Genomic DNA, 57428 nt, shown 5'->3' on the forward strand with positions numbered 1-57428 from the left:
ACCGGGGAACGCCGCCCTTCCGCATTGTCGCCATGGCGCACACTGCCTTGCCGCCACACCGTGACACCGCCGAAGCGGATGGCACGCCGTCGGCGCGCCCGCCTCCGCTACCACTGGGCAGCGGGAGGCCGCATTCTACCTGACCGGCGGCTCGCCCCGAAGCCCGTGGGACTGGGCCGCGCCGGTGCCGATGCGGCGGGTGTAGCCGACCCGGTCGAAGAATTCGAGAATCTGGATGGCCCGCTTGCGCCCCAGCCCGGTGGCATCGCGGAAAGCGGCGGCCTTGATCGATCCGCCCTCCCCCGCCGCCAGGGATTCGGCGATGGCCACCAACCGGCGCAGGGCCTCGGGAGCGTAGAACAGGTCCTTGACCACCTGGAACACCTCGCCCCGGGCCGCCAGCTTTTTCATCAAGCGGCGCGCCTCGGGTTCCGGCGCCCCCAGCCGAGCGGCGATGTCGCGCACCCAGGGTGGGTCGAAGGATTCGTCGAGCAGCCAGGGCAGCAGCTTGTCGGCCTGCTGGCGCTCCCGGGCGTCCAGTTCCACCGTGTGTTCCGGCAGGTGCCAGGCGGCGCCGGAGAGGACGACGCGACCGGCGCCACGCAGGGTTTCCAGCAGATCGAGGAAGGCCGCCGACGCCAGTTGCGGCAGGGCCATGCGGCGCAGGCGCTCCCGTTCCACCCCCACTTCGTCGGCGAAGGCCTCGTGGTGCGCCCCCAGGCGGGCCACCACCACTTCCTGCAACGCCTGCCAGCGCAGGGCGGCGAAGGCCCGACCGGCCCGGGGCGAGAGCACTGCCTCAGCCGGCAGGGCCAGGCCCTCCGGGGCCAGGTTGTGGGCGGCGGCCAGTTCGGCCAGTTCCACGCCCCAGGGGGCGGCCTCGATCAGGGCCTGGAGGCGCCGCTCGGGGTCGGGGATTTCCAGGGCGGCCAGCACCGCCAGCCGCTCCGGGCTCTTGCGTCGCCGCGCCGGACCGAAGGGGTCCAGGGCCACCGCCCCGCCCAGGGTGTGCTGGGCGGCGCCGTCGCGCAGCACCAGCCGGTCGCCATGGCACACCGCCAGGGGATGGTCGAGCACCAGCTGGGCGTAGGTGGATTCGCCCGGGGCCAGGGTGCCGGCCTCGTTGAGCAGGGCCACCCGGGCGGTGCCGTGGGCGGCGCCGTGGTGCACGTGCACGGCAGTCCAGTGGCTCAGGGGACGGGGCGTATCGGCGAGCAAGGCAAGGCGCACATCCACCCGGGTGCGCTCGGCCGGGCGGGCGAGGAAGTCCGCCACCAGCCAGTCGCCCCGTTCCACGGCGCCGTGGTCGATCCCCACCAGGGCTAGGGCCAGGCGCTGGCCGGCGTGACCGGACTCGGCTGGCCGGTTGTTGGCGTGCAGGCTGCGTACCCGCACCGTTGCCGCCAGCCCTCGCTCCGGGGCGAACACGGTGAGCTTGTCGCCGACCCGCACCCGGCCGGCGAAGGCGGTGCCGGTGACCACGGTACCGGCGCCGGCCAGGGCGAAGCTGCGGTCGATGGCGAGGCGGAAGCCCCGGCCATCCACCTTGTCCCGCGCCGCACCGGCATCTTCGCCCTGGGCCAGCAGCCAGGCCTTGAGGGCCGCCACGCCCGGGTCGGCCGGGCCGTTGGCGGCGGCCACCGGGAAACAGGGCGAACCGGCCAGGGGCGTGCCCGCCAGCAGGGCGGCCACCTCCCGCTCCACCTGGGCGATGCGGGCAGCGTCCACCCGGTCGCACTTGGTGATGGCGACGCAGCCCCGGGCGATGCCGAGCAGGGTGAGGATGGCCAAGTGCTCCCGGGTCTGGGGCATCACCCCGTCGTCGGCGGCCACCACCAGCAGGGCCAGGTCGATGCCGGCGGCGCCGGCGAGCATGGTGGGGATGAATTTCTCGTGGCCCGGCACATCGATGAAGCCGAAGTCGGCAGCATCCCCGGCCCCCCCCTCCCCCGCCGCCCCATCCGGCAGGTAGGCGTAGCCGAGCTGGATGGAGATGCCGCGGCGTTTTTCCTCGGGCAGCCGGTCGGTGTCGACGCCGGTCAGGGCGCGGATCAGGGTGGTCTTGCCGTGGTCGATGTGGCCGGCGGTGCCGATCAGCATGGCGGGTTACTTTCCTGAGACGAATTGAGCGACGAACTGGGCAACGAAACGGGCCTCGTCCTCCGGGCGCAGGCAGCGCAGGTCGAGCCACAGGGCGTCATCCTGGAGCCGGCCGACCACCGGCTGGGGCAGGCCGCGCAGGGCTGCTTCGAAGCGCTTGAGGCGGCCGCCGGCGCCCTTCTTCTCGGTCGGGGCGATCACCAGGGCGGTGGACGGTAGGCGCTCCACCGGCAGGGAACCGGAGCCGATCTGGGAGGCGGTATCGCGTAGATCGAGCATCCACGCGCCTTCCAGGGCAGGGGCCAGGGCGTCGCGGAGGCGTTCGGCCTGGGCGCGGATGTCGGCGGCGGAGCGGGCGAGCAGGCGCAGGGTGGGCAGGGTGTTCGTGAGCCGATCCGGGTCCCGGTACAGGCGCAGCACCGATTCCAGGGCCGCCAGGGTCAGCTTGCCGACGCGCAGGCAGCGCTTGAGGGGGTTCTTTTTGATTCTGCCCACCAGGTCGCGGCGGCCGACGATCAGGCCGGCCTGGGGGCCGCCCAACAGCTTGTCGCCGGAGAAGGTGACCAGATCGGCGCCGTCGGCCAGGGCCTCTTGCGGCAGGGGTTCCTTGGGCAGGCCGAGGCGGGTCATGTCGGTCAGGGCGCCGCTGCCCAGGTCCTCGGCGAAGGGCAGGCCGTGGCGGTGGGCCAGGGCGGCCAGTTCCGCGGTGCCGACGCTCTTGGTGAAGCCCACCACGGCGTAATTGCTGGTGTGGATCTTCATGATCAGGCCGGTGCGCGGGGTGATCGCCGCCTCGTAGTCGGCCAGGTGGGTGCGGTTGGTGGTGCCCACCTCCACCAGCTTGGCGCCGGCCCGCTTCATGATGTCCGGCACGCGGAAGGCGCCGCCAATCTCCACCAGCTCGCCCCGGGAGACGATCACTTCCTTGCCCTTGGCCAGGGTGTTGAGCAGCAGCAGCACGGCGGCGGCGTTGTTGTTGACCACCGTCACCGCCTCGGCGCCGGTGAGTTCCTGGATGAGCGGATTGACCAGGTCGTCGCGGTCGCCGCGGCCGCCGCTGGCCAGGTCGTATTCCAGGGCGGCGGGGTGGATCAGGGCCTCGGTCAGGGCGGCGATGGCCGACTCGGGAAAGAGGGCCCGGCCCAGGTTGGTGTGCAGCACCGTGCCGGTGAGGTTAAACACCGGGCGCAGGTGAGGCGTGGCCCGGGCGGCCAGGCGGCCCCGGGCTTCGGCGAGCAGTTCGGCGGAGGTGACGGCCGCTGCGGCGCCGGCGCGGATGCGCTCCCGGGCGGATTCCAGGGCGGCGCGCAGGGCGGCGGTGGTTTCCTGGCGGCCGTGGGCCTCGAGGAGATCGCCGGCGGCGGCCAGCAACTGGTCGGTGGAAGGCAGAGTGCGGAGGGTGGTGGCGACGGCGGCGGTATTGACGTTGCCCGCCGCCGGCTGCCCTTCCCCACGGCCATGGACCATGGACGTCATGGGGGAATCCTTATCGAAAGGGTCGAAAGATCAGGGGGCGAAGTAGAACAGGTTGCGCCCGGCGCGCTGGTAACCGGCGTCGTCCACCAGCATGTCGAGCATGAGGGTGGCCAGGTCGTCGGCGAAGGGCTCGGCGTTGGGGTCCTTTTCCAGGGACACCAGTTTCAGGGCCGATTTGCACTCGTCGCAGGTTTCCACCTGGACGGCCTTGAAGCGGTCGGCCCCCTCCCCGTCCAGGGCCGAGTAGGCGATGCCTTTGGTGCTCTGGCAGGGCACGCATTTGATGCGGGTGACGTGCCATTCGCTGGCGCACAGGCCGCACACGGCATAGCGCACGCCGTGGCCGCCTTCGCCGATGCGCACGATGGACGACACCGGATGGCTGCCGCACACCGGGCACAGGCTGCCTTCCTCACGCACGAACACGTCGCCGGCCTCCAGGGCACGGGCGCGGCGGGTCCAGTCCACTTGCAGGGCAGCGCCGATGAAGGGGGCATAGCCGGTGTCGAAGCCCGGCTCGGCCTTGAGGATGAGGCGCGCCTCCTTGGCCAGCGCATCGGCGCCCAGGCCTTTGAGGCGGGCGATGATGTCCCGAGCCGGAGCCGGGGCGAATGTCTGGGCTTCTTCGAGAATGAGGGCCAGGGCCTGGCCGAAGGCGCCAAAGGCCGAGGCGTCCAGGTCGCCGCCCTGGGCGTCGAGGAGCGGCATGCCGTGGCTGCGGCAGCGTTCGGCGAGGGCGGCATCGGGCCGGGCGGCGGGCTTGAGGGCAGCCAGGGCCCGGTCCTGCACCGCGATCAGCCGGGCGCAGAAATTCAGGTACTCGCCCATGGCGTGGCCCCGGGCCAGGGAAGTGAGGCGCGCCGCCCGGGTGGCGAACAGGTCGGCCGGAGGCAGGCGCAGGGTGTCGGGGGCCGGGGCGCGCTGGGCGGCGATTTCTTCGGCCGAAAGAACGGACTTGATGGGGATGGTGGTGGCAGTCATGGCGGCAGTCGGGGCGTCGCTCGGGAAGGCGATGGAAGTCTAATTGTCGTCGTAAAAGCCGCGGCGCGGAATCGGGCGATTCCGCGCCGCGGACGAGGCCCGCACAAAGCGGGCCCGGACATGGGCAGAAACACCGCGCCGGAGGCGATCCGGTGCGGGCCGGCGGCTTACTTGCCGGTCATTTCCTTGTACCAGGCGCGGTGGTGCTGCTTGGCCCAGGGCCGGGTCACCGTACCGTACCACATGGCGCGGATGGTGCCCTTGACCCAGATGGCGGCATACACGTGGACGAAGATGAGGGCGATCATCACCGCCGCCACCGCCGCGTGCACCACGGCCCCCAGGCGCACCACGCCCACCGGGAAGAACCCGGAGAAGTAGGCGCGCCAGATGAGGATGCCGGAGACGAACAACAGCGCCATGCAGACCACCAGCGCCCAGAACAGTATCTTCTGGCCGCCGTTGTACTTGCCCATGATGGGCATGTTGTGGTCGTCGCCGTTAACCATCTCCTTAGCCCGCTTGAGCCACTCCCAGTCGGTCGGGGTCATGACGTTGAGCTTCCAGAAGCGCACCGCCATGGCGGCGAAGGACACCGCCATCAGCACCCCGAGGAAGGGGTGCAGGATGCGGGTCCACACGCCGCCGCCGAACAGCATGGAGAGCGGCCAGAAGGCCGGGTGGAACAGCGCCAGGCCGGACAGGGCGATCAGGATGAAGCTGATCCCCACCACCCAGTGGTTGGCCCGCTCGGAGGCGGTGTAACGCTGCAGGTCGTTGGGATCGCGCTTCATTGCTTACCCTCCTCTTCCAGTTCCTTCTCGACTTCCTTCTCCGTTTCCTTGGATACCTCGTTGGGCCCCTTGGTGACGTAGTGGAAGAGGCTGCCGATCGCCACGGCGGCCAGCCCCAGGGTGGCCAGGGGCTTGGTGACCCCCTTCCACAGGGAGACCATCGGGCTGATGGCCGGATCGGTCGGCAGGTCGTGGTACAGGCCCGGCTTGTCGGCGTGGTGCAGCACGTACATGACGTGGGTGCCCCCCACCCCTTGCGGGTCGTACAGGCCGGCGTTGCCGTAGCCCCGTTCCTTGAGCTCGACCACCCGCTCCTCGGCGATGTCCTTCATGTCCTCCTTGGACCCGAAGGAAATGCAGCCGGTGGGGCAGACCTTGACGCAGGCCGGCTCCAGACCCACTGCCACCCGGTCGGAACACAGGGTGCACTTGTACGCCTTGTGGTCCTTCTCGGAGATGCGGGGCACGTTGAACGGGCAGCCGGTGATGCAGTAGCCGCAGCCGATGCAGTTTTCCTGCTGCATATCGACGATGCCGTTGGCGTACTTGATGATGGCGCCGGGCGACGGGCAGGCCTTCAGGCAGCCGGGGTCCTCGCAGTGCATGCAGCCGTCCTTGCGGATCAGCCACTCGAGGCCCCGTTCCTGGGACTCGACCTCGCTGTAGCGCATCACCGTCCACGAGTTGGCGGTGAGGTCGCGGGGGTTGTCGTAGGTGCCGTGGTTCTCACCCACTTCGTCGCGGACGTCGTTCCACTGCATGCACGCCACCTGGCAGGCCTTGCAGCCGATGCACTTGGTGACGTCGATCAGCTTGGCGACTTCCAGGGTCTTGCGGATGCCGGGCGGCGGCGTGGTGGTCGCCGAGCGGGCCGCGATGTCTAGAGATTGCAAAGGCATGGCGGTCTCCTCAGATCTTCTCGACGTTCACCAGGAACGACTTGAATTCCGGCGTCTGGCTGTTGGCGTCGCCCACGAACGGGGTCAGGGTGTTGGCGATGTAGCCGTTCTTGGCTACCCCCTTGAAGCCCCAGTGGATGGGAATGCCCACCTGATGCACGACCTTGCCGTCCACCGTGATCGGCATGATGCGCTTGGTCACCACCGCCACGGCCTTGATGTAGCCGCGGTTGGAGCTGACCTTGACGCGGTCGCCGGCCACGATGCCCTTCTCCTTGGCCAGGCCCTCGCCGATCTCGACGAACTGTTCCGGCTGGATCACGGCGTTGGATTCCACCTGCTTGGTCCAGTAGTGGAAGTGCTCGGTGAGACGGTAGGTGGTCGCCGGGTAAGGGAACTCCTTGGCCTTGCCGAACGCTTCCATGTCGCCCTTGAACACCCGGGCGGCCGGGTTGTTGCGGGCCTTGGGGTTGTTCGGGTGCATCAGGTTCACCTCGAGGGGCGACTCGAACGGCTCGTAGTGCTCGGGGAACGGGCCTTCGTTCATGCCGCCCCGGGCGAAGAAGCGTGCCACGCCCTCCGGGTTCATGATGAAGGGGCCCATGCCGTCCTCGGGGGCCGAGTCGACCTTGAAGTCGGGCACGTCGGAACCGGTCCACTTGGTGCCGTCCCACCAGATCTGCTTGCGCTTCGGATCGAAGGGCTTGCCGGAGGGGTCGGCGGAGGCGCGGTTGTAGATGATGCGCCGGTTGGCCGGCCAGGCGAAGGACCAGTTGAGGGTCTGGCCGTTGCCCCAGGGGTCGGAGTTGTCGCGGCGGGCCATCATGTTGCCCTTTTCCGTCCAGGCGCCGGAGAAGATCCAGCAGCCGCAGGCGGTGGAGCCGTCGTCGCGCAACTGGGCGAAGCCGTCCAGCAGTTCGCCGCCCTTCTTGACCACCTTGGTCGAATCCTTGGGGTCGAGCAGGTCGACGAGGGCCTTGCCGTTGTACTCCTTGGCGATTTCCTCGGGGCTGGGCGAATCCGGAATCTTGTAGCCCCAGGTGAGGTTGAGGATCGGGTCGGGGAAGGCCCCGCCATCCTTCTTGTACATCTCCTTCAGCTTGAGGAACAGGCCGGCCATGATCTCCTGGTCGGTGCGCGCATCGCCCGGGGGCTCGGCGCCCTTCCAGTGCCACTGGAGCCAGCGGCCGGAGTTGGTGATGGAACCGTCCTCCTCGGCGAAGCAGGTGGAGGGCAGACGGAACACCTCGGTCTGAATCTCGGCCGGGTTCACGTTGTTGAACTCGCCGTAGTTCTTCCAGAACTCGGAGGTGTCGGTGGCCAGCGGGTCGATGATCACCAGGAACTTCAGCTTGGACAGGGCCGCGCCCACCTTGGCCTTGTTGGGGAACGAGGCCAACGGGTTGAAGCCCTGGGCGACGTAGCCGGTCATCTTGCCCTGGTGCATCAGCTCCATGACCTGCAGCACGTCGTAGGTCTTGTCCAGCTTGGGCAGGTAGTCGTAGGCGAAGTTGTTGTCCTTCGTCGCGGCGTTGCCGTACCAGGCCTTGAGGTTGCTGACGAGGAACTTGGGGAAGTTCTGCCAGTAGCTCATCTGCCCCGGCCGCATCGGCTTCTGGGTGCGGGACGCCAGGTAGGCCTGGAAGTCCTGCTCCTTCTCGCCCGGCAGGGTCATGTAGCCCGGCAGCAGGTTGGAAAGCAGCCCCAGGTCGGTCAGGCCCTGGATGTTGGAGTGGCCGCGCAGGGCGTTCATGCCGCCGCCCGCCTTGCCGATGTTGCCCAGCAGCAGCTGCACCATGGCGCCGGTCCGGATCATCTGGGAGCCGGTGGAGTGCTGGGTCCAGCCCAGGGCGTACATGATGGTCATCACCCGGTTCGGCGCGGCGGCGGAGCCGATCATCTCGCACACCGTGAGGAACTTGTCCTTGGGGGTGCCGCAGATCTTTTCCACCAGTTCCGGCGTGTAGCGGGAGAAGTGGGCCTTCATCAGGTTGAAGACGCAACGGGGGTGCTGGAGGGTCGGGTCGGTGACGACGTAGCCGTCCTTGCCGATCTCGTATTCCCAGGTGCTCTTGTCGTACTTGCGCTTGGCCTCGTCGTAGCCGGAGAAGAAGCCGTTCTCGAAGGCATAGTCCTCACGCACGATGAAGGTCATGTCGGTATACGACTTGACGTACTCGTGGTGAATCTTGTCGTTGGCGATGAGGTAGTTGATGACGCCGCCCAGGAAGGCGATGTCGGTGCCGGTACGGATGGGGGCGTAGAAATCCGCCTGGGAGGCCGAGCGGTTGAAGCGCGGGTCCACCACGATCAGCTTGGCTTTGTTGTGCTGCTTGGCTTCCACCACCCACTTGAAACCGCAGGGGTGCGCCTCGGCAGCGTTGCCGCCCATGATGAGCACAACGTCAGCGTTCTTGATGTCCGTCCAATGATTGGTCATCGCGCCGCGGCCGAACGTCGGGGCAAGACTTGCCACCGTGGGGCCGTGTCAAACGCGAGCCTGGTTGTCGAACGAAAGCATCCCCAGGCTACGGACCACTTTGTGGGTCAGGTAGCCGGATTCGTTGCTGGAAGCGGAAGCGGCGAGGAAACCGGTGGTCAGCCAGCGGTTGACGGTCAGTCCGTCGGCGGTCTTGGCGACGAAGTTGGCGTCGCGGTCGGCCTTCATCAGCTTGGCGATGCGGGTGAACGCTTCATCCCAGGAAATGCGCTTCCACTGGTCGGAACCGGCTTCGCGCACCTCGGGAAACTTCAGGCGGTTCTTGCTCTTGACGAAGTCGAGCAGGCCGGCGCCCTTCGGGCACAGGGTGCCGCGGTTGACCGGATGGTCCGGGTCGCCTTCGATGTGGATCAGCTCGGAATGGGCGTTTTTGGCCCGATCCCCCAGGCTGTACAAGATGATCCCGCAACCCACCGAGCAGTACGGACAGGTGTTGCGGACCTCCGTGGTCCGGGCGAGTTTGAAGTGGCGGGTCTCGGCCATGGCGGCGGTGGGCGAGAAGCCCAGCACGGCCATGGAGGATCCGCTCACACCCGCGGCGCAGACCTTGAAGAACTGGCGCCTTGAGAGTTGCATTTCCCCTCCTTTTGGGTCGTTAACAACGCGTGATACAGCCTTGTAACTGCAACAAACGTGCCGCTGCCCGAACCCGGCCAAACGGACTGCCAAATCAACCAGTTGCCGGGGTCATAGGCCCTACGGGACAAACTGTCTCGGACAAAATGTCGCAATCCGTGACTTTTTGTCCTAATCGCAACTTAGCAGACATCCAGCGAAATAACGAGCCCAATAACGCGGCCGGCCCGCCGGAGGATCAATCTCCATGCGGGCCGGGGCGTCATCGAAGAGCGATGAAAATTACGCTTTTACTCCATCGGTGGAGGCGCCGCGGCAGCCTTCACCGGCTTGGTCAGCCACACCAGCACCGACAGGCCGACGAACATCATCGCCGCCAGGGTGAAGGCGTCCAGGGTGGCCTTGGTCACCGCCTGCTGGTTGAGCAGGCGCTCCACCGTGCCCAGGGCCTGGGCGGCACTCATGCCCAAGTTCTGCAACCCGGCCAGGGCGCTGTTGAAGGGATCGTTGACGATGGTCATGCGCTCCGCCAGCTCCGAGTGGTGCACCGCCGTCTTATGGTCCCAGTAGGCCACCGTCAGCGAGGTGCCGAAGCTGCCCCCCAGTACCCGCAGGAAGGTGGCCAGGCCCATGGCCGAAGCCATGTGGCCGGGCGGCACCCGGGAAACGATGATGGTGGTCAGCGGGGCGAAGAAGCAGGCCAGGGCGATGCCCTGGACGAAGCGCGGCTGGGCCAGGTGCCAGGGATCGACGCCCGGGGTCAGGTGGCTCTGCCACCAGAAGGTGAAGGCGAACACGGCGAAGGCCAGGGTCACCATCCAGCGCAGGTTGAGGCGGGCCATGTTCTTGCCGATCAGGGGCGCCAGGATCACCGGCAGCACGCCGATGGGCGCCGAAACGATACCGGCCCAGGTGGCGGTGTAGCCCAGGGTGGTCTGCAACCACAGGGGGAACAGCACCACCCCGCCCATGAAGGTCATGTAGCCGAGGCTGATGGCCAGGGTCCCGAAGGCGAAGTTGGGCTCGCCGAACAGGCGCAGGTCCACCACCGGGTGCTCGTCGGTCAGCTCCCACACCACCAGCAGCGCCAGGCCCAGGGCGGCGATCACCCCCAGGGCGATCACTTCGGGGGATTCGAACCAGTCCAGCTCGTTGCCCTTGTCGAGCATCAGTTGCAGGGCGCCGACGCCGATCACCAGCAGGGCCAGGCCGATGCGGTCGATGGGCACCTGGGCGGTGCGGCTCTCCCGGGTCTTCAGCACCGGCCAGGACAGGGCCACGGCCAGGATGCCCACCGGCACGTTGATGAAGAAGATCCACGACCAGTGGAAGCTGTCGGTGATCCAACCGCCGAGCAGGGGCCCGGCGATCGGCCCGACCACCGCCACCATCATCGAGATGGCCATGGCCATGCCGCGCTGGTGGGGTGGGTAGGCGCCGAGCATGAGGCTCTGGGCCAGGGGGAACATGGGCCCGGCGGCCAACCCCTGGAGCACCCGGGCGAAGATGAGGAATTCCAGGCTCTGGGAAAAGCCGCACAACAGCGAGGCGGCGACGAAGGCCAGGGTCGCCACGGTGAACATGCGCACTTCGCCAAAGCGGCGGGCCAGCCAGCCGGTGAGCGGCAGGGCGATGGCGTTGGCCACGCCGAAGGAGGTGATCACCCAGGTACCCTGGGATGCGCTCACCCCCAAGTCGCCGGCCAGGGTGGGCACGGCCACGTTGGCGATGGTGGTGTCCAGCACCTGCATGAACACCGCCAGGGACAGCGAAAAGGTGATGAGCCCCCGCGCCCCGCCTTCCAGGGGCGGGCGGTCGTCGTGATGGGCGGCGGCCATGTCAGCCCTTCGCGCCGGCCGCCGAACGATCGGCCCGCTCAGACTCTTTCAGCTCCTTGCGCACCCAGGCCCGTGCCTCGTCCTCGGCGTTCTTGAGCACCTGCTCGTCGCCGGCGGCCGGCTGGGGCGCCTGGGCCGGGGCGGCGGTGGGCAGCAGGGGGCCGCTGCGGTCCTTGGTGTTGACCGTCACGTTCATCGACAGGCCGACCCGTAGCGGATACTTGGCCACGGTCTCGGGCTTCAGAGCGATGCGCACCGGCACCCGCTGGGTCACCTTGATCCAGTTGCCGGTGGCGTTCTGGGCCGGCAGCAGGGCGAAGGCCGCGCCGGTGCCGGCGCCGATGCCGACCACGGTGCCTTCGTACTCGACACTGCTGCCGTAGACGTCCGCCTCCAGGGTCACCGGCTGGCCGATGCGCACGTTCTTCAGCTGGCTTTCCTTGAAGTTCGCCTCGACCCAGGCGCCGCCCAGGGGGGTGAGGGTCAGCAGGGGCTGGTTGGGGGCCACCACCTGGCCGGGCTGTGCCGCCTTCTTGGCCACCACGCCGGCCACCGGGGCGGTGATCGTGGTGTAGGAGGCGTTCAGGGCCGCCTGGGTGTAGCGGGCCACCGCCGCTTCCACCCGGGGGTGGTTGGCCAGGGGTCCGTCGCCCAGGGCGGCGCTCACCGCGTCGCGCTCGCGCTCGGCAGACTGGGTGCGGGCCTCGGCCAGCTGCACCGCCGACTTGGCGTGGGCCAGTTCCTCGGCGGACACGGTGCGGTCGGCGGCCAGGGGGGCACGGCGTGCCAGATTGTCGCGGGCCTCGTCCAGCTCCAGTTTGCGGGCGGACACCTGGGCGGCCAGGCTCTTCTCGCGCTCCTTCGTCTGGGCCAGGTCGCGCACGGTTTCCAGCAGTTCGGCCTTGGCCCGGGCCAAGGCGACGCGCACGTCCCGGTCGTCGAGGCGCACCAGCCACTGGCCGGGCGTCACGCCGTCGGTCTCGCCCACGGCCACGGCCTGGACGGTGCCGGCGATGCGCGCGGCGACATTGACCGAATCGGCCGCCACGTAGGCGTTGTCGGTGGTTTCCCGGTAGCGGCTGACGGTGAAGTACCACACCGCCACGCCGACGGCGCCGAGCAGGAAGGCCCCCGCCACCAGGCGAACGCCGCGTTTGCGCGCCGAGGAATTGCCGTTGGAGCCGTTGTTGTTGTGTTCAGCCATGATGATTGTCCTTGGGGGAGACAAGAGTCGCCGGACGTTCTGCGCCGTCGGCGGACGACGAAAGGGGGGAAGAGGTGGAGGGGGTGGAAGACGCGGCCGGGGCACCGTCGCCGGGCTGGCGGTAACCGCCGCCCAGGGCGCGCACCAGGGCCACGTCGGCGGCCAGGCGGCGGGTGTCGGCGGCCAGGCGCTCCTGCTCGGCCTGGAGGGCCCGGTAGCGGGCGTCCCAGGCCGCCGGGGCCGGGTCCAGGCCGGCGGCGACGCGGCGCTCGGCGCGGCGGGCCACTTCGTCCTGGCGCACCGCAGCGCCGGCCAGGGCCTGGGACTGGCGGCTCTCGCCGTCCAGGCTGGCGGCGGCGCTGACCGCTTCGCGCAGGGCGGCGGCGGCCCCCTGGCGCAGGGTGGCCAGGGCTTCGTCGGTTTCCGCGTCGCGCAGGGCCACGGTGGCCGCCCGGGTGCCGCCGTCGAGGACCGGCAGGGTCAGGAACGGCCCCAGGCCGTAGGTGCCGCTGGAGCCCTTGAGCAACTGGTCGAAGGTCAGGGTCTGGAAACCGAGCAGACCGGACAGGGACAGCTGGGGCAGCCGGTCCGCCTTGGCCGAGGCCCGGGCGTGGACCGCCGCTTCCCAGCGGGCTTCCATGGCCGCCAGGTCGGGACGGCGCAGCAGCAGTTCGGCGGAAAGGTCGGCGGGCAGGCCGGCCCGGTCGGCCACCGGCAGGGGGCGCGGCGCCAGATTAAGGTCCGGGGCCGCGCCGGCCACCTCGGGCTTGCCGCTGGCGCACAGTTCGGCGAGCACCGCACGGTCGGTCTGGATGCGCGTGGCCAGGGCGGCGCGGCGGGCCGTCTCCTGCTCCTGGCTGGTTTCGCGCAGCAGGCGCTCGGTGGCCGGTGACAGGCCTGCGGCGACGCGGCGCCCGGCGGCGGCGGAAAGGTCGGCCACCAGAGCCTGGCGCGCCTCCACCAGGCGCAGCTCCTGCCAAGCGGCGAGCAGGTCGAAATAGACGGCCGCCACCCGGGACGACAGCCCCAGGGCTGCCAGGTGGGCCTCGGCCTCGGCGGCCCGGGCCTGGCCCAGGCGGGCGGCCACCGCTTCCCGGTTGCGCCCCCACAGATCCAGGTCCCAGGAGAGTTCGAGGGCGGCCAGGCTGTCGGTCTGCGGATGCTGGGCCAGGTAGGACGGGAAAATATAGTTCTCGGAATACTTGATCCGCTCGGCGGACACCTGGGCGCCCACTTGCAGGCTGTCGCGGCCGGCCAGGGCGTCGGCCTGGCGGCGGGCCTGCTCGACCCGCGCCCGGGCGGCGTCCAGGGAGGGGTTGCCGGCCAGGGCGGCGTCGATCAGGCGGTCCAGTTGGGGGTCGCCGTAGCCGCGCCACCAGCCGGCCTGGGGCCAGGGACGGGCGGGCTGGGCCGAGGCCTGGGCCACGCCGGCGGCGGAATAGGCCAGGGGCGGCTGTCCCGGGGACACCACGGCGCAGCCGCCCAGGGCCGCAGCCAGGCCCAGGGCCATGGCCGCCGCCAGGGGGCGCGGACGGGGCGAGGAGAGGAATCGGTTCATCGCGTCGGTCACTCCGAAGAAGCGAAAACGTTAAAGCGGTGGATCGGGACGGTGGCGCGCAGCGCCGGATCAGTCGGCGGGAGGCAGGTCGAACACCAGCACTTCGGCCCCGTCCTCCAGGGCGGCCAGTTCCAGTTCAGGCTCGGCGCCGATGCGGGCACCGTCGCCAGGCCCCAGGACCAGGCCGTTGAGGGTCAGGCGCCCCCGGGCCACATGCACATAGGCAAGCCGCCCGGGCAGCAGGTTCAGGGTTTCGCCCTGGCCGGCGGCAAAGCGTCCGGCATAGACGCGCACGTCCTGGTGCACCCGCACCGCCCCGGCGCCGCCTTGGGGCGAGGCCACCAGGGCCAGCCGGCCGGTACGCGCCGGCAGGGCGACCTGCTCGTAGCCGGGCGCCAGGCCGCGCACCGCGGGTTCGATCCAGATTTGCAGAAAGTGCGCCGGCTCGGTACGGGACGGGTTGTATTCGCTATGCAGGATGCCCCGGCCGGCGCTCATGCGCTGCACCTCGCCGGGGCGGATCACCGAGCCGGTGCCCAGGCTGTCCCGGTGTTCCAGGGCGCCGTCGAGGACGTAGCTGATGATCTCCATGTCCCGGTGCCCGTGGGTGGGGAAGCCCTCACCGGGCGCCACCGTGTCGTCGTTGATGACGCGCAGGGGCCCCCAGCCCATGTGGACCGGGTCGAAATAGTCGGCAAAGGAAAAGCTGTGCCAGGAATCGAGCCAGCCGTGGTTGGCGTGGCCCCGTTCCTGGGCGTGGCGCAGGGTGATCATGACAGCCCCCGGTAAAAGCGAGGGGCCATGATCCTCCCTTTACTAGGGCCGATAAAGCCACCAATATGGGATACATTGTTTCATTGGAGCAACAATGCCCTCCCCCATCCCGCCGGCCTTCCTGCCCGCGCCCAACACCGAATTGCTGCGCGACATGGCCCTGTTCGTCGAAGTGGCGCGGCAGCGAAGCTTCACCGCGGCAGCAGCGGCCCTGCGCCTGCCCAAGTCCACCCTGTCGCGGCGCATCACCGCCCTGGAACGGGAGGTGGGCGTCCAGCTTCTCACCCGCACCACCCGGCGCATCGACCTGACCGTGGCCGGCAGCGACTACTTCGAGCGGGCCAGCAAGCTGGTGGACGAGGCCCACGCCGCCCACGCCCAGCTCCAGGACCTGCGCGACTCGCCCCGGGGGCAATTGCGGGTGTCGATGCCGGTGGAGTTCGGCGTGCTGTGGATGGCCCCCTACATCGCCGCCTTCGCCCAGCGCTACCCGGACATCACGTTCGACCTGGACCTGTCGCCGCGCCGCACCGACGGCATGGAAGAGCACTTCGACGTGGCGATCCGCATGGGGCTGCCCTCGGACGCCAACCTGGTGGTGCGCCAGCTCGCCGCCGTGGGCCGGGCACTTTACGCCAGCCCGGCCTACCTGGCCGAGCGCGGCACCCCGGGCCATCCGGCAGAACTGGCCCTGCACGAATGCCTGCGCATCACCATGGTCCGCCCCGAAACCACCTGGAGTCTGTGCCGGGAGGGGGAGCGGGTCACCGTGGGCATCGGCGGGCGCTGCACCATGAACAACATCAGCATGGTGCGGCGGCTGTGCCTGGAGGGCCTGGGCATCGCCGTGCTGCCCCTGCCCCTGGTCCAGGACGACCTGCTCGGCGGCCAGCTGGTGCCGGTGCTGGCAGACTGGAACATGCCGCCGATGCCGGCCTACGCCCTGCTGCCCTCCCGGCGCGTGCCGGCCCGGGTGCGGGTGTTCCTCGACTTTCTCAGCGAACGGCTCGAAGCCCAGGCCGACGAAATCCGCCAGGGCCAGCGGCAGCGCCCGTCCCCCGCCTCGGAACACACCCGGCACCTGTCCGGGCTGCGCTGATTCCAGTCACCGCCCTTGGCTTGGCCGCCGGCGTCCAGGCCCCCACTCAAAAGCAGCCGTTGCGGCGGGCTCCTGTCCGGTCAGCGGGCTTCGTACCAGCCCTTGGACCCATTCACGACCTTCACCACCAGCAGCATGACCGGCACCTCGATGAGGACGCCAACCACCGTTGCCAAGGCCGCTCCCGATTCGAAGCCGAACAGGCTGATGGCCGCGGCCACCGCCAGCTCGAAGAAGTTGGAGGCGCCGATCAGGGCAGAGGGGCAGGCGACGTTGTGCTTCTCGCCGACCACCTTGTTCAGCCAATAGGCCAGGGCCGAGTTGAAGAAGACCTGGATGAGGATGGGCACGGCCAACAGGGCGATGACCAGGGGCTGCTTGAGGATGGCCGCCCCCTGGAAGGCGAAGAGCAGCACGAGGGTGACCAGCAGGGCCGCGATGGACCAGGGGCCGATCCTGGCCATGGCGGCATCGAACGCCGCCTGCCCCTTGGCCAGCAGCGCTTTGCGCCAGAGCTGGGCCAGGGCGACCGGAATCACGATGTAGAGAACGACCGAGGTGATCAGCGTGCTCCAGGGCACCGTGATGGCCGAGATTCCCAGCAAGAACCCGACGATGGGGGCGAAGGCGAACACCATGATCGTGTCGTTCATGGCCACCTGGGAAAGGGTGAACAACGGGTCGCCGTTGGATAGCCGGCTCCAGACGAACACCATGGCGGTGCACGGCGCCGCCGCCAGAAGGATCAGGCCGGCGATGTAGCTGTCCAGCTGCTCGGCCGGCAGCATCGGCGCAAACAGGTTGCGCACGAAGAGCCAGCCCAGGAAGGCCATGGAGAACGGCTTCACCAGCCAGTTCACGAACAGGGTGACGCCGATTCCGCGGACATGCTGCCTCACCTCATGCAGGGCGCCGAAATCGACCTTCACCAGCATCGGGATGATCATCACCCAGATGAGCAGCCCGACGGGCAGGTTCACCTGGGCGACTTCCATGTGGCCGATGGCCTGGAATAGGCCCGGGGCCGCCTGGCCGGCGACGATGCCGACCACAATGCAGAGAAACACCCAGACCGTCAGGTAGCGTTCGAAGACACTCATGGGCGCGCCGGTGGCCACTTTGGCGGTCACTTCACATTGCACGGCAGACATTGCAGCTCCTCACAAATCCAGGGCTGCGCGGACCGCCGGCACCAGACGGGCGCAGATGTCGTCGCGGACGGCGACGAAGCTTTCCAGCGGCTCGCCATGGGGATCGTGGAACCCGACGTGGATGCGCTTCACCGGCCGGGGAAAAATGGGACAGGTTTCTTTGGCGTTGTCGCAGACGCTGACCACCAGGTCGATGTCCTGGTCCATGACGGACTCGACAGTCTTGGGGTACAGCCCGGCGGTCGGCAGCTTGGCGAGTTGCAGCGCCTCGATGGCGCCGTCGGCCACCTTCGGTTGCGGCGCGGTGCCGGCGGAGATGGCGCGCACGAGGCCGGCCAGATCGTGGTTGAGGATGGCCTCGCCCATCTGGGAGCGGCAGGAGTTGCCCGTGCATAGCACCAGGACCGTCTTGAGAGTGCTCATGTGTGTTCCGCTGTACTGGGTGTGAGGATGACCGGGGGCGCCGTTCAGCCTTGGGTGCGGCCGATGTCGTCCAGCTGCTTCCGGAGCGACACGCCGGCCAATGGGCTCGCTCAGGGCGCCGTCCCCTCAGGGCTTGGCAATCTTGGCCCGGCGCTTCGCGGTCGTGGCGCAGGCCGCCGTTTTGGGGAGACAGGCCTCGCCCTGGCAGCAGTTGCTGGTCAGGAAGGCGATGAGTTCATCCATCGTCCCGTACTCGGCCGAGTAGTGGATGAAGCGGCTTTCCCGCTCCCCCTTGATGAGGCCGACCCGGCTCAGATGCGAGAGATGGAAGGACAGGGTCGCCCCAGGCAGGTCCAGCTTTTCGGCAATGGCGCTGGCGTTCATGCCTTCCGGACCGGCTTCGACCAAAAGGCGGAAGATGGCGAGGCGGGATTCATGCCCCAGGGCGGCAAGAAGTTCGGCGGCGTTCAAGGTTTCCATATTTCCAATTTTATAGAAATATGGAAACGTATCGATGAAGGTTTTGTTACGACGCCCTCGGCGCTCCGGTGAAACGCAGGGCTGTTTGGCGAAAGGCAAGGATTGGCGGGCCTGACCAGCCGCCCCCGCCCGCACCGATCTGCCGGCGCCACCGTCAGGCGGCTATGCATGTCATAGCCAGCGTTGCCCATGAGGGGCCGACGGACAAGGGCGCCGCACCGCTACCGTTGCATCAGGCCATCCGGCAGGCTCGTGCGATCCGGGACGCTCCGGAATCCAGCTCCCCCGCCGCCAGTGCGTCGGCCACGCCGCACGCCTGGGCGGCTTCGAACAGCTCCCGCTCCTCGAAGCGCACGTGGTCGCCGAGCAGCTCGCCGAAGCGGCGCAGTGCCTCGCCGTCGGGGGACGGGCCGTCCAGCGAGGCGGCGAGTTCGTGCAACTGGCGGTGCTCGTCCAGGGTGCGCGCCACCAGGGCCGCGTTGCCGGTGCCCCCGGCGGCGGCCAGGGCAGGCAGCAGGACGTCTTCTTCCACGGCGAAGTGGGGGCGCAGCTCGTCCCGGTAGCAGGCCAGCGCCCGCCCGGCCACGGCGCGGACTTCGGCCGGGCCGGCCTGGATCGCCCGCCGGGCGGCCAGGGAAAGGGATAGGGCGCCGTGGTGCTCCCGGGACAGGGCAAGCAGGGCGGGATGGCGCTTCATGTCAGTAGAGCAGCCGGCAGCGGATGGTGCCGTCGATGGCGTTGAGTTCGTCCAGGGCGATCTGGCTGGCGTTGGCGTCCACGTCGATGACCACGTAGCCCACGTCGGCGGTGGTCTGCAAGAACTGGGCGGCGATGTTGATGCCGGCCCGGGAGAAGCGTTCGTTGATCTGGGCCAGGACCCCCGGGACGTTGCGGTGGATGTGCAGTAGGCGGCACTTGCCGGTGTGTTCGGGCAGTGACACCTCGGGGAAGTTCACCGCCGAGGCGGTGGAACCGTTGTTGCTGTAGCGGATCAGCTTGGACGCCACCTCCAGGCCGATGCTGGCCTGGGCCTCGGCGGTGGAGCCGCCGATGTGGGGGGTGAGGATGACGTTCTCGAAGCCGATCAGGGGCGAGACGAAGGTGGCGTCGTTGCCCTTGGGCTCTTCCGGGAAGACGTCGATGGCCGCGCCCTGCAGGTGTTGCCGCTCCAGGGCCGCCACCAGGGCGTCGATGTCCACCACCGTGCCCCGGGAGGCGTTGATCAGCACCGCGCCGGGCTTCATCCGCGCCAGTTCGGCGGCCGCGATCATGTTGCGGGTGGCCGGGGTTTCCGGCACATGCAGGCTGACCACGTCGGCCGCCTCCAGCAGCTCGTCCAGGGTGGCGGTGGGACGGGCGTTGCCCAGGGCCAGTTTGGCCTCGATGTCGTGGAAGATCACCGTCATGCCGAGCTGTTCGGCGAGCACGCCGATCTGGGTGCCGATGTGGCCGTAGCCGACGATGCCCAGGGTCTTGCCGCGCACCTCGTAGGAATGGGCGGCGCTCTTCACCCAGCCGCCCTGGTGCAGGACGGCGTTCTTGGCCGGGATGCCGCGCAGCAGCATGATGATCTCGCCCAGCACCAGTTCGGCGACGCTGCGGGTGTTGGAGAAGGGAGCGTTGAACACCGGCACGCCAAGGCGGGCGGCGGCGGTCAGATCGACCTGATTGGTGCCGATGCAAAAGCAGCCCACCGCCACCAGCTTGGGGGCCTGGGCCAGCACCTCGGCGGTGAGCTGGGTGCGGGAGCGGATGCCGATGAAATGGGCGTCGGCAATGGCCGCCACCAGGTCGGCGTCGGTGAGGGCCTTGGCGTGGCTCACCACCTGGGTGTAGCCGTCCCGGGCCAGGGCATCCACGGCGTTGGGGTGGATGCCTTCGAGCAGGACGAACTTGACCTTGTCCTTTTCCAGCGAGAGTCGGGCTGTCATGGTCGCGCTCCTTTGCGTTTGTATCACTTACGTTTGTATTCGTTGGCGGCGGCAGACCCGGGGCCTACCAGTAGTTCTCGAAAGCCATCTGGCCGGCGATGCCGCGCCGGCCGGTGGCGAAGCCCCGCTCGCGCAGCAGGCCGCGCATCTCCAGGGCCATTTCCGGGTTGCCGCAGACCATCACCCGGGCCGTGGCCACGTCCAGGGGGGCGCCCGCCGCCGCTTCCAGCCGGCCGTCGGCCACCAGGTGCGGGATGCGCTCGGCCAGGGCCGTGGCGCCGGGCTCCCGGGTGACCACCGGCAGGTAGGTCAGCCGGGCGCCGCCTTCGGCCAGCAGGGGATGGTCCGGCAGGGCGGCGATCTCGTCCCGGTAGGCCAGTTCGGCGGCCTGGCGCACGCTGTGCACCAGCACCAGCCGCTCGAAGCGCCGCCACACCGCCGGGTCGCGCAGGATCGAAATGAACGGCCCCAGGCCGGTGCCGCTGGCGATCAGCCACAGGTCCCGCCCCGGCGCCAGTTGGTCCACCGTGAGGAAGCCGTAGCTGGCCTTGTCCACCCGCAGGGTGTCGCCGACGCGCAGCCGCTCCAGCCCCACCGAGAACGCCCCTTCCGGCACCAGGATGGCGAGGAATTCCAGGTAGTCGTCGTAGGCGGCGGACACCACCGAATAGGGGCGCCACACCGTCTCACCGTCGCTGCCGTCCAGCCCCAGGCGGGCGTAGTGGCCCGGGGTGAAGCGGAAGGACGGGCTGCGGGTGGTGCGGAACGACAGCTGGCGGGGCGTCCAGGCCCGCAGTTCCAGCACCCGCTCGGCGGTCCAGCGTTCCTCGCCGGTGCCAGCGGCAAGATCGGGATCGGGACGGGCATCCATCGGCATGGCTCCTTGATGCGGGTGGAAAATCGAGACAACGGCGGCCGGGCCGGAGTTCGCCGACGGCAACGCGCCGCCCCTCCCCTCGGCTTGCGCCGCAGTGCCGGGGCCAACGCCGTCCAGACCGCACAGCCTTGACTGCTTTCCGCCACTCGCCAGGCATTCCTGGCGGCGGCGGTCAAAAGCTGTAAAATAAATACAGCTTTATCCTAAGCCCCGCCCCTTTTAAAAGCAACATTTTTTCCGCATCTTTAATCCAGGCCGCCGCCATGCGACTTACCGCCTTTTCCGACTACACCATGCGGGTGCTGATGTTCCTGGCCACGGAACGGGGGCGCCTCGTCACCATTCCGGAGATCGCCGCGGCCTACGGTATTTCCGGGAATCACCTGACCAAGGTGGTGCATCAGCTGGTGCGGGCCGGGGTGGTGGAATCGACCCGGGGCAAGGGCGGCGGCATCCGCCTCGCCCGGGAGCCCGGTGATATCCGCCTGGGCGCCATCCTGCGCGCCAGCGAGGGCGGCGCGCCCCTGGTGGAATGCCTGGCCGGCGACGTCAATGCCACCGCCACCACTACGGCCGCCGACGCCGCCGGCACCTGCTGCCTCGCCCCGGTGTGCCGCCTGAGCGGCGTGGTGGAAGAAGCCTTCGCCGCCCTCTATGCCACCTTCGACCGCTACACCCTGGCCGACCTGGTGGCCGATCCGCCGCGCATCAGTGCCATCCTGGTGCACCGCGCCACGTCGCCCTCCCCGGCCGCCTGACGGCCCCGGCATTGCCGCCGGGCGCCGTTCTTGCCACCATGGCAGACCCGACACTGGAGACGCCCCCATGCGCACCACCCCCCTTTCCTTTGTTTCTCCCGCCCTCGCCAACCTGGCCGGCCACACCCGCAGCGCCTGCCTCGGCCTGGCCTGCCTGGCCGCGCTGGCCCTGGCCCCCGCCGCCCAGGCGGTGAGCAACGGCGACGCGGTGGCCGGGCTCAAGGAAGCCCTGTCCCGGGGCGCCGAGGTGGCGGTGGGACAACTGGGCAAGACCAACGGCTTTCTCGGCGATTCCCGGGTGAAGATTCCCCTGCCCGGCGCCCTGGCCCAGGCCGAGGGCATGCTGCGCATGGCCGGCATGGGCAAGCAGGCCGACGAGGTGGTGGACGCCATGAACCACGCCGCCGAGCAGGCGGTGGTGGAGGCCAAGCCGGTGCTGCTCAAGGCGGTCAAGGGCATGTCGGTGAAGGACGCCCAGGGCGTATTGACCGGCGGCGACCACGCCGCCACCGACTACTTCCGCCAGACCACCTCCGGCGAACTGACCCAGAAATTCCTGCCCATCGTGAAGAAGGCCACCGACCGGCTCCAGGTGAAACCCCAGTACGACAAGCTGGCGGGCAAGGCCGCCGGCCTGGGGCTGATGGACGCCAAGGACGCCAACCTGGACGACTACGTGACGCGCAAGGCCCTGGACGGCCTGTTCCTGATGATCGCCGAGCAGGAAAAGGCGATCCGCAAGGACCCGGTGGGCACCGGCAGCGCCTTGCTGCAAAAGGTCTTCGGCGGACTCTGACGCAGAATCCCGGCCGGCCACGGCCGCAAGCAACGCCCACCCGCCAAAAACAAACCGCCGCCCCACGGTCGTGGAGGCGGCGGTTTTTCATCCTGGCTCCGCCCCTGCCGGGTGCCCTCCCGGCCAGGGACCGGGTCGGGCCGCAGCGATGCGGGCCAGGGGTCAGTCAGGGAGCAGGGTGGCCTCGACCGTCCATCAAAGCCCCTTCAGCACGGCCTCGGCGCTGCTCACCTCGAACTTGCCCGGGGCCTCCACGGCCAGGGCCTTGACCACACCGTCCTCCACCACCATGGCGAAGCGCTGGGCGCGCAGGCCCATGCCCCGGGCGGTGAGGTCCAGTTGCAGACCCAGCTTGCCCACGTATTCGGCGCTGCCGTCGGCCATCATGCGCACCTTGCTGCCTACCTGCTGGTCCCGGCCCCAGGCGCCCATGACGAAGGCGTCGTTGGCGGCCAGGCACCAGATCTCGTCCACGCCCTTGGCCTTGAAGGCGTCGTAGTGGGCCAGGTAGCCGGGCAGGTGCTGGTTGGAACAGGTGGGGGTGAAGGCGCCGGGCACGGCGAAGACGACGATCTTCTTGCCCTTGACCAGGTCCTCGACCTTGAAGGTGTTGGGGCCCAGGGCGCAGCCTTCGGTTTCCACCGCGATGAATTCGTTGAGGGTGCCTGCGGGCAGGCGGTCGCCGACCTTGATCGTCATGATTGTTTCTCCTGTTGTTGGAATGGATGCTCCCCGCGGGTGGGGAGTGGAATGGACAGGCGCCGGGGCGAAAAGTGCCCGGCGCCGGAACACCGGGCCGGCTTTCCCCAGTTTCGGTGGACAGGGCTGTGGATAATTCGGCAAAAGGCTTGCGCCTCAAGCACATGACGCACCGCACAAAAAACAGGCACCGGCCGGAAACCCAATAGGGGCGCGGACTTTCAAAATGGCATCGCCAAACGCCGCGCCAATGCCGGTTCTCCAGGCATGGCCCGTGAAACACCTCGCCAGTGCTAGCGTTCCGGCGACATGGATGCCTCGCCGGTTTCGTCCGCCCCGCCGAATCCACTGAACTCACCGAACTCACTGAATTCGCCAGGCACGCCGCCCGGCAGGCGCTGGGGGTCGTAGCAGGCCAGGCCGCAGGGCAGCCAGACCACGAATTCGCTGCCCGCCCCCGGGGCGCTGGTGACGGTGATGCGGCCGCCGTGGCGCTCCAGGATGGCGTAGGTGATCGACAGGCCGAGGCCGGTGCCCTCGGCCTTCTTGGTGGTGAAGAAGGGGTCGAAGATGCGCGACAGCACCTCGGGGGCCATGCCGGCGCCGCTGTCGCGCACGCTCAAGGTGACGCCGGCGGCGCTGCCGTCGGCCTCGTTCCAGTCGGCGGTGGACAGGCGCAGGGTGCCGCCCTCGGGCATGGCCTGCACGGCGTTGACGATCAGGTTCACCATCACCTGTTGCAGCTCGTTGCGGTTGAAGGTGACCTGACGCCGGGTGGCGAAGTCCTGCTCGACGGCGATGGCGCGCTTTTGCAGGTTGTGCCGGGTCAGCACCAGGCAGTCGGCGATCACCGCATTGGGGTCCACCACCTCTTCCCGGCCGGCGAAGTCGGCGGGGCGGGCGAAGTGCAGCAGCCGGGTGACGATCTGCTGGATGCGCCGCACCTGGGCGTCGATCAGGCGGATTTCCTGCATCACCGGTTCGGCCGCCGGGCCGAGGATTTCGCGTAGCACGTCCAGGTTGCCCTGGATCACCGCCACCGGGTTGTTGATCTCGTGGGCCACCCCGGCGGTCAGCTCGCCCAGGGCCACCATCTTTTCCGACATCACCAGCTGGGCCTGGGCCTGGCGCAGGGTGGCGTTGGCCTCTTCCAGGGCCAGGGTGCGCTCGGCCACCTTGCGGTCCAGGTCGTCGGCAAAGCGCTTCAGGGCGTCGCGCTGCTGGGAGAGGGAATCGAGCAGGTGGTCGAACTTGCCGGCCAGGCTGCCGATCTCGTCCCGGCTATCCACCGCCCCCACCCGGGCCGCCGCGTCGCCGGACTCGATGGCCTGGATGGTGCGGTTCATACGCTCGATGGGCTCGAAGATGCTCTTCGCCCAACTGAGCGAGAGCACCGCCCCGGCGATGCTGATCACGGCGAAGAAGACGAACAGGGTGACCATGGCCACCCACTTGGCGAGGCGGAAAGGGGCCTCAAGAAAGCCCACGTAGAGCATCCCGACCCGCTCGCCGAAGCTGTCGTGGAGCGGTTCGTAGCCCGACACGTAGTAGTCGCTGACGACGAAGGCCCGGTCCTGCCAGGTCTCGCCCTGGCCCAGCACCTTGTCGCGCACCGCCTTGGACACCCGGGTGCCCAGGGCCCGCTGCCCCTCGAAGAGGTGCACGTTGGTGGCGATGCGGGTATCCCCCAGGAACAGGGTGGCGGTGCCCTGGCTGCCCAGGGGCAGGGAGCCTTCCCGGTACACAATGCCGTTGATGCGGTCCACGATGCCCAGGTTGCCGTTGAGCAGCACGCCCCCTTCGAGCACCCCGACCAGGTGCTGCTCGGCGTCGTACACCGGCACCGCGGCGTGGATCGCCAGGCCCCGCGTCTCTTCGCGGCGGCTGTCCGGCGCCGCCGCCGGGGTGGGCACCAGGGGCAGGTGGGCGCGGGCCTTGAGGCCCGGGTCCATGCGCCCCAACTCGGCGGCGTCGAACACGTCGATGGCCACCTGGGGCGTACCGCTCACCGCCGCCGACACCACCGGCCAGCGCGCCCGACTACCGGCGATGGAACTGCCCCGGGGCACGGTGCCCACGTAGCCGTCGGTGTCGAGGAAGAACAGGAAATCCAGGCCGTATTGGCGCTTGATCGCATCCAGGTAGGCGCCCAGGGGCGTCTCCCGGGGCTGGAACGATGTTCCGGCAGCGGCTGCGGCCCCACCTGCCCGGCCGGGGGCCGGGGCGGGGCGCAGGTTGGCGTGCAGCCGCGAGGACAGGGCGATGGCGGTCAGGTCGTGGACCGTGCCCTGCTTGACCCGGTCGAAGTACTCGTGGGCGATCACCAGGTCGGCGCCGATCTTGAAGGTGAGCAGCCGGTGGTAGGTCTCGGAGCCCCACATCCATACCAGGATCAGCAGGGTCGGCACCCCGAGGAACAGGGGGGCCATGACCATGAACAGGAGCTTGGCCCGCACCGATTCCCGGAACAGGGTACGGCCACGCCGGCACCACCCGCACAGCCGCCGCCAGGCGGCGCCGATCAGCATGGGCGGGGCCGGCCGAGGGCGGTCGGAAACGGGGGAGGGAACGCGGGAGAAAAGGCGGACTGGACGATCACGGCCAGACCCCCCAGGCGGCGCACTTGCGCTCCAGGGTCTTGCGCGACACCTCCAGCAGCCGGGCAGCCTGGGACTTGTTGCCGGCGCAGCGTTCCAGCACCGCCAGGATGTGGCGCTTTTCCACCTCGGCCAGAGTCGGCACCGGGCCGTCCCCGGCCGGGGCCACCTCCTGCTCCCCTGCCCCGCCGGCGGCGGCCGCCGCGCCGCGCTGCAACGCATGGCCGGCGCCGCCCAGGGTGTTCAGGGGGAAGGCGCCGAGGATCAGGGAGCGCTGCACGAAGTTCTTCAGCTCGCGCACGTTGCCCGGCCAGGGGTAGGCCTCCAGGGCCTCGGCCACGGCGGGCGTCACGTCCAGGCGCGGCAGCCCCAGCTGCAAGGTGTAGTAGGCGAGGAAGTGCTCGGTGAGCAGGCGGATATCGGACACCCGGTTGCGCAGGGGGGCGATGTTGAGGGTGAGCACTTCCAGGCGGTAGAACAGGTCGGCGCGAAAACGCCCGGCGTTCACCTCGGCGGCCAGATCCTGGTTGGTGGCGGCGATCACCCGCACGTCCACCGGCAGTTCCCGCTCCGACCCCACGGGCCGCACCATCCGCTCTTCGAGCACGCGCAGCAGCTTGGTCTGGGCCGCCGGGGGCAGCTCGCCGATCTCGTCGAGGAAGATGGTGCCGCCGTGGGCGTAGTAGAACAGGCCGTTGCGGTTGTCCTTGGCGCCGGTGAAGGCGCCCTTGACGTGGCCGAACAGCTCGGATTCGATCAGGTCGGCGGCGATGGCGCCGCAGTTCACCGGCACGAAGGGGCCGCTCGCCCGGGGCGACAGGTTGTGCAGGGCCCGGGCCGCCACCTCCTTGCCCACCCCGGATTCGCCCTGGATCAGCACGGTGGACGGCAGGGGCGCCACCCGGTGGATCAGGGCGGTCAGCTCGCGCATCGCCGCCGAGGTGCCGATCATGCCGTCCAGGGCGTCGGACACGTCGGCCCGCTCGCGCAATTCCCGGCGCAGCACGAAGTTTTCCCGGGCCAGACGGGTGCGCTCGAAGCTGCGGCGCAGAGCGTTGACCATCTGGTCGAGGCGGAAGGGCTTGAGGATGAAGTCCGCCGCCCCGGCGCGCAGGGCGTCGATGGCGGTTTCCATGTCGGCGAAGGCGGTGATCAGGATCACGTCGCCGGCGAACGCCGGGTTGCCCGGGGCCTTCAGCTCCTTGAGCCATTCGATGCCGCTCTTGCCCGGCAGGGAAACGTCCAGGATCAGCACGTCGAAATGCTGGCGGGCCACCCGGGCCATGCCCTCCTCGGCGCTGCCCGCGGCGGCGAAGGTGCAGCCCCGGGCGGTGAGGGCCCGTTGCAGGAAGGCGCGCATGCCCTCCTCGTCGTCCACCACCAGGACCGAGTAGCCGGCCCAGGGTGCGGGGGCGCCGGCGACGGCAGGCGGCTGGGCCAGGGGGGAAGCAACGAAGGACGTATCGGCGGTCATGGGCGGCGAGGGAGGCTAATGCGGGTGACAGACGGCGGAGGGGAGCGATTCAAGCATGGGGTGAGACATTTTGTCCATGCGCCACCCCATGTGCCGTGCCCTGTTCCGTGTCATGCGCCGGTACCGCCGCCCCCTCTCCCCTACGCCTCCAGGGTCATCAGGCTGGCGTTGCCCCCCGCCGCCGCGGTGTTGATGCTCGTCACCCGCTCCACCACCAGCCGGTAGAGGGGATAGTCGCCCTCCTCGTCCGGGGCCAGCACCGGCACGATGGCGCCGGACCAGGTGGCCGCTGCGGCGCGCCACTGCCAGGCTTCGGCCTCGTCCCCGGCCAGCAGCGCCGCCAGGCCGACGGCGCCGTCCAGGGGGCCGTCGCGCACCTCCACCGCAGCCCGGACTGGGGCCGGCAAACGCCCGACCCACGCCCGGACGCCCTCGCCGTCCGCCAGTACCGCCGTGTTGCCGGTAGCCAGGGCGGCAGCCACTTGGGCGGCCAGACCGGCCGCGTCCCGGGCCAGGCAGCCCACCCGCCCCCGGGGGGCGAAGGCCAGGCTGTTGGCCTCGCCGGTAGGGCCTGGTAGTTCCAGCCGCCAGGGCAACAGGGTCAGGGCGGCGTAGCGGCGGCAGCGGCCGGCCATCCCCTCCTCCGCCCGGCCTTCCCCGGCGGCGCGCAGCCAATCGGCCAGGGCCAGGAAGGGGGCGGATTCGCCGCCGCGCACCAGGGTCGCCCGCACCGCCGCCCCGGCCAGGGCGCTGGGGGCCACCTGGCGGGCGCCGCGCAGGCGTTGCAGGTAGAGGGGGCCGCCAGCCTTCGGCCCAGTGCCGGACAGGCCCTCGCCGCCGAAGGGCTGAACGCCCACCACGGCACCGATCATGTTGCGGTTGATGTAGCGGTTGCCGGCCCGCACCGGGGCGGGCGCGTGGGCATGGTCATGGGCATGGGCGAATTCCTTCGCTCCCTGCGCCCCCTCCGCTCCCGCCGGGCCGCAGCCCCCGCTCACCGCCTCCACCGTCTCGTCGATGCGGCTGTGCAGGCCGAAGGTGAGGCCGTAGCCGGTGGCGTTGATCGCCGCCAGCAGGGCCGGCAGCTCCGCCGCCCGGTAGCGCAGCACGTGCAGCACCGGGCCGAAGACCTCGCCGGACAGCCGCTCCAGGCCATCGATCTCGATCAGGGTCGGGGCCACGTAGGTGCCGGCGGCGCAGTCGGGCCCCAGGCCCAGGCGTTGCACCGGACAGCCGGCGGCGGCCAGGGCGGCAACGTGGGCCTCCAGGCGGTCCCGGGCCTCGGCGTCGATCACCGGCCCCACGTCCCGGGCCGGATCGGCCGGGTCGCCGCAGGCCAGTTCGCACATCGCCCCGGCCAGCATTTCCAGCACCGGCGCGGCGATCTCCTCTTGCAGGCAGAGCACGCGCAGGGCCGAGCAGCGCTGCCCGGCGCTGTCGAAGGCGGAGGCGATCACGTCCTGCACCACCTGCTCGGGCAGGGCCGACGAATCCACCACCATGGCGTTCTGCCCGCCGGTCTCGGCCACCAACACCGGCTCGGCCCCGGCGCCGCGCCGGGCCAGGGCGGCCTGGATCAGGCGGGCCACCTCGGTGGAGCCGGTGAACACCACCCCGGCCACCCGGGGATCGGCCGCCAGGGCGGCGCCCACCGTCTCGCCCGGGCCAGGCAGCAGTTGCAGGGCGTTCCGGGGCACGCCGGCCCGGTGCAGCAGATCCACCATCGCTGCGGCGATCAGCGGAGTCTGCTCCGCCGGCTTGGCGATGACCGGTCGGCCGGCGGCCAGGACGGCGGCCACCTGGCCGGTGAAGATGGCCAGGGGGAAATTCCAGGGGCTGATGCAGGCCAGGGGGCCGGCCGGCGGTGGGGCCTCGTCGGCCAGGGTGGCGGACAGGCCGCGCAGCTCGGCGGCGTAGTAGCGGCAGAAATCCGCCGCCTCGCGCACTTCGGCCACGGCGTTGCCCCAGGTTTTGCCCGCCTCCCGCACCGCCAGGGAGACGAAGGCCAGGCGGCTCGCTTCCAGGGCATCCGCCGCCCGCTCCAGGACCGCCGCCCGGGCTTCCGGCGCCAGGGACCGCCAGCGGGTCGCGCTGGCCCGGGCCAGGGCGTCCTCTACCTCGCCGGGGCTGGCGTCGCGCACCTCGCCCACCACGTCGCCGTGCCGCGCCGGGTTGCGCACCGGCCGGAGCGCGGTGGCGGGGTTCGGCCCCGCAGCCTGCCCCGCTTTGGGCTGCACATTCTCTTCTCCCCCCTCCGCCAGGCGCGGTGCGGCGCGCCAGCGCTGGCGGGCCAGTTCCGCCAGCCCGTCCCGGGTGGCGGCGAGTTGCCAGGGGCTGGCCAGGTCCAGGCCGGCGGAATTGGCGCGGCGGTGGGTCAGCCCGCCATAGAGCGCCGCCGGCAAGGGCAGGCGAGGATGGGGCTGGCCCCCTTCGGCGCGGACCGCCAGCAGCGGGTCCGCCACCAGGGCGTCCAGGCTCACCGCTTCGTCCACCAGGCGGTGCACGAAGGACGAGTTGGCGCCGTTTTCGAGCAGGCGGCGGACCAGGTAGGGCAGCAGGGTCTCGTGGCTGCCTACCGGGGCGTAGATGCGGCAGCGCCGCTGCGGGCCCGCGATCTGGTCGTAGAGGGTTTCGCCCATGCCGTGCAGGCACTGGAATTCGTAGTCGTCCCGCCCGCCCAGGCCGCCGGCGTCGGCCAGGGCGGCCACCGCCGCCACCGTGTGGGCGTTGTGGGTGGCGAACTGGGGATAGAGCAGCCCCTCGCCCGCCGCCTTCAGCAGCCGCCGGACGCAGGCCAGGTAGGAAAGGTCGGTGTGGGCCTTGCGGGTGTACACCGGGTAGCCGGCCAGCCCCTCCACCTGGGCGCGCTTGATCTCGCTGTCCCAGTAGGCGCCCTTGACCAGCCGCACCATCAGCCGCCGGCCATGGCGGCGGGCCAGTTGGGCGACGAAGTCGATCACCGCCGGGGCGCGCTTCTGGTAGGCCTGGACGACGAAGCCCAGGCCGTCCCAGTCCGCCAGGGCGGGATCGGCGGCCAGGGCGGCGAGCAGGTCGAGGGACAGTTCGAGCCGGTCCGCCTCTTCGGCGTCGATGTTGAGGCCCAGGTCGTACTGGCGGGCCCGGGCCGCCAGATCGCCCAGGCGCGGCAGCAGTTCGGCCATCACCCGGGCACGCTGGGCGGTGGCGTAGCGGGGATGGAGGGCCGAGAGCTTGATCGAAATGCCCGGCCCGCCCTTGACGCCATGCTGCCCCGCCTCGGGCCGGGAGCGGGCGGCGGCGCCGATGGCCTCGATGGCGTCGGCGTAGGCGCCGGCATAGCGGCGGGCATCGGCCTCGGTGAGGGCGGCCTCGCCGAGCATGTCGTAGGAATGGGTATAGCCCCGGGCCTCGCTGGCGGTGCTGCGAGCCAGGGCCTCGCCGATGCCGCGGCCGAGGACGAACTGCTGGCCGAGCAAGCGCATGGCGTAGTCCACGCCATGCCGCACCAGGGGCTCGCCGCCCCGGGCGAGGGCCCGGGTCAAGGCGCTGGACAGGGCCCCGGCGCTGACGGTGGATACCAGCCGGCCAGTGATCATCAGCCCCCAGGCGGCGGCATTGACGAACAGGGAGGGGCTGTGGCCCAGGTGGGCGCGCCAGTCGCCCCGGCCGATCTTGTCCCGGATCAACCGGTCGGCGGTGGCCCGGTCGGGGATACGCAGCAGGGCCTCGGCCAGGCACATCAGGGCGATGCCTTCCTGGCTGGACAGGGAGAATTCCTGCATCAGGCTGTCCATCCCGCTGGCCCGGCTGCGGGCCTGGCGCACCGCCCGGACCAGCTGCGCCGCCTGGCGGGTGATGGCCGGGCGCAGGGGGCCGAGCAGGGGCGCCACCTCGTCCACCAGAGCGGCCACGCAGGCCGCCTCGTCACGCCGGTGGGCGTCGGCGACGGCCCGGCGCAGGGGCGCCAGGTCGGGGGCGTCGGGCGGCGCGCCATCCCGGCGGTCGGCAAAGGACTGGACGGGCTGGACGGATTCGGTGGGCATTGGCGTCCTCGGCGAAAGGATGCGGAAAGAGCCTTGTTCTGGATGATTCCCCGTGGCGTTCACCACCCGGCGTAGATGCCCCCGGGACACCCATCGTCCCACGCAGCCGCGCCGGGCACCATCCGCGCGCCGCCGCCGGCCGCTCCGCTCAATCGCGCCCGGTGAGCTGCTTCAGGTCGGCGATCACCTCGGCGCTGTGCTTCGAGGTATCCACGCTCAGGTAGGTGCGGGCGATGCGCCCGTCCGGCGAAATCAGGAAGGTGTAGCGCTTGGCGAACTTGAACACCACCCAGTCGGAATATGCCCCATAGGTCTTGGCCACCGCGCCCCCGACGTCGGCGAGCAGGGGGAACGGCAGGCCATGCTTCTTGGCGAAGGCGGCATGGGAGGCGGAGTCGTCCACGCTCACCCCCACCACCTTGGCGCCCAGGGCCTGGAGCTGGACCCAGTCGTCGCGGAACTGGCAGGCCTCCTCGGTGCAGCCCGGGGTGTCGTCCTTGGGATAGAAGTACAGCACCACCCAGTGCCCGCGCAGGCTTTGCAGGGACACTGGCTTGCCGGTGGCATCGGGCAGGGTGAAGTCGGGCGCCATCTCGCCGCTCTCGGGCGGACGGGGCGCTTTTTCCGCGGCGGCAACGCGCAGGGCGAGCAAAACTCCGGCGACGACGACAACGGCCAGCAGCAGGGTTTTCATGGGCGGATCCGGGCGATGAGAAATGAAAACAACATGGAGAAAGAAGGAGGGCTTGAAGGGAAGGACCGGCGCTCCCGCCACCGGTTCCCATGGTGCCGGATTTTGCCCCGCCGCCCCGGGCGGCTACAATACGCGCCGCATCGCCCAGCCGCCTGCCCTCTCCGTAGTTCAATGGATAGAACGAGCGCCTCCTAAGCGCTAAATACAGGTTCGATTCCTGTCGGGGAGACCATCGCGACACCCGCCCGAAGCCCGCGCCACGCGGGCTTTTTCGTTGCTGGACGTGGCCTCTCCGGCGGCACTTTCCCGGTGCCCCAGTAGTTCAACGGGTGGGGCGCCATCCTGGACGCAGTGGGTGCGAAATACCGGGTCTGCCGCGCCGTGTTGCGGCCCCTTCCCGATCCACCGGCGCCGGTGCCAAAACCGGTGCTTCCCCGCCTCAGCCCCGCTGTGCCGCCAGCCGTGCCAGTTCCGCGGCCACCCGTTCGATCACCGGGCCCCATTGCCCCCGGCCGTTCTGGCGGAAGAGGCGGGTCGTCCCCGGGTACCAGGGGCAGTCGTCCCGCCCCGCCAGCCAACGCCAGTCGGGCAGGTCGTCGGCCAGCAGCACCCAGCAGGGCTTACCCAGGGCGCCGGTCAGATGGGCCATGGCCGTGTCGACGCTGATCACCAGGTCGAGGCCGGCAACGATGGCGGCGGAATCGCCGAAATCGGCGATCTCCCGGCCCAGGTCGAGCAATGGCAGCCCGGCCGGGGGATGGGCCGCCTCTTCCTCGCCGGCGCCTTTTTGCAGGCTGACGAAGCTCGCTCCCGCCACCGCCCCAAGGGGGGCCAGCACGTCCAGCCCCGGCAGGGAGCGGGCGGCGTCGTTCTCGAACCGGGGATTGCCCTTCCACACCAGCCCGACCCGCAGCCCCCGGCCCGGCAGCCGGGCGTTCCAGTAGCCGATCCGTTCCGGCGGCGGCGCCAGGTAGGGCAGCGCTGCCGGGATCGTCTCCAGGCGGGTGCCGCAAGCCAGGGGCAGGGAAAAGGGAAAGGTCCAGAAGTCCCAGTGTTGGCCGGGGAGCGGCTCGCCCAGGGCCACCAGCTGGTCGACGCCGGCCAAGCTGGCGAACAGGGGCTTGAGGGCCGGCTGGCAGAGCAGGGTGACGTGCTTGGCGCCCCGGGCCTTGAGCAGGGGGACGTAGCGGCAGAACTGGATCATGTCGCCGTGGCCGCCCTCGACCCCGATCAGGATCGACTTGCCGTCCAGGTCTTCCCCCCGCCAGGGGGGGCAGCCCAGGTGGGGCGTGCAGTCCAGCAGCCACTCCCGGGCTTCCATGTGGTGCCAGCCTTCTTCGTAATCGCCCCGCAGCAGCAGTAGGTAGGCCAGGTTGTAGCGGGCCTTGGCGTAGGCCGGGTCCAGCCCCATGGCGGTGCGGTAGCACTGCTCCGCCTCGCGGTGGCGCTGCCGGCTGACCAGCACCACCCCCAGGTTGGACCAGGATGCCGGCAGGTGGGGCGCGATCCGGACCGCCTCCTGGAGCACGTCCTCGGCCTCGGCCAGGCGCCGGCGGCGGAACAGGAACAGCCCCAGGTTGAGGTGGGCTTGCAGCCAAGCTGGCGCCAAATCCCGGGCGCGGCCCAGGCAGGTTTCCGCATCGCCCAGGTTGCCCCGCTGTTCCAGCGCCAGCCCCAGGTTGCTCAGGGCCTCGGCATAGTCCGGGTCCAGGTGCAGGGCCTCGCGGAGGAAATCCTCGGCCCCGTCCAGGTCGCCGTTTTCCAGCCGCAGGGCGCCTTCGGCGCACAGCAAGGCGACGCTGCCGCCCAGCACGAAATCGTCCCCGTCCGGCGGACGGCCGGCGTCATGCGAATCGGCATGGGACGAAGGGGCGGAGGTCGGTTGCGCGGAATTCATGGCGTTGAGGCTCGGGCGCCACCCACAGTCCGGCCCCGGGAAGGGGACAACGGCCTGCCCGGCGCCCATGACGTTGTGCATTCGATGATAGGAGAAGAATGGCCGCAAGGGTACTGGAAAGCGGCCTTCCGCTTACGTTTGTAAGCGATCTTTTACACGCCCGCCCGGGTCGTCGTCCCGGGCGAAGGTGGGTAGAATCGCCCTGCTCGGGCGCTGCCCCGTGCCCGACGCAATCCACGACCGCCATGACCACGCCCGCCACCCGGGAAGCCCGGGAACACGAACTCACGCTCCACGTCTTTTCCATTTCCGCCGGCCTGGTGGGGGTCTGCCTGACCGGCCTGGGCCTGATCAAGGTGATCACCCAGCGCAGCCAGATGGGCACCCTGGCCGACGATCTGCTGGCCGGGGACGCGGCCCTCTTCATGTGCTGCTGCTTCTTCGCCTTCTGGTCGTTCAAGACCCGGCACACCCGCCTGCGCCAGATGCTGCGCAATGTCCTCGATGGCCTGTTCATGCTCGCCCTGGCCCTGATGGTCGGGGTCTGCGGAGTGATCGTCTATGTCCTCGTCTGACGCCGCGTTCACGCCCGGCGCCCCGCAAGCCGCTCCCCGCGGGCTGCGCGCCATCGCCGCCATGGAGGCGCTCAAGGGCGCCCTGGTGCTGATCGCCGGCTTCGGCCTGTTGTCCCTGCTGCACCAGGACGCCCAGTCCGTGGCCGAGCACCTGGTGCACCACCTGCACCTGAATCCGGCGCGCCGCACGCCGCGCATCTTTCTCGAACTGGCCTCCCACGTCACCGACCAGCGTCTGTGGGGCCTGGCGGCCCTGGCCGCTCTCTACGCCTCGCTACGCTTCCTCGAAGCCTTCGGCCTGTGGCGCGGCTACGCCTGGGCCGAGTGGCTGGGCGCGGTGAGCGGTGGGATCTACGTCCCCCTGGAAGTGATAGAACTGGCCCGCCACGCCACTGCCCTGAAATTCGCCACTCTGGGCTTCAACCTGGTGGTGGTGGTGTACCTGGCCTGGGCACTGTGGCGCCGCCGCCAGCAGCCGCCCCTAGCCGAAAGCCCCCGCTAGGCAGTCGCCCCGCCCCGTTCGAGCTGGATCACCAGATCGGCGCGATGGCCGTTCCACTCCAGGGGAACGGCCAGGGAGCGGCGGGCATCGCCCCGCAGCAGCGCCGCCGGCGCACCGGCCCAACGGTGGTAGGCGGCGGGGACCGAAACGTCCAGGGATTCCCCGAAGTGGCGGCGGGCGCGGCCCGACAGAAGGCAGGCAATTTCGCCGACGATATCCGAATGGCGTTCGTCGCCATGGTCCGGCACGCCGGCAAGATGCAGCACCTGGGCGAGCATCGCCCGGGGTGCGCAGAAGCACACGGTGCCCCGCCAGCCGCCGGACAGGGTGATCAGCCCGTTGAAGTCGTTCCACAGCCGCTCCGCCCCCGTCGCCAACGGATAGGCCGCGCGCACCCGGGCGGCCTGGCCGGTGGCAGTGTGGAAATAGTCGACCAGGGCTTGGGAAAACACGCCGAGGTCATCCGGCGCGAGATCGGGATGGGGCATCGGTTCATCGACTCCATGACAGGCAGGGCGCCGATACCGGACGGATACCAGACCGGGACCGGCCATGGGCAGTTGCGGAACAGCAGGCCGGACATGGAAATCCCCTCTCCTCCGGCCCAGCCTCGTTGCCTAGGCTCTGGTGGCATGCTGCAAGCGGCCCATCCTGCCCGGGGGAAATTGCGGCTTGGTGACAGGTTCCTGACATTTCCTGTCAGCCTGCCCCCGTAGAATGGGTGCCGGCCTCCACGCTTCCCATGCCCTCCGTTTACCGATGCCCGCCGCCCCCGCCCGCCGCCTGCGCCGCTCCGCCGGACTCCTGGCGGCCCTCGCCCTGCTCGCAGCCGCCGGCCACGCACCCGCCGCCGGCACGCCGCGGGCGCCCCGGGCCGCCGGGCCATCGGTCAGCGCCGACCTGATCTGGGACACCCGGGCCCGCCGGGCCCTGACCCGGCAGGAACTGGAAGCCCTGCTGGCGCGCGCGCCCTACGTGCTCCTCGGCGAGGTGCACGACAACCGGGAACAGCACCGCCGCCAGCGCGAGTTGCTGGCCGCCATGCTCCAGTCCGGCCGGCGGCCGGCCCTGGTCATGGAACAGTTCGACAGCGAGCACCAGCACGCCCTGGAGGCGGCCCAGCACCGCCCCGAAGCCAGCCCCGAAACATTGCGCGACGCCGGGCGCTTTTCCACAGGATGGTCCTGGCCGGATTACGCGCCCCTGCTGTCCCTGGCCGTCGACCACCGACTGCCGGTGCGGGCCGGCAACGTGTCCCGGGAACGGGCCCAGCCGGTAGCCCGCCAGGGCTTCGCCGCCATTCCCGCCGACGAGCGCCGCTTGCTGGCCCTGGACGCGGGCTGGAGCGACGGCCAGGAACAAGCTCAACGCCAGGAGATCATCGACGGCCACTGCGGCCAGCTCGACAGCGATGCCGGGCGCCTGCTCGCCGCCCGCCTGGCGGCCATCCAGCGCTGGCGCGACGGCATGCTGGCCGAGGCCCTGCTGGAAAGCCCCGCCGATCAGGGGGGCGCCGTGGCTATCCTGGGTAACGGCCATGCCCGCCGCGACCTGGGGGTGCCGAACCGCACCGCCGCCCGAGGACTGCCCCCCGGTGCCATCCTGGCCATCGGCCAGATCGAATGGCGCAACGGCGTCACCAACCCGGCCGCCTATCCGGAGGCCCGGCCGGAACGCTACGACATCGTCTGGTTCTCGCCCCGGGAAGAGCGCCCCGACCCCTGCGCCAGTTTTGCCATGCCCAAGCGGCCGGCCGCCGGAGGCGACAAACCCTGACCTCCGCGGCCTGGCGCCAGCACGCCAGCACCAATGAAAACGGGGGCCGCAGCCCCCGTTTTCATTTACCCGGAAACCCGCGTCACACCCGGAAGCGGGCGATGGTCTGGCTGACTTCCTCGGCCAGGTGGTCGAGCTGCTGGGCGCCGGTGGAGGTGTTCTCGCTGGCGGCGTGGTTCTCGTCGGTCATCTGGGCGATGGATTCGACGTGCTTGGCGATCTCCTGACTAGCCGCTCCCTGCTCCTTGAGGGCGTTGCTGATCTCGGTCACCGCGTTCACCACCTTTTGCACCGCTTCGCGGATTTCAGCGATCCGGTTGCCGGCGTCGTTGGCCAGGGACTGGCCTTCGTTCACCTGGGTCACCACCTGCTGCATCTCGCGCACCGCGCCGTTGGCCGCCGCCTGGATCTTGCCGATCAGCTGGCCGATGTCGCCGGTGGACTTGGTGGTGCGCTCGGCCAGCTGGCGCACTTCGTCGGCCACCACGGCAAAACCGCGCCCGGCCTCGCCGGCCCGGGCCGCTTCGATGGCGGCGTTCAGCGCCAGCAGGTTGGTCTGGTCGGCAATTTCCTTGATTACCTGGACCACGGCGGAAATCTGCTGGGATTCCTGACCCAGGGTCTCGATCACCTGGGCGGCCTCGCCCACCGAGGAGGCGATGCCCTGCATGCCGCCCACGGTCTCGTCGATGATCCTCCCCCCTTCGTTGGAGATGTCGCCTGAGGTGCGCGCCAGATCCATGGCCGCTGCCGAGTTGTCGGCCACCAGGTTGATCGATACGGTCATCTGCTCGACCGCCGCCGCCATGCTGGAGGTGGAGCTGCTCTGGTTGGCCGAGCTGAGCGCCACTTCCTGGGCTGCATTGGCCACCGTGCTCACCGAACCGCGAATCTCGCCGACGTGGCTCTGAATCTCGCGCAGGGAGTCCTGGACGCTGCCGATCAACGTGTTGAAGGCGCCGACCATGGCGCCGATCTCGTCCTGGCTGACCACCGGGATACGGCGGGTAAAGTCGTTGTGGGCGGAAATGGCTTCAATCACCTCCTGGGTCGCCTTGAGCGGCCCCATGATGGCGCGGAACACCGAAAAACTGACCAGCAGCAGGATGACGACCCCGGCGGCGGCAACCACGATATCGGCAGTCTGCATCTCGGCAGCCGTGGCTTCGGCGGCCTTGCCCTGGACCCCGGCGTTGTCCACGTTGATCTTGACCAGGGCATTGAGCTTTGCCTCCGCCTCCTGGTAGAGCTTGCCCTGGCCTGCACCGGCCTTGTGGAAATCGGCGAACAGGGCCCGGTATTCGGCCTCGCTACCGCTCTTGGACAAGGCATCCAGGATCGCATCGCGCTTCTCGCCCCCGCTCCGCCAGGCGTTCCAACTGGCCTGGAAACTCTCCCAGGTCTTGCGTTCCTCATCGGTCATGGGCAGGGCCGCATATTTGGCCAGGGCATCCTCGGCCCGCTTCCACGCGGCCTTTTTCATCTCCAGGGATTTGGCGATTCCTTCGCGGGCCCGGTCGGAAAACTCCCGCTCCCACCCAGCCGCTTCGAACGCGCGCCGGGAAATATCCGTCTGGGCCTCGCTGGCCGTGAGCAGTTGAATGGCCGAGGGCATGCAATTGCTGGCGACTTCGGTCAGTCCCTTCTCGGTCTGCTTGACTCCATACAGCCCGGCTCCACCCACCAGCAACAATGCCAGTACGCCGCCAACGATAAGCAACAGTAATTTTTGTTTGATGGTCATTTTTAGTCTCGACTCCGCATCCCTGAAATTATTAGGTGCCTACTGAAGGCAACAGTCGGATTCTAGGGCTTTTGCCGAACCTGCTGGCGTCCGCTCCGACGACCGGCGAAAAACCTATGGGACAATGCCCTCCCCTGCCGGGGCTTCGCTCCCGGCGCTGTTGACCGACTCCCTGCCCTGCCATGCTGCGCCGTTCCCCCGACTACGATCTAAGCCACCCCATCGACATCAGCGAATCCTCCGGCGTGCGCTACCTGCACTTCGGCTCGGACTGGGTCCAGGGCGCCATGCGCATTCGCCGCCCCTACGACCTGGAGCTGGCCTACACCCGGGAGATGATGGCCGGGCTGCTGCTGCGCGGCGACGGCGAAGCCTGCCCGGAGCCCGCCGGCGGCTGGCCCCGCTCGGTGCTGCAGATCGGCCTGGGGGCGGCCTCCCTGACCCGCTGGCTGCACCACCACGTGCCGGGGGCCAAGCTGACCGTGGTGGAGATCAACCCCCGGGTGGTGGCCATGGCCGACCACATGTTCAAGCTGCCGGAAGAATCGGAACGGCTGGAGATCGTCATTGCCGACGGCGCCGACTTCATCGCCGAGGCCACTCGGGCCTGGGACTGGATTCTCGTCGACGGTTTCGACCCGGACGCCCGCACCGGCCGGCTGGGAGACGAGACCTTCTTCGCCGCCTGCATGAAGCACCTGACCCGGCGCGGCCTGCTCACGGTGAATCTACTCGGGCGCAACCGGGGGTTCATGGGTAGCGTGGAGCGGCTGCGCAACGCCAGCGCCGGCCGCTCGGTGGTCTTTCCCTCCTGCGACAGCGGCAACGCGGTGGCCTTCGCCGCGACAGGCGATCCGGTGGCCGAGCCCCTGGTCGAGCTGCGCCAGCGCGCCCAATCCCTCAAGGCTGCTACTGGTCTGGACCTGCTGCCCACCCTGTCGCGCCTGGAGCAATCGGGCAGCCTGGTGGGCGACGCCCTGGTGTTCTGACCCGGACCTAGCCCAGCCGGTCTTCGCCGAATTCGGCCTGGATGCGCTCGACCGCCTCGCGCTGGTCGAGCAGAGCCGCCACGCAGTCCGGGTCGAACTTGGGCCCGGACTGGCGCAGCAGCAGGCCGAACGCCTCGTCGTTGCTCCAGGCCTCCTTGTAGGGGCGCTTGCTGGTAAGGGCGTCGAACACGTCGGCCACGGCGCAGATGCGCGCTTCCAGGGGAATCGACTCCCCCGCCAGGCCCAGGGGGTAGCCCAGGCCGTCCGGGGTCTCGTGGTGGTGCAGGGCGATGTTGCGCAGCATGCCGGTGTGGGGCAGCCCGGCCAGGCCGAACTGTTCCAGCATGGTGTCCACGATCTCCGCTCCCTTCACCGTGTGGGCCTGGATCGCCAGGAATTCGTCGTCGGTGAGGCGGCCGGGCTTTTGCAACAGGTCGTCGGGTACGGCGATCTTGCCGATGTCGTGAAGCGGGGCGAACTGGAAGACGTACTCGACGAAGGCATCGTCCCGCCCGTGCTGCGCCGCCACCTGCCGGGCGATCAGGCGGGAGTAGTGGGCCATGCGCTCCAGGTGGCTGCCGGTCTCGAAATCGCGGCACTGGGCGATGTGGGTGACGGTGCGCACCGCCGAGAGCAGGGTGCGCACGCACACCAGTTCGGCCACCACCATCAGGCAAAGCAGGTGGCCCACCATGTTCAGGTAGTCGAGGGCCGGCGCGGTGAACACCCAGGGGGTGCGCGAATTGAAGAACAGGAAGCCGGCCAGTTCGCCGTGATTGACCAGCGGCATGGTGTAGCTGGCGGCGTAGCCCTGGCCCCTGATGCGCCGGCTGTGCTCGGCCTGGATCACCGCGTAGGCGCTCAGATCCTGCACCACCCGGGGCTTGCGGCTCAGGGCGATCTCGGACAGGGAGCGGGAGGCCGCCAGGGGGCTTTCGTAGAACGACAGGGGCTCGTCGCCACCGGAGGAATGCACGAAGGTCTTCAGCCGGTCGCTCAGGGGGTCGTAGGACACCACGGCGATGCGCTCGACGAAGGGCAGGCGCTCCCGCACCAAGGCGTGGAGACGGCGCAGGCGCGCGGCCAGCGGTGCCGGGTCGTGCACGATGTCGAGCAGGGTTTCGTGGTTGAACACCGGCGCACCGCCCGCGACGGCGGCCATGGCCGCTGCACCTGTCGTCGAAACCGCATCCTGGACCATGACCATTCCCTTTCCGATCGGCGACCGTCACCCCGGTGACGGAAGGCTGGGAATTATTCCCAACCCCAGCCAAGACCACAATATCGATATGGAATCATCGGACGCCACCGGCATCCGGCTTTCACCGGCCCCTGCCCGCCAAGCCAGGCAGGGCGCGCCCCCCGCCGGTCGGCGGGGACGCTCCTGTGGTTTACACGTAGCTTGCATTGCACCGCCGCACCAGCTATAAAAAACGAGTGCCCTCACCGAAAACGTCCGACAAAGAGGCGCACTTCCTAAAACACCATAAAGCCTTCCCTGCTGTCTGGCCTGCCGATCCGAACCACACCGTTTCGGGCGGCCCATTCAATCTGCAACGGAACGAGGCCCGGCCCGACTGGGGTGCGGGAACCCTTCCGAGGAGGTCGAGATGCTGTCACTGAAGGAATGCATGGAATTCAGCGATCTGGACGTCGATGAAGTCGCCGCCGTCGCCCATCACGAACACGTTCCCGATATCGTGGCCACCGAAATGGCCAATGAAATGCTGCAATCCACCGAAGGGCTATGCTGTCTGCACACGATGTTGCTGGACGACATCGAAAGCGCTCTGAATCACGCAGACTACGAGCTTGCCCGCGAACTGGTGGGTCACTACCAGCAGTTCTGCCACCGCCATCCCTTGCCGTAAGAAGCATCGCCATCGCCACACTCCGGCGATCCACCGCGCTGCGGCGCGCCCGGTTCCGCCGGCCGGGTACGACATCATCGTTCCCGTTACTCGAATCCGTCTTTTCCGATTCCCTCCGTACCCCTCGCGACGAGGGGCTTCATGTCGGCGTGCAGCCGGCAGGGCAGCGGCGGCACGGGTTTCTTGCCCGGCTGCCGCTCCCGCTTTCACCCCCTCTACTTTCGTATTCCCCCCCCCTCCTCTCCGGCCTCACGCCGCCAGGGGCTGGGGGTGGCGCTGCTTTTCGTAGAGGAAGGTGAGCACCGCCTGGCGGCAGGCCAGGTAGGTCGGATCGGCGGCCAGGGCCAGCCGGTCCCGGGGGCGGGCCAGGGGCACCGGCAGGATTTCGCCGATGGTGGCCGCCGGGCCGTTGTTGAGCATCACCACCCGGTCGGCCAGCAGCACCGCCTCGTCCACGTCGTGGGTGACCATCACCACCGTGGCCCGGGTGGCCTCGCAGATCTTCAGCAGCTCGTCCTGCAACTTGGCCCGAGTCAGGGCGTCCAGGGCGCCGAAGGGCTCGTCCATGAGCAGCACCTTGGGCTCCATCGACAGGGCCCGGGCGATGCCGACCCGCTGCTTCATGCCCCCGGAAATCTCGTGGGGGTACTTGGCGGCGGCGTGGGTCAGCCCCACCAGGGCCAGGGCGGCGTCGGTACGGGCCTTGAGCCTGGCCTTGCCTTCCTTGGCGCCAAATACTTTCTCCACGGCCAGGTGGATGTTGCCGAAGCAGGTCAGCCAAGGCAGCAGGGAATGGTTCTGGAACACCACCGCCCGCTCCGGGCCGGGCTTGGCGATCTCGCGGCCGTCGCAGATCAGGGCGCCGGCGGTGGGCACGGTCAGGCCGGCGATCAGGTTGAGCAGGGTCGATTTGCCGCAGCCGGAGTGGCCGATCAGGGTGATGAACTCGCCCTTGGCGATGGCCAGGTCGATGTCGCGCAGGGCGACGAAGCGGCCCTGCTTGGTGGCGAAAGCCTGCTCCACCCCCTGGAGGTGGACGAACTTTTCGGCGTGGTGGTCGATGGGTGTTGCGCTGACCATGGCGGCGTCTCCTGAAAGGGGGGAATCAGCGGGATTCGAAGGTGAAGCGCTTGGCCAGCAGCATCAGTCCCTGGTCGAGCAGCAGGCCGACGATGCCGATGACGCCGATGGCGATGAGGATGTGGGCGACGTTGAGGTTGTTCCACTCGTCCCACACCCAGAAGCCGATGCCGACGCCGCCGGTGAGCATTTCCGCGGCGACGATCACCAGCCAGGCCACGCCGATGGACAGGCGCACCCCGGTGAGCACGGCGGGCAGCACCGCCGGCAAAAGAATGCGGGTGAACACCTGCCACTCGGACAGGGCCAGCACCCGGGCCACGTTCAGGTAGTCCTGGGGCACCTGCTTCACCCCGGCGGCGGTGTTGAGAATCATCGGCCAGATCGAGCAGATGAACAGGGTCCAGGTGGCCGCCGGGTCGGCCTTCTTGAACACCAAGAGGCCGATGGGCAACCAGGCGAGCGGCGACACCGGGCGCAGCAGGCTGATGATGGGCGAGAGCATGCGCGCCAGGAAATCGAAGCGGCCAATGAGAAAGCCGAGGGGAATGCCCACCGCCGCGGCGATGCCGAAGCCGATGCCGACCCGTTGCAGCGAGGCCAGCACGTTCCAGCCGATGCCCTGGTCGTTGGGGGTGTTGCGGTAGAAGGGGTCGCCAAACAGCTTGACCGCCTCCTGCCAGGTGGCCACCGGCCCGGGGATGCCGCTGCCGCCCGAGAGGGTGGCGACGTACCAGATGGCGACGAAGGCGGCCAGGCCGAGCAGGGGCGGCAGCACCGCCTTGACCAGGCGCAGAAGGGCGTCGCTCCCTTGGCCCTCCTTCCCCCTCTTGCCGGAAAGCAAGGCGGGGCGCGGGGTTTCAGAGGGTGTGGCCGGATCACTATATTCCATGCGGTTCTCCAATGGGGATGCCTGAAGATTGGCGTCCAGCCTCGCTTCCAGGGCAGATGAGGTGGCCGTCGGCGTGGCGGCGGCGGCCGGATCGCCCAGGGGCAGGGCGTCGGCGGTGGCGCTGTAGGTGGTCATGGCGGACTCCTTCTCATGCAATCAATTCGGTGGTGCAGCGCGGGGCGGGGCGGGCAGCTCGCGTCGTCCTGCCCGCCCCGCACGGGGCAGCCCATCGCGGTCAGGCGTGGACCTTGAAGCCGTCGGCGTACTTCTTCGGGTCCTTGCCGTCCCAGACCACCCCGTCGATCAGCTTCGAGGTGCGCATCTCGCTCTTGGGCAGGGCCACGCCGGCGGCCTGGGCGCCCTGGGTGTAGAGGTCGATGCGATTCACCTTCCTGGCCACCGCCAAGTAGTCCGGGTGTTCCTTGAGCAGGCCCCAGCGCTTGTGCTGGGTGAGGAACCACATGCCGTCGGACAGGTAAGGGAAGTTCACCGTCCCGTCGTTGAAGAATTTCATGTGGTTCTTGTCGTCCCAGCTCTTGCCCAGACCGTTGCTGTAGCGGCCCAGCATCCGTTCCAGGATCACCTCGGGGTCGGTGTTCACGTAGGACTTCTGGGCGATGGTCTCGGCGGTGGCACGCCGGTTGGCGAGCGACCCGTCGATCCAGCGGCTGGCGTCGAGAATGGCGGCGATCATCGCCCGGCTGGTGTTGGGGTGCTTGCTGGCGAAGTCGGCGGTGGTGCCCAGTACCTTCTCCGGGTGATCCACCCACACCTCCTGGGTGGTCACGGCGGTAAAGCCGATCTTGTCCATGATCGCCCGGTTGTTCCACGGCTCGCCGACACAGAAGCCGTCCATGTTGCCCACCCGCATGTTGGCCACCATCTGCGGCGGCGGCACGGTGATGGTCTTCACGTCCTTCAACGGGTTGATGTCGTGGGCCGCCAGCCAGTAGTACAGCCACATGGCGTGGGTGCCGGTGGGAAAGGTCTGGGCGAAGGTCAGTTCGGCACCGGCCCCGGGCTTGCTGGCGATCAGCTTTTTCAGGCTGGCCCCGTCGGTGACGCCCAGGTCGCGCAGCTTGTTGGCCAGGGTGATGGCCTGGCCGTTCTGGTTGAGGCCCATCAGCACCGCCATGTCCTTCTTCGGCCCGCCGACGCCCATCTGCACGCCATAGACCAGGCCGTAGAGGACGTGGGCGGCGTCCAGCTCGCCGTTGACCAGCTTGTCGCGCACGGCGGCCCAGGAGGCCTCCTTGCTCGGGATGATCTTGATGCCGTACTTCTCGTCGAACTTGTTCACCGCCGCCATCACCACCGAGGCGCAGTCGGTAAGGGGAATGAAGCCGATGCGCACCTCCTTCTTCTCCGGTGCGTTGGCCGTGCCGGGAGCCGGCCCGGCGGCCCGGGCCTCGCCCGGCACCAGGCTGCCCACCCCGGCGCTCACCCCCATCCCCAGCACGCCGGCGCCGGCGGACAGGCGCAGCCCGGCGGTGAGGAAGGAACGGCGTTCGGCATTGATGGCGGCCGGCATGGCAGCGTCGGCGGCGTCGGCAGCGGGAAAGCGATTCAAGCGGTTCATGTGCGGCTCCCTGGCAGATGGAAAAACAGGCGTCCGGGTAAAAAAAGACGGCGTCACACCCCGGCAGGAGGAGGTGTTCCGCCGGGATGGACGCCGTTGTCCAAGCCACTCGACCGCGCCGCCCTTGGCACGGTCGATCGTTATTTAGCAACCGCCGTGCCACTCGCCAAAAAAACCCGCAACCCGTTGTTTACCAATGGTTTACAAACCTCCGGCGGCTCTCCTGGAAAAACGGCTCCGGCACCCGAACCGTGCCTTTTCCTGACCGTCACCTGCCGCCATGCACAAAAACGGGGAGGCAATTCCGGCCCGTTCCCAGCTCACGGGGCAACGCCCCCCGCCCCGGCCGGACAAAGCCGGGCAAAAAAAGCGGGCTCCCGCAGGAGCCCGTTCAAGGTGAAACGGAGGAGATCACTACGCGAAGATCGCGTCACAACAACAACCGCGCCGTTTCCAGCACGTTCTGCGCCACTGTCCCGATAGGCTGGCCCCGATCCATGGCCAGCTTGCGGAGCAGCTTGTAGGCCTCGTCTTCGTCGAGGCCCTTGAGCTTCATGAGCAGCCCCTTGGCCTTTTCCACCAGGCGCCGCTCGGACAATTTCTTCTGGGTTAGCACCAGCTCCCGCTTGAGGGCCTGTTCGGCCTCGAAGCGGGCCAGGGCCACGTCCATCACCGGCTTGACCCGGGCCGGCTCCAGGCCGTCCACCACGTAGGCGGCGACGCCGGCCTTCATGGCATCGCGGATGCAGTCCTGGTCACCCTCGTCGGCGAAGATCACCACCGGCCGGGGCATGTCCCGGTTCATGGCCGCCAGGTGCTCCAGGGTGTCCCGGGACGGGTTGTCGGTGCCGATCAGGATCATGTCGGGCTTGAGGGCCTCCACCTGGCGCGCCAAGTCCTCGGCCCCAGCCAGCACCGCCGCCACCTGGCAGCCGGCCATGGCCAGGCCGGCGCACAGCTCGGCGCCGCGACGCTGCGACTCGTCGATCACCAGCACCCGCAGGGCAGCCGTAGCGGCAGGAGGAGAAAGGGGCTTCATGGGCGAGAAAAACGCGGCACGGGATCGGAAGCGGAAATTCAGGACTCGGGAGTCGAGACCCGCCGGCCTGGGCCGACGGGTGGTTCGCCAAGCATTCAGCAAGACCCGGGCCAGAAACCCGTTTCTTTTAAATCAAGGCGTTGGCAAATCCCCAGGGCCGTTCTCGAATAATCCGCGCACCAATACGGTGCCGCGCCCAGTCCCCACGCCCGGCCTTGGCACGGCTGCGGGGTGGCGCCAGGCCGGCAGGTGCCGCGGGCGGCGGAACGGGATGATCAGGCCGCCGAAACGATGCCCGGGATGGCGTCCAGTTGCGCCAGGGCATGGCCGGCCATGGCCGCCACCACGGCGGGGGCTTCGCCCACCGGCGGCGCCAGGTCGAGGCGCAGGCCCGGATGGCGGGCGCGCAGGGCGTCGAGCAGCAGGGGCAGGTCGCGCTTGAGGTGACCGCCCTGGGCGATGAACAGGGGCACCACGGCGATGTGGCGGATGCCCTCGCCCACCAGGGCATCCACGCAGGATTCCAGGCCCGGGGCCATGAATTCGAGAAAGGCCAGCTCGACCCGGGTGCCGGGGGAGCGGGCCAGGATGACGTCGCGCACCCGGTGCATAGGCAGGGCCCATTCCGGGTCCCGGGCACCGTGGGCGAAGAGGATGAGGGCGGGAGTGGTCATAAGGGTTCCGAGGATAGCACCGTGCACGCCCCCCGGGGGTGGCCGGCACCGGGGAGCGGCGGTCGGGTCAGACGCTCAACGCCCCAGCAGCCACAGCAGCAGGAGCAGGTTGATGCCCAGGGAAACCGCCGCCAGGCCGCGCCAAAAGGCCAGGCCGTGGCGCGCCAGCCAGGGGCGCGGGCGATGGCGGGGCACCGCATCGGGCCGGGCCGCCCCCCGTTCCAGGGCCAGGAGGAATTCCTCGGCGGTCTCGAAGCGCCCCGCCGGTTCCCGGGCCACCGCCTTGAGCAGCAGGCCTTCCAGCCAGGCCGGCACGTCAGGCCGGTAGCGCGACGGGGGAACCGGCTCGCCGAAGCGGGGATGCTGGAACGGCTCGATCTCGCCGTAGGGGTAGCGCCGGGTGAGCAGGTGGTAGAGGGTGACGCCGGCCGCGTACAGGTCGTGGCCGGGGGTGACGACAACGCCATCGAACAGCTCCGGGGCCATGAACGACGGGGTGCCCGGGGTCTCCCGCTGGGCATGACCGGCTTCGCCGCTGCCGCCCTCCCCCTCGCCGGAACTGATCGACACGCCCAGGTCGAGCAGGCGCAGCCGGCCGTCCTGGCCCAGATGGACGTTGGCCGGCTTCACGTCCCGGTGGACGATCTCCAGGCGGTGCAGGGCAGCCAGGGCCTTTAGCAGGCGGATGCCGTGCTGCACCACCTCGGCGGCGGGGAAATGGCGGCCTGCGTCCAGGTGGTCCTGGAGGGAGGCCCCCTCGTGCCAGGTCATCAGGAAATACAGGCAGCTGCGCCGCTCTGTCGGCACCACCTGGGGAAAGAACGGGGCGACGACGCGGCGGCCGCGCCATTCCTCGGCCACCAGCCGGGCCGCCTCGTGGTGGTCCCCGGCCAGTTCCGGGCGCAGGGTCTTCATCACCAGCTGCTGGCCGGTGCGGGTGTCGCGCACCCGGTACAGGAGGGTGAGGCGCGAATCCCGCAGCACCGCCTCCACCAGCAGGCCGTCCAGGGTCTGGCCAGGCTTGAGCCGGGGCGGCAGGGGCAGGCGCGCCTCGGCCTCCAGGGAATCGAGCAGGCGGCCGCTGGGCAGGGACTGAACCGCCAGGACCACGGCGCTGGCGTTGTCGCTGCCGCCGGCGGCCAGGGCCAGGCTGGCCAACCCGGCGGCCGCCTGCTGGGGATCGGGCTGGTGCAGCAGCACCTCCCGCAACCGGGCGTCGGGCAGCATGCCCCATACGCCGTCGGTGAGCAGCAGGAAGCGGTCGCCGGCCTGGAGGGCGCCCTCGCCGAAATCCGGGGCGAGGAAGGCGTCCAGCCCCACCGCCCGGGACAGCACGTGGCGCAGTTCCGGGTGTTCCCAGGTGTGGTCGCTGGTCAGGCGGATCAACTGGCCGTCGCGCAGCAGGTAGATGCGGCTGTCGCCGACGTGCACCGTGTAGTAGCGCCGCCCGCGCAGCACCAGGGCCGTCAGGGTGGTGGCCATGCCCGCCAGGGAACGGTCCCGGGCGGCCTGGGCCAGCACCCAGCGGTTGAGGGCCTGCACCACCTTGTCCAGGGCCTGGAGCACCGACCAGGTGTCCGGCGTGGCGTAGTAGTCGCTCAAGAGGCCGCGCACCGTGTATTCGGCCGCCTCCCGCCCGCCCTGATGGCCGCCCACGCCGTCGGCCACCGCCGCCATCAGACCCTTGTGGGCCAGGATGCGGCCTTCCGGGGTGACCACGCCGCAGAAATCCTCGTTGCGCACCCGGGGGCCGGTGAGGGACGCGTGCCCCACCTGCACCACCAGCCCGCCGCCTGGAACGGCGGCGGGCTGGACAGTTGGCGCGGCGCCGGCGGCAGGCGCCGGGGAGGCCGAGGGGGAGGCGGGCAGGTTGGGCATGATCTTCACTCTAGAATCGCCCCGCCGGCTGCGCAGCCCCGCCAAGGTGACCGAGATGTAACAGATGTAAGCACTGTCGCCGTCAGATGCGCGCCGCCTAGAATCGCCCCGCCGGCTGCGCAGCCCCGCCAAGGTGACCGAGATGTAACAGATGTAAGCACTGTCGCCGTCAGATGCGCGCCGCCGACAGGTGGGCGGCGCCCCAGGTGGTGCGCCAGCGGGACTTCACCCCGGTCAGGCCGGCCAGGGCCACCAGGGCTAGGCCGGCGAAGGCCAGCAGCCCCGGCCCGTAACTGCCGGTGAGCTGCCTGGAAAGGCCCAGGCTGGACGCCAGATAGAAGCCGCCGATGCCGCCGGCCATGCCCACCAGCCCGGTCATCACGCCGATCTCCTTGCGGAAGCGCTGGGGCACCAACTGGAACACGGCGCCGTTGCCCATGCCCAGGGCCAGCATGGCGGGCACGAAGGCCGCCACCGCCATCCAGGCCCGGGGCAGCCCGGTGCTGGCCAAGGCGAGGAAGAGCGCCGCCAGCAGGTACATGACGGTGAGGGTCCGCACCCCGCCGATGCGGTCGGCCAGGTTGCCGCCGATGGGCCGCACCATGCTGCCGGCGAACACGCAGGCGGCGGTGAAGTAGCCGGCGGTGCGGGCATCCAGGCCGTACTGGGCGTTGAAGTAGATGGTCAGGGACGAGGCCAGGCCGACGAAGCCGCCGAAAGTCACCGCGTAGAAGAACATGAACCACCAGGCGTCCTTGTCGCGCAGCACCTTCAGGTATTCCCCCGGGGACTTGGCCGGAGGCGCCCCCGGGGCATCCTTGGCCAGGGCCAGGTAGAGGGCCAGGACCAGGCACAGGGGGATCAGGGCCAGGCCGAAGACGTTGCCCCAGCCGTGGCTGGCGGCCAGGCCGGGGGCGAACAGGGCGGCCAGGGCGGTGCCCGAGTTGCCCGCCCCGGCGATGCCCAGGGCGGTGCCCTGGTGCTCCGGCGGATACCAGCGCGAGGCCAGGGGCAGGGCCACGGCGAAGGACGCCCCGGCCACGCCAAGGAAAACACCCAGTACCAGCACCTGCTCGAAGCTGTGGATGCCGAAGCGCCAGGCCACGGCCAGGGCGGCGATCACCACCACCTGGCCGACGGCGCCGGTGCGCTTGGGCCCGAGGGAATCCACCAGCAGGCCCATCACCAGGCGCAGCACGGCCCCGGCCAGCACCGGGGTGGCCACCATCAGGCCCTTTTCGGCGTGGGTCAGGTGCAAGTCCTGGGCGATCTGCACTCCCAGGGGGCCGAGGATGACCCAGACCATGAAGGCTAGGTCGAAGTACAAAAAGGCGGCCAGCAGGGTGGGCGGATGGCCGGCCTTGAGAAAGGATTGCTTGTCCATGACGAGTCCCTCGTAACGGGATGAAAAAAGGACCGGGGCTGCGCCTAGAGCGCCAGCCACACCGCTCCGTCGTCCACCTTGACAGCAAAGGTGGCGCAGCGGCCCACGTCCGGGGCCGCGGCCCGGCCGTCGTCCAGGCCCAGGTTCCAGCCGTGCAGCGGGCAGGTCACCTGGCGGCCGTGGACGATGCCCTGGGACAGGGGGCCGCCCTTGTGGGGGCAGTGGTCGTGGAGGGCGAAAACCTGGTCGTCGGCGGTGCGGAACACGGCAATGGCGGGCTTGCCCCGGGGCTTGACCACCCGGCTGCCGAGGCGGGGGATCTCGTCCACCCGGCAGATGCGCGTCCAGGGCCCGGGGGGGCAGTCCACGGCGGTGCCGGGGATGGCCGCTGAAATGGCGATGGCGTCGTTCATGGCGTTTTCCTCAAACCTCGATGGTGGAAAATTCGTGCCGCTCGGCACCCTGCACCCGTTCCAGCCAGGGGTCGGGCAGATCCTTGAGGGCGTCGATGAGGCGGGCGTAGAGCTGGCGGCGGCCTTCGCCGTCCTCGACGACGCGGCGCTTGACGTAGTCCAAGCCGACCCGCCGCACGTAATGGACGGTGCGCTCCAGGTAGAAGCCCTCTTCCCGGTAGAGTTGGAGGAAGGCGCCGGCGTATTCCTTGACCTCCTCGTCGCTCTTCACCTTGACCAGGAACTCGGCCACCTCGGTCTTGATGCCGCCGTTGCCGGCCACGTACAGCTCGTAGCCTGAATCGACGCCGATCACGCCCACGTCCTTGATGCCGGCCTCGGCGCAGTTGCGCGGGCAGCCGGAGACGGCCAGCTTGACCTTGTGCGGGCTCCACATGCCGAACAGCATGCGTTCGAGCTTGACCCCCATGTCCATCGACTTCTGGGTGCCGAAGCGGCAGTGTTCGGAGCCGACGCAGGTCTTCACGGTGCGGATCGACTTGCCGTAGGCGTGGCCCGAGACCATGCCGGCGGCGGCGAAGTCGGCCCACATTTTCGGCAGGTCGCCCTTCTTCACCCCGAGCAGGTCGATGCGCTGGCCGCCGGTGACCTTGAGGGTGGGCACGTCGTACTTTTCCGCCGCGTCGGCGATGGCGCGCAGCTCGGCCGGGGTGGTCAGGCCGCCCCACATGCGCGGCACCACCGAGTAGGTGCCGTCCTTCTGGATGTTGGCGTGGGCCCGCTCGTTGATGAAGCGGCTCTGGGGATCGTCCTCGGCCTCATGGGGCCAGGTGGAGATCAGGTAGTAGTTGAGGGCCGGGCGGCACTTCTCGCAGCCGTCCGGGGTCTTCCACTCCAAAAAGTGGCGGACGGCGGCACCGCTGGTCAGGTGCTGCTCGCGGATCGCCCGGCGCACCGCCTCGTGACCGTGGTCGGTGCAGTGGCAGATGGGCTTTTTGTCGGAGGCCGCCGGGGTATAGGCGCCGCCGATGGTGGAGGCGATGATCTGTTCCACCAGGCCGGTGCAGGAGCCGCAGGAGCCCGAGGCCTTGGTGCATTTGCGCACCTCGTCCAGGGTGAACAGGCCCTTCTCCTTGATGGCCTTGACGATGGTGCCCTTGGTGATGCCGTTGCAGCCGCACACCTCGGCGTCGTCGGCCATGGCCGCGGCGCTGTTCTGGCCCTGGTGGCCCGCGTCGCCGGCCAGGGACTGGCCGAAGATCAGCCGGTCGCGCTGCTCGTGCACGTCGCGGCCGTCCTTGAGCAACTGGAAGTACCAGGGGCCGTCGGCGGTGTCGCCGTACATCACGCCACCCACCAGCTTGTTGTCCTTGAGCACCAGCTTCTTGTAGACGCCGCCGGCCGGGTCGTGCAGGACGATTTCCTCGGAGCCCTCGCCGCCCATGAAGTCGCCGGCGGAAAACAGGTCGATGCCGGTGACCTTGAGCTTGGTGGAGGTGACCGAGCCCTGGTAGCGGCCGATGCCGTAGTGGGCCAGGTGGTTGGCGCACACCTTGGCCTGCTCGAACAGGGGGGCCACCAGGCCGTAGGCGATGCCGCGGTGGCTGACGCACTCGCCCACGGCGTAGATGCGCGGGTCGAAGGTCTGCAAGGTGTCGGAAACGACGATCCCCCGGTTGCAGTGGATGCCGGCGGATTCGGCCAGGGCGGTGTTGGGGCGGATGCCCACGGCCATCACCACCAGGTCGGCGGGAATCTCCAGGCCGTCCTTGAAGCGGATGGCACGCACCCGGGTGCCGGCCTCGTCGGCGATCAGGGCCTCGGTCTGGGCCGGGATGAGGAACTTCAGGCCGCGCTCTTCGAGGGACTGTTGCAGCATGTGCCCGGCCACCTCGTCGAGCTGGCGTTCCAGCAGCCAGGGGCCGAGGTGCACCACGGTCACGTCCATGCCGCGCAGCTTGAGGCCGTTGGCCGCCTCCAGGCCGAGCAGGCCGCCGCCGATGACCACCGCGTGGCGGCGGGTCTTGGCCGCTTCGATCATGGCGTCGGTGTCGGCGATGTCCCGGTAGGCGATCACCCCGTCCAACTCGTTGCCCGGCACCGGCAGGATGAAGGGGGTTGAGCCGGTGGCCAGCAGCAGCCGGTCGTAGGGGGCGACGGTGCCGTCCTCGGCGATCACCAGGCGCTTGGCCCGGTCGATCCGCACCACCTTCTTGTTCACGTGCAGGGCGATACCGTTGTCGGCGTACCAGGCCAAGTCGTTGAGGATGATCTCGTCGAGCTTCATCTCCCCGGCCAGCACCGGTGAGAGCAGGATGCGGTTGTAGTTGGGGTGGGGCTCGGCGCCGAACACTGTGATGTCGTAGTGGTCCGGGGCGATCTTGAGCAGCTCTTCCAAGGTGCGGCAGCCGGCCATGCCGTTGCCGACCATGACCAGGCGGGGCTTGGTGGCCGCGCCGGCGATGGGGGAAGCGGAAGCGGAGGAAGCCGTGGAAACGGAAGTGGCGGCGGACGACGGGATGGGCGCGTTCATGGCGGCGACTCCTGGTGTGCGGGCTCCGCCGCGGAGGGCGGGAGCGGTTGAAACGGGAAAAGGCGTTTCAGCACATGACGTCGATGTCACGTCGGTAGGACGTCGCGGTCGCCGTTGATCGCGAGTGGGCTGCTGATTCCGATTGAGCAACCGCCGTGCCAACCCCGGCCCCGGCGCGCGTCGCCCGGCCCAGGGCGGCCGCTGCCGCGCCCTGGCCATCGCGGCCCGCCGTTCTCCGCACCAGGGCCGGGACGGATGCCGGCCCCGGGCCGTCCCGGCGCACCACGGCGGTGCATTCCCTGCTGATCCCGCCTGTACCCGCCGCCCATTCGGACGAACCATCCCCACCGCGTGACAAACGGTGCGGCAAGGCCCATGGCAATGAACTAGAAAGAGAAAAGAGGGACTCTATTCTTATGAACACCGCGCCCGACCGGCCCCCCGACCCGCTCCCCTCTTCCGCACCTGCCGATGCAGCCTGCCGCATCGGCAGGTGCGGTTTGCGCCAGGGAGAACATCCCCGCCACACCTTGTGGGGGATGGGTGGCCTGTTGCTGCTCGCCGCCCTGGCCCTGGCCGTCTATACCCTGGTGTCCCTGCGCATGGAGACCCTGGAGGCCGGACGGCGGACCGCCGAGGTGGTGAACCTGGCCCTGGGCGAACAGATCGAGCTGACTCTGGAAGCGGTGGACCTGACCCTGAAAGGCGCCCGGGACAGCCTGTACCGCCAGGGCCGGGACGCCAGCGCCCTGAATTCTCCCCAGCGGCTGGAGGAATCCCTGCGCGACCACCGGGCCGGCGTGCCCAGCATCACCGCCCTGTTCGTCACCAACGACCACGGCGACCTGATCGCCTATTCCGGCCCCGTTCCCGGCACCCGGATCAACGTCAGCGACCGGGACTACTTCCTCGCCCAGGCAACGCGCCGGGACACGGGCCTGTACATCTCCACAGCCTTCACCGGGCGCATAAGCCAGCGCTGGCAGATCGCCCTGAGCCGCCGGCTGGAGGACGGCGGCGGCAAGTTCCTCGGCGTGATCGTCGCCGCCATCGACATCAGCTATTTCGAGACCTTTTTCACCTCCGTGCTGCCCCAGAAAGACAGCTCCGCCCTGCTCTTCCGCCAGGACGGCCGCCTGCTGGTGCGCAGCCCCCGGGTCGAATCGGCCTTCGCCCGGGACTTCCGCCATACCGAGCTGTTCACCCAGATCGACATGCCCAAGCGCCAGGGCACCTACGAGGCCGTCAGCAACATCGACGACCGCCCCCGGCTGGTCAGCTTCCGCGTCGGCGAGCGCTTCCCGGTGATCAGCACCGTCTCCCTGGACCTGCACGAACTGCTCAGCCCCTGGCGCCTCAACGCCTGGCGGATCGGCCTCACCGCCGCCGTCAGCATCGGCCTGTTCGCCGGGCTGCTCTCGGTCATCAACCGCCAGCTGCGCCAGATGGAACGGCAGAGCGAGGAACTGGCCGCCAGCGAGGAACGCTTCCACCACCTCGTCGAGCACGGCGCCGACACCCTGCTGGTGCTCGACGAGGTCGGGCGGATCGTCGAGGCCAACCGCCAGGCCTGCACCAGCCTGGGCTACCGGCGCGAAGAGCTGATCGGCTGCAACATGGACAGGATCGAGGTGAGCGCCAGTTGCCCGCCCGAGCCGGACGGGACGCCGCCGGCCGAGGACGGCACCACCACTGCCGAGGCCCGCTACCGCCGGGCCGGCGGCGAGGAATTTCCGGTGGAGGTGCGTTCGAGCACGGTGCGCCTGGGCGGGCGCCCCCTGCTGCTAATCCAGGCCCGGGACATTTCCGAGCGCAAGGCCTTGCAGGAGTTGCTCGAACGGGCCGCCAAGTACGACAGCCTGACCGGGCTGCCGACCCGGCCGGTGTTCATCGACCGGGCCGAGCAGGCCCTGGTGATGGCCGGGCGCATGCACCGCCAGGTGGGATTCCTGTTCATCGACCTGGACCGCTTCAAGGCGGTGAACGACCGGCTGGGCCACGCTGCCGGCGACGCGGTGCTCAAGGAATCGGCGGTGCGCCTGACCGCCTGCCTGCGCCAGATGGACACGGTGTGCCGCTTCGGCGGCGACGAATTCGTGGTGCTATTGCCCGAGGTGGACGGGGAAGAGGACGTGCGGGTGGTGGCGGAAAAGATCCTGCAATCCTTTTCCGAGCCCTTCCAGCTCGGGGCGGCGGCCATGAGCGTCACCGCCAGCGTCGGCATGGCCCTGTTCCCCGAGGATGGCCAGGACGCGGAAGAACTGCTCTGCCACGCCGACGCCGCCATGTACCAGGCCAAGCAGGCCGGGCGCAACGACCTGCGCGCCTACCACCCGGCCCCGGCGGCGCCCCCCGGGGAAGCCCATGAATCCTGACGGCGGCCGATCCATGGCCGGCTTGCCGCCGATTCATTAATTTTTTTCATATATTGATCCCGGGCCATGGGAAAACTCCGCGACTGGCGCGGACCTTCGTTTTTCCAACAGCCCGATGTATTAATTTTATTAATACATTGCCCCGCCGGTCAGTGGGCCGCCGGCAGCCCTTCCACGGCGACGATGGCCTTGGCTTGGTTGAAGTCCTCGGCGTAGCCGCTGGCGTAGAGGCAGCAGGCCAGCTGGTGCAGGATGGGCAGGGGCACCGGCCCGTGCTCGTCCAGGGTGTGGCGAATCCACTGGGCGGTGGTCTTGGCGTCCGCCGCCTCGGGCAACTGGGGCAGGGACTTGAGGCTCTCGTGCTCGGCCTCGAACAAGGTGTCGCAAACCCCGTCGTGCAGGTACTCGATGCGCGGGCGGCGCTTGGGGTTGGCGAAGGCCTCCCCCTCGGTGGCGCGCAGCAGCAGGGCCCGGTTGTCGAAGCTCAGGATCACCTCGCGCATCATGTCCATGTAGGGCGGGTGGGTGGCGGCCGCCAGCAGGACGCCCTTGCCACGGAAGGGGTCGAGCATCTTCACCAGGCTGTGGGCGCTGTTGCGCAGCCCCAGGCGGCCCCGGGCCGACAGCAGGTTGGCCAGGCCGGGGGAGAACAGGGCCACCGGGGCGAAGGCCAGCTGGCGTTCGTCCAGGGCCAGCTGGGCCTGGACCAGGGTGGTGGAGGGCATGATGCCCAGTTCGCGGAAGACATGGCCGGTGGTGACCCGGGAATAGCCTTCGAGCACGCCGTGCACCACCACCGGCACGCCGAAGCGGGCCAGCAGCAGGGCCAGCAGGGGCGTCAGGTTGGCCCCCTTGCGCGCCCCGTTGTAGCTGGGAATGACCACCGGGCGGATGCGCCCGGCGGGGACGTGCAGGGCCTGGAGCCGCTCCTGGGCGGCGGCCAGGAATCCGGCCATTTCGTCGTTGGTCTCGCCCTTCATGCGCAGCGCGATCAGGATCGCCCCCAGTTCCAGGTCGGGCACGCCGCCGTCGAGCATGGCGCCGTAGAGCTGGCGCGCCTCTTCCCGGGTCAGATCCTTGGCGCCCTCGGTCCCCCGGCCGATTTCCTTGATGAACTGGGCGAAATTCATGGCGTCTCCTCGTTTTACGTATGGGTCAGGCGGCCTGGGCCGACGTCTGGATGGCGCCATGCAGGCGGCGCAGATCGGGCACGCAGCCGCCGCAGTAGCCTCCGCATTTTAGCCGTTCCCGCACGTCATCCACGCTCTCGCCGGCGGCGAAGGCCGCCGCCAGGGTCTGGCGGTCCACGTCGGCGCACTTGCAGACGATCTCCCGGGGCGGTCCCAGGTCTGCCGGCGGGCTGGCGATGGGGGCCAGGGCGAAACGCAGCCGGGAAGCGGCCAGGCCGCTGCCGGCCAGGGCTTCGGGCAACCAGGCGCTGGCCAGGGTCTCGCCGGCCAGGCGGATCGCCACCAGCTCTCCGTCCGCCAGGGCGGCCCGCTTGGCCACACCCCGGGCCGGATCGGCGTAGGACAGCCCGCCGGGCCGCTCCAGGCCGAAATCCCGGTCGAGCTCGGCAAGCAGGCCGGCCTCCGCCGGCCCTGCCAGGGCGGCGCGCAGCACCACCACCGGGCGCTTGCCGCCGTGGAAGGCCACGCTGGCGTAGGGGAAGCGCCCCAGCCAGGCGCGGGCCCGGGCCATGGCGGCGGCGGCCTGCCCGTCCTCGACGCGCTGGATCGCCGCCAGGGGCCAGGGCAGTTGGGCGGCTTCGATGCGCACCGCGGCGTGCTTGAGTTCGGGCTGGCCGGAAATGGGATCGACGCTGGCCGGGGTCAGGGCGTTGGCCCCGGCGCCGGCCATGAAGCGCTCGCCCCAGTGCATGGGTAGCCAGGCGGTGCCGGGGCGTAGGCCGTCGTCGCCCCGGACCCGCACGACGATACTGCCCCGGCCGTTGGCCACCCGGGCCAGGCCGCCGTCGGCCACACCGACTTTGAGCAGGTCGCCGGGATGGAGGCGCAGCAGGGCTTCGTCCTCCTGGTTGAAGAGGCGCGGCACGGTGCCGGTGCGGGTCATGCCGTGCCACTGGTCGCGCAGCCGGCCGGAGATGAGGGCGAAGGGAAAGGCGGCGTCGGTACGGTCCGCCGTAGCCTCGTGGCGGCAGGGGACGAAGCGGGCGCGGCCGCTGGGCGTCTGGAAACAGCCGTCGGTGTACAGCCGGGCGGTGCCGCTGCTATCGCCGGCCCGGCAGGGCCACTGCTGGGGGCCCGCAGATTCCAGGCGGTCGTAGCTCAGGCCGCCGATGTCCAGATCCCGCCCGACGGTGGTCTGCCTGTGCTCGTTGAAGATGGCTTCCGGGTCCGGGTAGGCGAACAGGGTTTCGGCCGACTGCAGCCCCAGCTCCCGCCCCAGGCGCCGGGCGAAGTCGCAGGCGATGGCCCAGTCGGCCCGGGCCTCGCCGGCCGGCGCCACGGCGGCACGCACCCGGCTGATGCGCCGCTCGGAGTTGGTCACGGTGCCCTCCTTCTC

General features: G+C 69.6%; 45 protein-coding genes and 2 tRNA genes (2 of these 47 cut by a window edge). 10 read left to right on the forward strand and 37 right to left on the reverse strand.

Annotated elements, in window-relative coordinates:
* The 11 genes from V7Z98_RS15235 to V7Z98_RS15285 all read right to left on the reverse strand — a co-directional run.
* Nucleotides 1-21, reverse strand: a tRNA-Sec gene (locus tag V7Z98_RS15235); it reaches 76 nt to the left of the window's first position.
* A gap of 114 nt (nt 22-135) precedes the next feature.
* The gene (gene selB, locus V7Z98_RS15240; protein WP_334158930.1) at nt 136-2100 is read right to left on the reverse strand and encodes a selenocysteine-specific translation elongation factor; all 1965 of its coding nucleotides are present in this window, start codon (nt 2098-2100) and stop codon (nt 136-138) included.
* Between the two features lie 6 nt (nt 2101-2106).
* On the reverse strand, nt 2107-3576 hold the full coding sequence (gene selA / locus V7Z98_RS15245) for an L-seryl-tRNA(Sec) selenium transferase (protein WP_334158931.1): 1470 nt from the start codon (nt 3574-3576) through the stop codon (nt 2107-2109).
* Nucleotides 3577-3606: 30 nt separating this feature from the next.
* A complete protein-coding gene (gene fdhE / locus V7Z98_RS15250; RefSeq protein WP_293265142.1) occupies nt 3607-4557 on the reverse strand; it encodes a formate dehydrogenase accessory protein FdhE in 951 nt (316 codons plus the stop codon).
* 167 nt (nt 4558-4724) lie between these two features.
* Nucleotides 4725-5351, reverse strand: a complete 627-nt coding sequence (locus V7Z98_RS15255; RefSeq protein ID WP_334158933.1) for a formate dehydrogenase subunit gamma — start codon at nt 5349-5351, stop codon at nt 4725-4727.
* The gene (gene fdxH, locus V7Z98_RS15260) at nt 5348-6250 is read right to left on the reverse strand and encodes a formate dehydrogenase subunit beta (protein WP_293265146.1); all 903 of its coding nucleotides are present in this window, start codon (nt 6248-6250) and stop codon (nt 5348-5350) included. The genes V7Z98_RS15255 and fdxH overlap by 4 nt, the downstream gene beginning before the upstream one ends.
* 10 nt (nt 6251-6260) lie before the next feature.
* Complete coding sequence (fdnG, locus tag V7Z98_RS15265) at nt 6261-9326, reverse strand: formate dehydrogenase-N subunit alpha (RefSeq protein WP_334158936.1); 3066 nt, start codon at nt 9324-9326, stop codon at nt 6261-6263.
* A gap of 290 nt (nt 9327-9616) precedes the next feature.
* On the reverse strand, nt 9617-11164 hold the full coding sequence (locus V7Z98_RS15270; protein ID WP_293265150.1) for a DHA2 family efflux MFS transporter permease subunit: 1548 nt from the start codon (nt 11162-11164) through the stop codon (nt 9617-9619).
* A gap of 1 nt (nt 11165) precedes the next feature.
* Complete coding sequence (locus tag V7Z98_RS15275; RefSeq protein WP_334158937.1) at nt 11166-12368, reverse strand: HlyD family efflux transporter periplasmic adaptor subunit; 1203 nt, start codon at nt 12366-12368, stop codon at nt 11166-11168.
* Entirely contained in the window at nt 12361-13926 is a 1566-nt protein-coding gene (locus tag V7Z98_RS15280; RefSeq protein WP_334158939.1) for an efflux transporter outer membrane subunit, read from the reverse strand. The genes V7Z98_RS15275 and V7Z98_RS15280 overlap by 8 nt, the downstream gene beginning before the upstream one ends.
* A gap of 69 nt (nt 13927-13995) precedes the next feature.
* The gene (locus V7Z98_RS15285) at nt 13996-14700 is read right to left on the reverse strand and encodes a pirin family protein (RefSeq protein ID WP_334158940.1); all 705 of its coding nucleotides are present in this window, start codon (nt 14698-14700) and stop codon (nt 13996-13998) included.
* A 94-nt stretch (nt 14701-14794) separates the two neighbouring features.
* On the opposite strand from V7Z98_RS15285, the gene V7Z98_RS15290 reads away from it, so the two are divergent.
* On the forward strand, nt 14795-15799 hold the full coding sequence (locus V7Z98_RS15290; RefSeq protein WP_293265157.1) for a LysR family transcriptional regulator: 1005 nt from the start codon (nt 14795-14797) through the stop codon (nt 15797-15799).
* Between the two features lie 80 nt (nt 15800-15879).
* Here the strand turns inward: V7Z98_RS15290 and arsB are convergent, their stop codons facing one another.
* The 6 genes from arsB to V7Z98_RS15320 all read right to left on the reverse strand — a co-directional run bounded on the left by arsB (nt 15880) and on the right by V7Z98_RS15320 (nt 20655).
* Nucleotides 15880-16950, reverse strand: a complete 1071-nt coding sequence (gene arsB / locus V7Z98_RS15295) for an ACR3 family arsenite efflux transporter (protein WP_334158942.1) — start codon at nt 16948-16950, stop codon at nt 15880-15882.
* Between the two features lie 9 nt (nt 16951-16959).
* Nucleotides 16960-17373, reverse strand: coding sequence for an arsenate reductase ArsC (locus V7Z98_RS15300; RefSeq protein WP_334158944.1), 414 nt, complete (start codon nt 17371-17373; stop codon nt 16960-16962).
* 126 nt (nt 17374-17499) lie between these two features.
* Complete coding sequence (locus tag V7Z98_RS15305; protein WP_334158945.1) at nt 17500-17952, reverse strand: ArsR/SmtB family transcription factor; 453 nt, start codon at nt 17950-17952, stop codon at nt 17500-17502.
* A gap of 133 nt (nt 17953-18085) precedes the next feature.
* On the reverse strand, nt 18086-18550 hold the full coding sequence (locus V7Z98_RS15310) for a hemerythrin domain-containing protein (protein ID WP_334158946.1): 465 nt from the start codon (nt 18548-18550) through the stop codon (nt 18086-18088).
* 1 nt (nt 18551) lies between these two features.
* Nucleotides 18552-19784, reverse strand: a complete 1233-nt coding sequence (gene serA, locus V7Z98_RS15315) for a phosphoglycerate dehydrogenase (RefSeq protein WP_293265162.1) — start codon at nt 19782-19784, stop codon at nt 18552-18554.
* 64 nt (nt 19785-19848) lie between these two features.
* The gene (locus tag V7Z98_RS15320) at nt 19849-20655 is read right to left on the reverse strand and encodes a ferredoxin--NADP reductase (protein WP_334158947.1); all 807 of its coding nucleotides are present in this window, start codon (nt 20653-20655) and stop codon (nt 19849-19851) included.
* A 269-nt stretch (nt 20656-20924) separates the two neighbouring features.
* Between V7Z98_RS15320 and V7Z98_RS15325 the strand changes: the two genes are divergently transcribed.
* Nucleotides 20925-21419, forward strand: a complete 495-nt coding sequence (locus V7Z98_RS15325; RefSeq protein ID WP_334158949.1) for an RrF2 family transcriptional regulator — start codon at nt 20925-20927, stop codon at nt 21417-21419.
* 67 nt (nt 21420-21486) lie between these two features.
* On the forward strand, nt 21487-22215 hold the full coding sequence (locus tag V7Z98_RS15330) for a DUF4197 domain-containing protein (RefSeq protein ID WP_334158951.1): 729 nt from the start codon (nt 21487-21489) through the stop codon (nt 22213-22215).
* Between the two features lie 195 nt (nt 22216-22410).
* Here V7Z98_RS15330 and V7Z98_RS15335 read toward each other — a convergent pair whose 3' ends face one another.
* The 5 genes from V7Z98_RS15335 to V7Z98_RS15355 form a co-directional block, all read right to left on the reverse strand.
* Nucleotides 22411-22914, reverse strand: coding sequence for a peroxiredoxin (locus tag V7Z98_RS15335; protein WP_293265168.1), 504 nt, complete (start codon nt 22912-22914; stop codon nt 22411-22413).
* Between the two features lie 293 nt (nt 22915-23207).
* Nucleotides 23208-25442, reverse strand: a complete 2235-nt coding sequence (locus V7Z98_RS15340; protein ID WP_334158952.1) for a sensor histidine kinase — start codon at nt 25440-25442, stop codon at nt 23208-23210.
* A 67-nt stretch (nt 25443-25509) separates the two neighbouring features.
* On the reverse strand, nt 25510-26985 hold the full coding sequence (locus V7Z98_RS15345; protein ID WP_334158953.1) for a sigma-54-dependent transcriptional regulator: 1476 nt from the start codon (nt 26983-26985) through the stop codon (nt 25510-25512).
* 140 nt (nt 26986-27125) lie between these two features.
* On the reverse strand, nt 27126-31007 hold the full coding sequence (gene putA / locus V7Z98_RS15350; RefSeq protein ID WP_334158955.1) for a bifunctional proline dehydrogenase/L-glutamate gamma-semialdehyde dehydrogenase PutA: 3882 nt from the start codon (nt 31005-31007) through the stop codon (nt 27126-27128).
* A 148-nt stretch (nt 31008-31155) separates the two neighbouring features.
* Complete coding sequence (locus V7Z98_RS15355) at nt 31156-31701, reverse strand: peroxiredoxin (protein WP_293265176.1); 546 nt, start codon at nt 31699-31701, stop codon at nt 31156-31158.
* 157 nt (nt 31702-31858) lie between these two features.
* Between V7Z98_RS15355 and V7Z98_RS15360 the strand changes: the two genes are divergently transcribed.
* Nucleotides 31859-31933, forward strand: a tRNA-Arg gene (locus V7Z98_RS15360).
* A 207-nt stretch (nt 31934-32140) separates the two neighbouring features.
* Here the strand turns inward: V7Z98_RS15360 and V7Z98_RS15365 are convergent.
* A complete protein-coding gene (locus V7Z98_RS15365) occupies nt 32141-33598 on the reverse strand; it encodes a tetratricopeptide repeat protein (protein ID WP_334158956.1) in 1458 nt (485 codons plus the stop codon).
* A gap of 245 nt (nt 33599-33843) precedes the next feature.
* On the opposite strand from V7Z98_RS15365, the gene V7Z98_RS15370 reads away from it, so the two are divergent.
* Entirely contained in the window at nt 33844-34173 is a 330-nt protein-coding gene (locus tag V7Z98_RS15370) for a hypothetical protein (RefSeq protein ID WP_334158957.1), read from the forward strand.
* A complete protein-coding gene (locus V7Z98_RS15375) occupies nt 34160-34675 on the forward strand; it encodes a DUF2127 domain-containing protein (protein ID WP_334158958.1) in 516 nt (171 codons plus the stop codon). The genes V7Z98_RS15370 and V7Z98_RS15375 overlap by 14 nt, the downstream gene beginning before the upstream one ends.
* Here the strand turns inward: V7Z98_RS15375 and V7Z98_RS15380 are convergent.
* The gene (locus V7Z98_RS15380; protein WP_334158959.1) at nt 34672-35163 is read right to left on the reverse strand and encodes a chemotaxis protein CheX; all 492 of its coding nucleotides are present in this window, start codon (nt 35161-35163) and stop codon (nt 34672-34674) included. The two genes, V7Z98_RS15375 and V7Z98_RS15380, sit on opposite strands and share 4 nt — an antisense overlap.
* A 271-nt stretch (nt 35164-35434) precedes the next feature.
* On the opposite strand from V7Z98_RS15380, the gene V7Z98_RS15385 reads away from it, so the two are divergent.
* Nucleotides 35435-36451 (forward strand): ChaN family lipoprotein, encoded by a 1017-nt coding sequence (locus V7Z98_RS15385; protein ID WP_293265186.1) that lies wholly within the window; start codon nt 35435-35437, stop codon nt 36449-36451.
* Nucleotides 36452-36533: 82 nt separating this feature from the next.
* Here the strand turns inward: V7Z98_RS15385 and V7Z98_RS15390 are convergent, their stop codons facing one another.
* On the reverse strand, nt 36534-38195 hold the full coding sequence (locus tag V7Z98_RS15390; RefSeq protein ID WP_293265188.1) for a methyl-accepting chemotaxis protein: 1662 nt from the start codon (nt 38193-38195) through the stop codon (nt 36534-36536).
* A 182-nt stretch (nt 38196-38377) separates the two neighbouring features.
* Between V7Z98_RS15390 and V7Z98_RS15395 the strand changes: the two genes are divergently transcribed.
* On the forward strand, nt 38378-39184 hold the full coding sequence (locus V7Z98_RS15395) for a spermidine synthase (protein WP_334158960.1): 807 nt from the start codon (nt 38378-38380) through the stop codon (nt 39182-39184).
* A gap of 7 nt (nt 39185-39191) precedes the next feature.
* Here V7Z98_RS15395 and V7Z98_RS15400 read toward each other — a convergent pair whose 3' ends face one another.
* Nucleotides 39192-40346, reverse strand: a complete 1155-nt coding sequence (locus tag V7Z98_RS15400) for an HD-GYP domain-containing protein (RefSeq protein ID WP_334158961.1) — start codon at nt 40344-40346, stop codon at nt 39192-39194.
* Nucleotides 40347-40794: 448 nt separating this feature from the next.
* Here V7Z98_RS15400 and V7Z98_RS15405 point away from each other — a divergent pair, with 448 nt between their 5' ends.
* Nucleotides 40795-41055: a hypothetical protein gene (locus V7Z98_RS15405; RefSeq protein ID WP_293265191.1), complete on the forward strand. Its 261-nt coding sequence runs from the start codon at nt 40795-40797 to the stop codon at nt 41053-41055.
* 249 nt (nt 41056-41304) lie between these two features.
* Here the strand turns inward: V7Z98_RS15405 and V7Z98_RS15410 are convergent, their stop codons facing one another.
* The 9 genes from V7Z98_RS15410 to nirB all read right to left on the reverse strand — a co-directional run bounded on the left by V7Z98_RS15410 (nt 41305) and on the right by nirB (nt 52425).
* Nucleotides 41305-42135, reverse strand: a complete 831-nt coding sequence (locus V7Z98_RS15410; RefSeq protein WP_334158963.1) for an ABC transporter ATP-binding protein — start codon at nt 42133-42135, stop codon at nt 41305-41307.
* Between the two features lie 25 nt (nt 42136-42160).
* A complete protein-coding gene (gene ntrB / locus V7Z98_RS15415; RefSeq protein ID WP_334158965.1) occupies nt 42161-43162 on the reverse strand; it encodes a nitrate ABC transporter permease in 1002 nt (333 codons plus the stop codon).
* 100 nt (nt 43163-43262) lie between these two features.
* Nucleotides 43263-44477 (reverse strand): CmpA/NrtA family ABC transporter substrate-binding protein, encoded by a 1215-nt coding sequence (locus tag V7Z98_RS15420; protein ID WP_334158980.1) that lies wholly within the window; start codon nt 44475-44477, stop codon nt 43263-43265.
* Between the two features lie 559 nt (nt 44478-45036).
* Complete coding sequence (locus V7Z98_RS15425; RefSeq protein WP_334158966.1) at nt 45037-45645, reverse strand: ANTAR domain-containing response regulator; 609 nt, start codon at nt 45643-45645, stop codon at nt 45037-45039.
* 275 nt (nt 45646-45920) lie between these two features.
* Nucleotides 45921-46319, reverse strand: coding sequence for a sirohydrochlorin chelatase (locus tag V7Z98_RS15430; RefSeq protein WP_334158967.1), 399 nt, complete (start codon nt 46317-46319; stop codon nt 45921-45923).
* A gap of 75 nt (nt 46320-46394) precedes the next feature.
* Nucleotides 46395-48197 (reverse strand): bifunctional protein-serine/threonine kinase/phosphatase, encoded by a 1803-nt coding sequence (locus tag V7Z98_RS15435; protein WP_334158982.1) that lies wholly within the window; start codon nt 48195-48197, stop codon nt 46395-46397.
* 169 nt (nt 48198-48366) lie between these two features.
* Nucleotides 48367-49581 carry a nitrate/nitrite transporter gene (locus V7Z98_RS15440; protein ID WP_334158968.1) on the reverse strand — a complete coding sequence of 405 codons (1215 nt, stop codon included), beginning with the start codon at nt 49579-49581 and terminating at the stop codon, nt 48367-48369.
* Nucleotides 49582-49625: 44 nt separating this feature from the next.
* The gene (nirD, locus tag V7Z98_RS15445; protein ID WP_334158969.1) at nt 49626-49994 is read right to left on the reverse strand and encodes a nitrite reductase small subunit NirD; all 369 of its coding nucleotides are present in this window, start codon (nt 49992-49994) and stop codon (nt 49626-49628) included.
* Between the two features lie 10 nt (nt 49995-50004).
* Nucleotides 50005-52425 (reverse strand): nitrite reductase large subunit NirB, encoded by a 2421-nt coding sequence (gene nirB / locus V7Z98_RS15450; RefSeq protein ID WP_334158983.1) that lies wholly within the window; start codon nt 52423-52425, stop codon nt 50005-50007.
* A 602-nt stretch (nt 52426-53027) separates the two neighbouring features.
* Here nirB and V7Z98_RS15455 point away from each other — a divergent pair.
* Complete coding sequence (locus V7Z98_RS15455; RefSeq protein WP_334158970.1) at nt 53028-54902, forward strand: sensor domain-containing diguanylate cyclase; 1875 nt, start codon at nt 53028-53030, stop codon at nt 54900-54902.
* 149 nt (nt 54903-55051) lie between these two features.
* On the opposite strand, the gene ybiB is transcribed toward V7Z98_RS15455, so the two are convergent.
* Together ybiB and V7Z98_RS15465 are read right to left on the reverse strand one after the other, a co-directional pair.
* Nucleotides 55052-56032, reverse strand: coding sequence for a DNA-binding protein YbiB (ybiB, locus tag V7Z98_RS15460; RefSeq protein WP_293265199.1), 981 nt, complete (start codon nt 56030-56032; stop codon nt 55052-55054).
* A gap of 25 nt (nt 56033-56057) precedes the next feature.
* Nucleotides 56058-57428: the 3' portion of a nitrate reductase gene (locus V7Z98_RS15465; protein WP_334158971.1), read on the reverse strand. The gene runs 1359 nt beyond the window's last position; the window shows 1371 of its 2730 coding nt (coding positions 1360-2730); its start codon lies off the right edge, out of view; the stop codon is at nt 56058-56060.

The sequence above is a fragment of the Oryzomicrobium sp. genome (genome assembly GCF_036820405.1).
Classification (GTDB): Bacteria; Pseudomonadota; Gammaproteobacteria; order Burkholderiales; family Rhodocyclaceae; genus Oryzomicrobium.

Excerpts from the sequence above, each read along its gene's own strand:
- selB (WP_334158930.1), bottom strand. The coding sequence starts at position 2,100 with ATGCTGATCGGCACCGCCGGCCACATCGACCACGGCAAGACCACCCTG.
- selA (WP_334158931.1), bottom strand. The coding sequence starts at position 3,576 with ATGACGTCCATGGTCCATGGCCGTGGGGAAGGGCAGCCGGCGGCGGGC.
- fdhE (WP_293265142.1), bottom strand. The coding sequence starts at position 4,557 with ATGACTGCCACCACCATCCCCATCAAGTCCGTTCTTTCGGCCGAAGAA.
- V7Z98_RS15255 (WP_334158933.1), bottom strand. The coding sequence starts at position 5,351 with ATGAAGCGCGATCCCAACGACCTGCAGCGTTACACCGCCTCCGAGCGG.
- fdxH (WP_293265146.1), bottom strand. The coding sequence starts at position 6,250 with ATGCCTTTGCAATCTCTAGACATCGCGGCCCGCTCGGCGACCACCACG.
- V7Z98_RS15270 (WP_293265150.1), bottom strand. The coding sequence starts at position 11,164 with ATGGCCGCCGCCCATCACGACGACCGCCCGCCCCTGGAAGGCGGGGCG.
- V7Z98_RS15275 (WP_334158937.1), bottom strand. The coding sequence starts at position 12,368 with ATGGCTGAACACAACAACAACGGCTCCAACGGCAATTCCTCGGCGCGC.
- V7Z98_RS15280 (WP_334158939.1), bottom strand. The coding sequence starts at position 13,926 with ATGAACCGATTCCTCTCCTCGCCCCGTCCGCGCCCCCTGGCGGCGGCC.
- V7Z98_RS15285 (WP_334158940.1), bottom strand. The coding sequence starts at position 14,700 with ATGATCACCCTGCGCCACGCCCAGGAACGGGGCCACGCCAACCACGGC.
- V7Z98_RS15290 (WP_293265157.1), top strand. The coding sequence starts at position 14,795 with ATGCCCTCCCCCATCCCGCCGGCCTTCCTGCCCGCGCCCAACACCGAA.
- arsB (WP_334158942.1), bottom strand. The coding sequence starts at position 16,950 with ATGTCTGCCGTGCAATGTGAAGTGACCGCCAAAGTGGCCACCGGCGCG.
- V7Z98_RS15300 (WP_334158944.1), bottom strand. The coding sequence starts at position 17,373 with ATGAGCACTCTCAAGACGGTCCTGGTGCTATGCACGGGCAACTCCTGC.
- V7Z98_RS15310 (WP_334158946.1), bottom strand. The coding sequence starts at position 18,550 with ATGAAGCGCCATCCCGCCCTGCTTGCCCTGTCCCGGGAGCACCACGGC.
- serA (WP_293265162.1), bottom strand. The coding sequence starts at position 19,784 with ATGACAGCCCGACTCTCGCTGGAAAAGGACAAGGTCAAGTTCGTCCTG.
- V7Z98_RS15320 (WP_334158947.1), bottom strand. The coding sequence starts at position 20,655 with ATGGATGCCCGTCCCGATCCCGATCTTGCCGCTGGCACCGGCGAGGAA.
- V7Z98_RS15325 (WP_334158949.1), top strand. The coding sequence starts at position 20,925 with ATGCGACTTACCGCCTTTTCCGACTACACCATGCGGGTGCTGATGTTC.
- V7Z98_RS15330 (WP_334158951.1), top strand. The coding sequence starts at position 21,487 with ATGCGCACCACCCCCCTTTCCTTTGTTTCTCCCGCCCTCGCCAACCTG.
- V7Z98_RS15335 (WP_293265168.1), bottom strand. The coding sequence starts at position 22,914 with ATGACGATCAAGGTCGGCGACCGCCTGCCCGCAGGCACCCTCAACGAA.
- V7Z98_RS15340 (WP_334158952.1), bottom strand. The coding sequence starts at position 25,442 with ATGCTGATCGGCGCCGCCTGGCGGCGGCTGTGCGGGTGGTGCCGGCGT.
- V7Z98_RS15345 (WP_334158953.1), bottom strand. The coding sequence starts at position 26,985 with ATGACCGCCGATACGTCCTTCGTTGCTTCCCCCCTGGCCCAGCCGCCT.
- putA (WP_334158955.1), bottom strand. The coding sequence starts at position 31,007 with ATGCCCACCGAATCCGTCCAGCCCGTCCAGTCCTTTGCCGACCGCCGG.
- V7Z98_RS15355 (WP_293265176.1), bottom strand. The coding sequence starts at position 31,701 with ATGAAAACCCTGCTGCTGGCCGTTGTCGTCGTCGCCGGAGTTTTGCTC.
- V7Z98_RS15365 (WP_334158956.1), bottom strand. The coding sequence starts at position 33,598 with ATGAATTCCGCGCAACCGACCTCCGCCCCTTCGTCCCATGCCGATTCG.
- V7Z98_RS15370 (WP_334158957.1), top strand. The coding sequence starts at position 33,844 with ATGACCACGCCCGCCACCCGGGAAGCCCGGGAACACGAACTCACGCTC.
- V7Z98_RS15375 (WP_334158958.1), top strand. The coding sequence starts at position 34,160 with ATGTCCTCGTCTGACGCCGCGTTCACGCCCGGCGCCCCGCAAGCCGCT.
- V7Z98_RS15380 (WP_334158959.1), bottom strand. The coding sequence starts at position 35,163 with ATGCCCCATCCCGATCTCGCGCCGGATGACCTCGGCGTGTTTTCCCAA.
- V7Z98_RS15385 (WP_293265186.1), top strand. The coding sequence starts at position 35,435 with ATGCCCGCCGCCCCCGCCCGCCGCCTGCGCCGCTCCGCCGGACTCCTG.
- V7Z98_RS15390 (WP_293265188.1), bottom strand. The coding sequence starts at position 38,195 with ATGACCATCAAACAAAAATTACTGTTGCTTATCGTTGGCGGCGTACTG.
- V7Z98_RS15395 (WP_334158960.1), top strand. The coding sequence starts at position 38,378 with ATGCTGCGCCGTTCCCCCGACTACGATCTAAGCCACCCCATCGACATC.
- V7Z98_RS15400 (WP_334158961.1), bottom strand. The coding sequence starts at position 40,346 with ATGGCCGCCGTCGCGGGCGGTGCGCCGGTGTTCAACCACGAAACCCTG.
- V7Z98_RS15405 (WP_293265191.1), top strand. The coding sequence starts at position 40,795 with ATGCTGTCACTGAAGGAATGCATGGAATTCAGCGATCTGGACGTCGAT.
- V7Z98_RS15410 (WP_334158963.1), bottom strand. The coding sequence starts at position 42,135 with ATGGTCAGCGCAACACCCATCGACCACCACGCCGAAAAGTTCGTCCAC.
- ntrB (WP_334158965.1), bottom strand. The coding sequence starts at position 43,162 with ATGACCACCTACAGCGCCACCGCCGACGCCCTGCCCCTGGGCGATCCG.
- V7Z98_RS15420 (WP_334158980.1), bottom strand. The coding sequence starts at position 44,477 with ATGGGGGTGAGCGCCGGGGTGGGCAGCCTGGTGCCGGGCGAGGCCCGG.
- V7Z98_RS15425 (WP_334158966.1), bottom strand. The coding sequence starts at position 45,645 with ATGAAGCCCCTTTCTCCTCCTGCCGCTACGGCTGCCCTGCGGGTGCTG.
- V7Z98_RS15430 (WP_334158967.1), bottom strand. The coding sequence starts at position 46,319 with ATGACCACTCCCGCCCTCATCCTCTTCGCCCACGGTGCCCGGGACCCG.
- V7Z98_RS15435 (WP_334158982.1), bottom strand. The coding sequence starts at position 48,197 with ATGCCCAACCTGCCCGCCTCCCCCTCGGCCTCCCCGGCGCCTGCCGCC.
- V7Z98_RS15440 (WP_334158968.1), bottom strand. The coding sequence starts at position 49,581 with ATGGACAAGCAATCCTTTCTCAAGGCCGGCCATCCGCCCACCCTGCTG.
- nirD (WP_334158969.1), bottom strand. The coding sequence starts at position 49,994 with ATGAACGACGCCATCGCCATTTCAGCGGCCATCCCCGGCACCGCCGTG.
- nirB (WP_334158983.1), bottom strand. The coding sequence starts at position 52,425 with ATGGTCGGCAACGGCATGGCCGGCTGCCGCACCTTGGAAGAGCTGCTC.
- ybiB (WP_293265199.1), bottom strand. The coding sequence starts at position 56,032 with ATGAATTTCGCCCAGTTCATCAAGGAAATCGGCCGGGGGACCGAGGGC.